At 56.5% G+C, this 53,734-nt stretch carries 64 protein-coding genes and 1 tRNA gene (1 of these 65 cut by a window edge); 25 read left to right on the top strand and 40 right to left on the bottom strand.

Annotation, left to right across the window (positions count from 1 at the left end; translation table 11 throughout):
• Nucleotides 1-345, bottom strand: partial view of a homoprotocatechuate degradation operon regulator HpaR gene (hpaR, locus tag B9Z48_RS20000; RefSeq protein WP_108380391.1) — the 5' portion only. Its footprint begins 144 nt before the window's first position; only the first 345 of its 489 coding nucleotides appear in the window; the start codon lies at nucleotides 343-345; the stop codon falls past the left edge of the window.
• Between the two features lie 243 nt (nucleotides 346-588).
• Between hpaR and B9Z48_RS19995 the strand changes: the two genes are divergently transcribed.
• From B9Z48_RS19995 to radA, 3 genes are read left to right on the top strand one after another with little or no spacing between them, the layout of a single operon-like run.
• Nucleotides 589-3,264, top strand: a complete 2,676-nt coding sequence (locus tag B9Z48_RS19995) for a response regulator (protein WP_158273326.1) — start codon at nucleotides 589-591, stop codon at nucleotides 3,262-3,264.
• A gap of 47 nt (nucleotides 3,265-3,311) precedes the next feature.
• Nucleotides 3,312-4,433, top strand: a complete 1,122-nt coding sequence (locus B9Z48_RS19990; RefSeq protein ID WP_089952210.1) for a nitronate monooxygenase family protein — start codon at nucleotides 3,312-3,314, stop codon at nucleotides 4,431-4,433.
• A gap of 44 nt (nucleotides 4,434-4,477) precedes the next feature.
• On the top strand, nucleotides 4,478-5,854 hold the full coding sequence (gene radA / locus B9Z48_RS19985; protein WP_108380389.1) for a DNA repair protein RadA: 1,377 nt from the start codon (nucleotides 4,478-4,480) through the stop codon (nucleotides 5,852-5,854).
• Nucleotides 5,855-5,962: 108 nt separating this feature from the next.
• Here the strand turns inward: radA and B9Z48_RS19980 are convergent, their stop codons facing one another.
• Nucleotides 5,963-6,922: a fasciclin domain-containing protein gene (locus B9Z48_RS19980; protein WP_108380388.1), complete on the bottom strand. Its 960-nt coding sequence runs from the start codon at nucleotides 6,920-6,922 to the stop codon at nucleotides 5,963-5,965.
• A 213-nt stretch (nucleotides 6,923-7,135) separates the two neighbouring features.
• Between B9Z48_RS19980 and B9Z48_RS19975 the strand changes: the two genes are divergently transcribed.
• From B9Z48_RS19975 to B9Z48_RS19965, 3 genes are read left to right on the top strand one after another with little or no spacing between them, the layout of a single operon-like run.
• Nucleotides 7,136-7,549: a glycerate kinase gene (locus B9Z48_RS19975; RefSeq protein WP_089952595.1), complete on the top strand. Its 414-nt coding sequence runs from the start codon at nucleotides 7,136-7,138 to the stop codon at nucleotides 7,547-7,549.
• A 47-nt stretch (nucleotides 7,550-7,596) separates the two neighbouring features.
• Entirely contained in the window at nucleotides 7,597-8,547 is a 951-nt protein-coding gene (locus B9Z48_RS19970; RefSeq protein ID WP_089952215.1) for a branched-chain amino acid transaminase, read from the top strand.
• A gap of 9 nt (nucleotides 8,548-8,556) precedes the next feature.
• Complete coding sequence (locus B9Z48_RS19965; RefSeq protein ID WP_089952217.1) at nucleotides 8,557-8,760, top strand: zinc-finger domain-containing protein; 204 nt, start codon at nucleotides 8,557-8,559, stop codon at nucleotides 8,758-8,760.
• A 51-nt stretch (nucleotides 8,761-8,811) separates the two neighbouring features.
• Here B9Z48_RS19965 and B9Z48_RS19960 read toward each other — a convergent pair whose 3' ends face one another.
• From B9Z48_RS19960 to B9Z48_RS19950, 3 genes are all read right to left on the bottom strand, one after another.
• A complete protein-coding gene (locus B9Z48_RS19960) occupies nucleotides 8,812-10,125 on the bottom strand; it encodes a HAMP domain-containing sensor histidine kinase (RefSeq protein WP_108380387.1) in 1,314 nt (437 codons plus the stop codon).
• A 9-nt stretch (nucleotides 10,126-10,134) separates the two neighbouring features.
• Nucleotides 10,135-10,836, bottom strand: a complete 702-nt coding sequence (locus B9Z48_RS19955) for a response regulator (protein ID WP_089952221.1) — start codon at nucleotides 10,834-10,836, stop codon at nucleotides 10,135-10,137.
• Nucleotides 10,837-10,928: 92 nt separating this feature from the next.
• Nucleotides 10,929-12,275 carry an AmpG family muropeptide MFS transporter gene (locus B9Z48_RS19950; RefSeq protein WP_233261203.1) on the bottom strand — a complete coding sequence of 449 codons (1,347 nt, stop codon included), beginning with the start codon at nucleotides 12,273-12,275 and terminating at the stop codon, nucleotides 10,929-10,931.
• A gap of 101 nt (nucleotides 12,276-12,376) precedes the next feature.
• Here B9Z48_RS19950 and B9Z48_RS19945 point away from each other — a divergent pair, with 101 nt between their 5' ends.
• A complete protein-coding gene (locus B9Z48_RS19945; protein ID WP_108380385.1) occupies nucleotides 12,377-13,249 on the top strand; it encodes a M48 family metallopeptidase in 873 nt (290 codons plus the stop codon).
• A gap of 94 nt (nucleotides 13,250-13,343) precedes the next feature.
• On the opposite strand, the gene B9Z48_RS19940 is transcribed toward B9Z48_RS19945, so the two are convergent.
• Entirely contained in the window at nucleotides 13,344-13,985 is a 642-nt protein-coding gene (locus tag B9Z48_RS19940) for an MBL fold metallo-hydrolase (RefSeq protein ID WP_089952227.1), read from the bottom strand.
• Between the two features lie 125 nt (nucleotides 13,986-14,110).
• Between B9Z48_RS19940 and B9Z48_RS19935 the strand changes: the two genes are divergently transcribed.
• Nucleotides 14,111-14,827 carry a methyltransferase gene (locus tag B9Z48_RS19935; RefSeq protein ID WP_089952228.1) on the top strand — a complete coding sequence of 239 codons (717 nt, stop codon included), beginning with the start codon at nucleotides 14,111-14,113 and terminating at the stop codon, nucleotides 14,825-14,827.
• A 4-nt stretch (nucleotides 14,828-14,831) separates the two neighbouring features.
• Here the strand turns inward: B9Z48_RS19935 and B9Z48_RS19930 are convergent, their stop codons facing one another.
• Together B9Z48_RS19930 and B9Z48_RS19925 are read right to left on the bottom strand one after the other, a co-directional pair.
• The gene (locus B9Z48_RS19930; RefSeq protein ID WP_233261202.1) at nucleotides 14,832-15,941 is read right to left on the bottom strand and encodes an SMP-30/gluconolactonase/LRE family protein; all 1,110 of its coding nucleotides are present in this window, start codon (nucleotides 15,939-15,941) and stop codon (nucleotides 14,832-14,834) included.
• A 69-nt stretch (nucleotides 15,942-16,010) separates the two neighbouring features.
• Entirely contained in the window at nucleotides 16,011-16,802 is a 792-nt protein-coding gene (locus B9Z48_RS19925; protein WP_089952598.1) for an exodeoxyribonuclease III, read from the bottom strand.
• 10 nt (nucleotides 16,803-16,812) lie between these two features.
• On the opposite strand from B9Z48_RS19925, the gene pyrE reads away from it, so the two are divergent.
• From pyrE to B9Z48_RS19895, 6 genes are all read left to right on the top strand, one after another.
• A complete protein-coding gene (pyrE, locus tag B9Z48_RS19920) occupies nucleotides 16,813-17,517 on the top strand; it encodes an orotate phosphoribosyltransferase (protein WP_089952232.1) in 705 nt (234 codons plus the stop codon).
• Nucleotides 17,518-18,059: 542 nt separating this feature from the next.
• The gene (locus B9Z48_RS19915) at nucleotides 18,060-19,349 is read left to right on the top strand and encodes a TolC family protein (protein WP_158273325.1); all 1,290 of its coding nucleotides are present in this window, start codon (nucleotides 18,060-18,062) and stop codon (nucleotides 19,347-19,349) included.
• A gap of 43 nt (nucleotides 19,350-19,392) precedes the next feature.
• Complete coding sequence (locus tag B9Z48_RS19910; RefSeq protein WP_233261201.1) at nucleotides 19,393-21,579, top strand: type I secretion system permease/ATPase; 2,187 nt, start codon at nucleotides 19,393-19,395, stop codon at nucleotides 21,577-21,579.
• Complete coding sequence (locus B9Z48_RS19905; RefSeq protein WP_108380382.1) at nucleotides 21,576-22,787, top strand: HlyD family efflux transporter periplasmic adaptor subunit; 1,212 nt, start codon at nucleotides 21,576-21,578, stop codon at nucleotides 22,785-22,787. The genes B9Z48_RS19910 and B9Z48_RS19905 overlap by 4 nt, the downstream gene beginning before the upstream one ends.
• Before the next feature lie 28 nt (nucleotides 22,788-22,815).
• Complete coding sequence (locus tag B9Z48_RS19900) at nucleotides 22,816-23,487, top strand: helix-turn-helix domain-containing protein (protein ID WP_089952240.1); 672 nt, start codon at nucleotides 22,816-22,818, stop codon at nucleotides 23,485-23,487.
• Between the two features lie 101 nt (nucleotides 23,488-23,588).
• On the top strand, nucleotides 23,589-24,254 hold the full coding sequence (locus B9Z48_RS19895; protein ID WP_108380381.1) for a helix-turn-helix transcriptional regulator: 666 nt from the start codon (nucleotides 23,589-23,591) through the stop codon (nucleotides 24,252-24,254).
• A 44-nt stretch (nucleotides 24,255-24,298) separates the two neighbouring features.
• Here the strand turns inward: B9Z48_RS19895 and B9Z48_RS19890 are convergent.
• Nucleotides 24,299-24,374, bottom strand: a tRNA-Arg gene (locus B9Z48_RS19890).
• A 141-nt stretch (nucleotides 24,375-24,515) separates the two neighbouring features.
• Here B9Z48_RS19890 and B9Z48_RS19885 point away from each other — a divergent pair.
• Nucleotides 24,516-25,034 (top strand): cytochrome c5 family protein, encoded by a 519-nt coding sequence (locus B9Z48_RS19885; protein ID WP_108380380.1) that lies wholly within the window; start codon nucleotides 24,516-24,518, stop codon nucleotides 25,032-25,034.
• A 40-nt stretch (nucleotides 25,035-25,074) separates the two neighbouring features.
• On the opposite strand, the gene B9Z48_RS19880 is transcribed toward B9Z48_RS19885, so the two are convergent.
• The 11 genes from B9Z48_RS19880 to B9Z48_RS19830 all read right to left on the bottom strand — a co-directional run bounded on the left by B9Z48_RS19880 (nucleotide 25,075) and on the right by B9Z48_RS19830 (nucleotide 34,177).
• Nucleotides 25,075-25,623: a DUF2946 family protein gene (locus B9Z48_RS19880; RefSeq protein ID WP_108380402.1), complete on the bottom strand. Its 549-nt coding sequence runs from the start codon at nucleotides 25,621-25,623 to the stop codon at nucleotides 25,075-25,077.
• Nucleotides 25,616-26,629, bottom strand: a complete 1,014-nt coding sequence (locus tag B9Z48_RS19875) for a YheT family hydrolase (protein ID WP_108380401.1) — start codon at nucleotides 26,627-26,629, stop codon at nucleotides 25,616-25,618. The genes B9Z48_RS19880 and B9Z48_RS19875 overlap by 8 nt, the downstream gene beginning before the upstream one ends.
• 332 nt (nucleotides 26,630-26,961) lie before the next feature.
• Nucleotides 26,962-27,375 (bottom strand): F0F1 ATP synthase subunit epsilon, encoded by a 414-nt coding sequence (locus tag B9Z48_RS19870; protein ID WP_089952246.1) that lies wholly within the window; start codon nucleotides 27,373-27,375, stop codon nucleotides 26,962-26,964.
• 69 nt (nucleotides 27,376-27,444) lie between these two features.
• Nucleotides 27,445-28,848, bottom strand: coding sequence for a F0F1 ATP synthase subunit beta (gene atpD / locus B9Z48_RS19865; RefSeq protein WP_089952247.1), 1,404 nt, complete (start codon nucleotides 28,846-28,848; stop codon nucleotides 27,445-27,447).
• Between the two features lie 38 nt (nucleotides 28,849-28,886).
• On the bottom strand, nucleotides 28,887-29,774 hold the full coding sequence (gene atpG, locus B9Z48_RS19860) for a F0F1 ATP synthase subunit gamma (protein WP_089952250.1): 888 nt from the start codon (nucleotides 29,772-29,774) through the stop codon (nucleotides 28,887-28,889).
• 27 nt (nucleotides 29,775-29,801) lie between these two features.
• A complete protein-coding gene (gene atpA, locus B9Z48_RS19855) occupies nucleotides 29,802-31,355 on the bottom strand; it encodes a F0F1 ATP synthase subunit alpha (RefSeq protein WP_089952251.1) in 1,554 nt (517 codons plus the stop codon).
• Between the two features lie 43 nt (nucleotides 31,356-31,398).
• Nucleotides 31,399-31,929 (bottom strand): F0F1 ATP synthase subunit delta, encoded by a 531-nt coding sequence (locus B9Z48_RS19850; protein ID WP_108380379.1) that lies wholly within the window; start codon nucleotides 31,927-31,929, stop codon nucleotides 31,399-31,401.
• 22 nt (nucleotides 31,930-31,951) lie between these two features.
• Nucleotides 31,952-32,422, bottom strand: coding sequence for a F0F1 ATP synthase subunit B (locus B9Z48_RS19845; protein WP_089952256.1), 471 nt, complete (start codon nucleotides 32,420-32,422; stop codon nucleotides 31,952-31,954).
• A 36-nt stretch (nucleotides 32,423-32,458) separates the two neighbouring features.
• Nucleotides 32,459-32,707, bottom strand: a complete 249-nt coding sequence (gene atpE / locus B9Z48_RS19840; RefSeq protein WP_019429175.1) for a F0F1 ATP synthase subunit C — start codon at nucleotides 32,705-32,707, stop codon at nucleotides 32,459-32,461.
• A 57-nt stretch (nucleotides 32,708-32,764) separates the two neighbouring features.
• Nucleotides 32,765-33,643, bottom strand: coding sequence for a F0F1 ATP synthase subunit A (gene atpB / locus B9Z48_RS19835; protein ID WP_108380378.1), 879 nt, complete (start codon nucleotides 33,641-33,643; stop codon nucleotides 32,765-32,767).
• A 15-nt stretch (nucleotides 33,644-33,658) separates the two neighbouring features.
• Entirely contained in the window at nucleotides 33,659-34,177 is a 519-nt protein-coding gene (locus tag B9Z48_RS19830) for an ATP synthase subunit I (RefSeq protein ID WP_108380377.1), read from the bottom strand.
• Nucleotides 34,178-34,371: 194 nt separating this feature from the next.
• Here B9Z48_RS19830 and B9Z48_RS19825 point away from each other — a divergent pair, with 194 nt between their 5' ends.
• The 5 genes from B9Z48_RS19825 to yghU are packed head-to-tail and all read left to right on the top strand — an operon-like array spanning nucleotide 34,372 to nucleotide 37,782.
• Nucleotides 34,372-34,818, top strand: a complete 447-nt coding sequence (locus tag B9Z48_RS19825) for a CopD family protein (RefSeq protein ID WP_108380376.1) — start codon at nucleotides 34,372-34,374, stop codon at nucleotides 34,816-34,818.
• A 25-nt stretch (nucleotides 34,819-34,843) separates the two neighbouring features.
• Nucleotides 34,844-35,143 carry a DUF493 family protein gene (locus B9Z48_RS19820; protein WP_108380375.1) on the top strand — a complete coding sequence of 100 codons (300 nt, stop codon included), beginning with the start codon at nucleotides 34,844-34,846 and terminating at the stop codon, nucleotides 35,141-35,143.
• Between the two features lie 2 nt (nucleotides 35,144-35,145).
• On the top strand, nucleotides 35,146-35,808 hold the full coding sequence (gene lipB, locus B9Z48_RS19815; protein WP_108380374.1) for a lipoyl(octanoyl) transferase LipB: 663 nt from the start codon (nucleotides 35,146-35,148) through the stop codon (nucleotides 35,806-35,808).
• 43 nt (nucleotides 35,809-35,851) lie between these two features.
• The gene (lipA, locus tag B9Z48_RS19810) at nucleotides 35,852-36,862 is read left to right on the top strand and encodes a lipoyl synthase (RefSeq protein ID WP_108380373.1); all 1,011 of its coding nucleotides are present in this window, start codon (nucleotides 35,852-35,854) and stop codon (nucleotides 36,860-36,862) included.
• Nucleotides 36,863-36,903: 41 nt separating this feature from the next.
• Nucleotides 36,904-37,782: a glutathione-dependent disulfide-bond oxidoreductase gene (gene yghU / locus B9Z48_RS19805; RefSeq protein WP_089952606.1), complete on the top strand. Its 879-nt coding sequence runs from the start codon at nucleotides 36,904-36,906 to the stop codon at nucleotides 37,780-37,782.
• Between the two features lie 24 nt (nucleotides 37,783-37,806).
• On the opposite strand, the gene ptsP is transcribed toward yghU, so the two are convergent.
• From ptsP to B9Z48_RS19780, 5 genes are read right to left on the bottom strand one after another with little or no spacing between them, the layout of a single operon-like run.
• On the bottom strand, nucleotides 37,807-39,555 hold the full coding sequence (gene ptsP, locus B9Z48_RS19800) for a phosphoenolpyruvate--protein phosphotransferase (RefSeq protein WP_089952271.1): 1,749 nt from the start codon (nucleotides 39,553-39,555) through the stop codon (nucleotides 37,807-37,809).
• A gap of 43 nt (nucleotides 39,556-39,598) precedes the next feature.
• On the bottom strand, nucleotides 39,599-39,868 hold the full coding sequence (locus B9Z48_RS19795; RefSeq protein ID WP_108380372.1) for an HPr family phosphocarrier protein: 270 nt from the start codon (nucleotides 39,866-39,868) through the stop codon (nucleotides 39,599-39,601).
• Nucleotides 39,837-40,280: a PTS sugar transporter subunit IIA gene (locus B9Z48_RS19790; protein WP_108380371.1), complete on the bottom strand. Its 444-nt coding sequence runs from the start codon at nucleotides 40,278-40,280 to the stop codon at nucleotides 39,837-39,839. Before B9Z48_RS19790 ends, B9Z48_RS19795 begins: the two co-directional genes overlap by 32 nt.
• A gap of 13 nt (nucleotides 40,281-40,293) precedes the next feature.
• On the bottom strand, nucleotides 40,294-41,568 hold the full coding sequence (locus tag B9Z48_RS19785; RefSeq protein ID WP_108380370.1) for an MFS transporter: 1,275 nt from the start codon (nucleotides 41,566-41,568) through the stop codon (nucleotides 40,294-40,296).
• Nucleotides 41,565-42,113 (bottom strand): hypothetical protein, encoded by a 549-nt coding sequence (locus B9Z48_RS19780; RefSeq protein ID WP_089952277.1) that lies wholly within the window; start codon nucleotides 42,111-42,113, stop codon nucleotides 41,565-41,567. The genes B9Z48_RS19785 and B9Z48_RS19780 overlap by 4 nt, the downstream gene beginning before the upstream one ends.
• Before the next feature lie 53 nt (nucleotides 42,114-42,166).
• On the opposite strand from B9Z48_RS19780, the gene B9Z48_RS19775 reads away from it, so the two are divergent.
• Together B9Z48_RS19775 and B9Z48_RS19770 are read left to right on the top strand one after the other, a co-directional pair.
• Complete coding sequence (locus tag B9Z48_RS19775; protein ID WP_089952279.1) at nucleotides 42,167-43,411, top strand: CaiB/BaiF CoA-transferase family protein; 1,245 nt, start codon at nucleotides 42,167-42,169, stop codon at nucleotides 43,409-43,411.
• A complete protein-coding gene (locus tag B9Z48_RS19770; RefSeq protein WP_108380369.1) occupies nucleotides 43,411-44,139 on the top strand; it encodes an alpha/beta fold hydrolase in 729 nt (242 codons plus the stop codon). Before B9Z48_RS19775 ends, B9Z48_RS19770 begins: the two co-directional genes overlap by 1 nt.
• A 42-nt stretch (nucleotides 44,140-44,181) precedes the next feature.
• Here the strand turns inward: B9Z48_RS19770 and B9Z48_RS19765 are convergent, their stop codons facing one another.
• Nucleotides 44,182-44,844 (bottom strand): DUF4197 domain-containing protein, encoded by a 663-nt coding sequence (locus B9Z48_RS19765; RefSeq protein ID WP_089952283.1) that lies wholly within the window; start codon nucleotides 44,842-44,844, stop codon nucleotides 44,182-44,184.
• Between the two features lie 84 nt (nucleotides 44,845-44,928).
• On the opposite strand from B9Z48_RS19765, the gene B9Z48_RS19760 reads away from it, so the two are divergent.
• Nucleotides 44,929-45,396 (top strand): TlpA disulfide reductase family protein, encoded by a 468-nt coding sequence (locus B9Z48_RS19760; RefSeq protein WP_089952611.1) that lies wholly within the window; start codon nucleotides 44,929-44,931, stop codon nucleotides 45,394-45,396.
• 40 nt (nucleotides 45,397-45,436) lie between these two features.
• Here B9Z48_RS19760 and B9Z48_RS19755 read toward each other — a convergent pair whose 3' ends face one another.
• Nucleotides 45,437-45,889, bottom strand: coding sequence for a cytochrome c (locus B9Z48_RS19755; protein ID WP_089952285.1), 453 nt, complete (start codon nucleotides 45,887-45,889; stop codon nucleotides 45,437-45,439).
• Nucleotides 45,890-45,989: 100 nt separating this feature from the next.
• Here B9Z48_RS19755 and B9Z48_RS19750 point away from each other — a divergent pair, with 100 nt between their 5' ends.
• Nucleotides 45,990-46,652, top strand: coding sequence for a cytochrome b/b6 domain-containing protein (locus B9Z48_RS19750; protein ID WP_233261200.1), 663 nt, complete (start codon nucleotides 45,990-45,992; stop codon nucleotides 46,650-46,652).
• 65 nt (nucleotides 46,653-46,717) lie between these two features.
• Nucleotides 46,718-47,209, top strand: a complete 492-nt coding sequence (locus tag B9Z48_RS19745; protein ID WP_089952289.1) for a GNAT family N-acetyltransferase — start codon at nucleotides 46,718-46,720, stop codon at nucleotides 47,207-47,209.
• Nucleotides 47,210-47,262: 53 nt separating this feature from the next.
• Here B9Z48_RS19745 and B9Z48_RS19740 read toward each other — a convergent pair whose 3' ends face one another.
• The 13 genes from B9Z48_RS19740 to B9Z48_RS19680 all read right to left on the bottom strand — a co-directional run.
• Nucleotides 47,263-47,769: a peroxiredoxin gene (locus B9Z48_RS19740; RefSeq protein WP_089952613.1), complete on the bottom strand. Its 507-nt coding sequence runs from the start codon at nucleotides 47,767-47,769 to the stop codon at nucleotides 47,263-47,265.
• A 103-nt stretch (nucleotides 47,770-47,872) separates the two neighbouring features.
• Nucleotides 47,873-48,142, bottom strand: a complete 270-nt coding sequence (gene rpsQ / locus B9Z48_RS19735; RefSeq protein WP_019426898.1) for a 30S ribosomal protein S17 — start codon at nucleotides 48,140-48,142, stop codon at nucleotides 47,873-47,875.
• A gap of 9 nt (nucleotides 48,143-48,151) precedes the next feature.
• A complete protein-coding gene (gene rpmC / locus B9Z48_RS19730) occupies nucleotides 48,152-48,346 on the bottom strand; it encodes a 50S ribosomal protein L29 (protein WP_053172813.1) in 195 nt (64 codons plus the stop codon).
• Between the two features lie 17 nt (nucleotides 48,347-48,363).
• On the bottom strand, nucleotides 48,364-48,780 hold the full coding sequence (gene rplP / locus B9Z48_RS19725) for a 50S ribosomal protein L16 (RefSeq protein WP_019426900.1): 417 nt from the start codon (nucleotides 48,778-48,780) through the stop codon (nucleotides 48,364-48,366).
• A gap of 11 nt (nucleotides 48,781-48,791) precedes the next feature.
• The gene (rpsC, locus tag B9Z48_RS19720; RefSeq protein ID WP_089952292.1) at nucleotides 48,792-49,670 is read right to left on the bottom strand and encodes a 30S ribosomal protein S3; all 879 of its coding nucleotides are present in this window, start codon (nucleotides 49,668-49,670) and stop codon (nucleotides 48,792-48,794) included.
• A 14-nt stretch (nucleotides 49,671-49,684) separates the two neighbouring features.
• On the bottom strand, nucleotides 49,685-50,014 hold the full coding sequence (gene rplV, locus B9Z48_RS19715) for a 50S ribosomal protein L22 (RefSeq protein ID WP_019426902.1): 330 nt from the start codon (nucleotides 50,012-50,014) through the stop codon (nucleotides 49,685-49,687).
• A 9-nt stretch (nucleotides 50,015-50,023) separates the two neighbouring features.
• Entirely contained in the window at nucleotides 50,024-50,302 is a 279-nt protein-coding gene (gene rpsS / locus B9Z48_RS19710) for a 30S ribosomal protein S19 (protein WP_047349368.1), read from the bottom strand.
• A gap of 10 nt (nucleotides 50,303-50,312) precedes the next feature.
• Nucleotides 50,313-51,137 carry a 50S ribosomal protein L2 gene (gene rplB, locus B9Z48_RS19705; protein WP_089952294.1) on the bottom strand — a complete coding sequence of 275 codons (825 nt, stop codon included), beginning with the start codon at nucleotides 51,135-51,137 and terminating at the stop codon, nucleotides 50,313-50,315.
• 2 nt (nucleotides 51,138-51,139) lie between these two features.
• Complete coding sequence (gene rplW, locus B9Z48_RS19700) at nucleotides 51,140-51,454, bottom strand: 50S ribosomal protein L23 (RefSeq protein WP_089952296.1); 315 nt, start codon at nucleotides 51,452-51,454, stop codon at nucleotides 51,140-51,142.
• Nucleotides 51,451-52,071, bottom strand: coding sequence for a 50S ribosomal protein L4 (gene rplD / locus B9Z48_RS19695; protein ID WP_019426906.1), 621 nt, complete (start codon nucleotides 52,069-52,071; stop codon nucleotides 51,451-51,453). The genes rplW and rplD overlap by 4 nt, the downstream gene beginning before the upstream one ends.
• A complete protein-coding gene (gene rplC, locus B9Z48_RS19690) occupies nucleotides 52,071-52,736 on the bottom strand; it encodes a 50S ribosomal protein L3 (RefSeq protein WP_089952615.1) in 666 nt (221 codons plus the stop codon). Before rplC ends, rplD begins: the two co-directional genes overlap by 1 nt.
• A gap of 183 nt (nucleotides 52,737-52,919) precedes the next feature.
• Nucleotides 52,920-53,234: a 30S ribosomal protein S10 gene (gene rpsJ / locus B9Z48_RS19685; protein WP_019426908.1), complete on the bottom strand. Its 315-nt coding sequence runs from the start codon at nucleotides 53,232-53,234 to the stop codon at nucleotides 52,920-52,922.
• A 75-nt stretch (nucleotides 53,235-53,309) separates the two neighbouring features.
• Nucleotides 53,310-53,734 (bottom strand): EF-Tu/IF-2/RF-3 family GTPase (locus B9Z48_RS19680; RefSeq protein WP_368665925.1); only part of this gene is annotated, 425 nt, incomplete at its 5' end.

Here is a 53,734-nt window from a genome sequence, read left to right as displayed (position 1 = left end):
ACTTTGCGACAAAGCCTGAACCTTCTCCAGACCGGCAGCCGTGGCGCGAACCACGGTGCGGCGTGCGTCTTGTGGGCAAGGGCTTCGCTCAATCAAACCGTCCCTGGCCATGCGAGTCAGCACCCCCGTCAGACTGGGTCCGAGCAAAAAAGCCTCTTTGGCCACACGCCCGGTTTCCACGCCTTCCGGGTCTTGTGCATGCTCTCCCAACACACGCAAAACACGCCACTGCTGATCCGACAGACCGTGGGCTCGCAAACTGGGACGGGTGTGCGCCATCACGGCCTCACGCGCCTGTAAAAGCAAAAGTGGGAGATTGCGGTGAACAAACGGTAGAGTGGTCATTTATTTAACATGTTAAATGATTAAATGGATCCACGTCCGAGGGTTTACCCGTGTTTTGGCGCTTGACGAAAGCGCCGCACCGCCCATCCGATCACGATCCCTTGATTTTTAAATATTTAACATGCATAAGAATAGAATTAAGAATATTAAGAACTCTTTTGTTCGCAATAAAAAGGGTCAACAGCCCCCTTTGAGTCCACCTTGACGACCTGCAGGGCAAGCCCCCCGATGGCAAAACGACCGATGAAAAACCTCAGCATCAAACTCCAACTGTCCCTCAGTGCCATTGCCATGGTCATCCTCTTGCTGCTTGCACAGTTGGGTTTGCAGTTTTACGTGATGCGTGCAGACATCGTTCAAAGGATTGAAAAACACGAGTTTCGCTTGCTGTCAGATTTCGCCACACACCTGGACGAAAGACTGCAAGACAACATCAGCATGTTGGCCAATGTGGCCTTGAATGTGCCTGCTGAGTCGATGGGCCAGACCGCAACACTCGAACGCTTATTGCAAAACGAGCATGCCTTGCTCACCACCTACGACGACTTGTATGTTTTTGACGCCAAGGGTGTCTTGCTGGTGGATTGGCCCATCAAGCCCGGACGCAGAAACCTGGACATGTCGTCAAGGGACTACATCCAAGACGTCATCGCCAGCAAAGAGCCCGTCATCTCCAAGCCATTTTTGGGCAAAGCCACCAAACAACCCATCGTGGTGATCGCGGCGCCCATCTTGGGCAAAAACAACCAATTGATCGGGATCATGGGGGGCGTGCTCAATCTGTACAAACCCAATTTGTTGGGCTCCATCGCCAACCGAAAAAATGGCGAAACAGGGTACTTTTACTTGGTCACCAAGGACCGACTGCGCATTGCCCACCCCGACACAGAACTGATTTTCAAAAAAGTTCCCGAAGGCAGCATCAACGTCCCTTTTGAAAACGCCATGAACGGTTTTGAGGGCACCCAAGAAGGCTACACAACGCGGGGACTCAAAGGCTTGTTCACCTTCAAAAAGCTCACAACCACCGACTGGGTGGTGGCCTCGGTGGTTCCTTCGGCTGAGGCCTTTGCACCCATTGAAGATTTGTTTCAAAAAATGATCTGGATCAGCATTTTGCTGATGCTGGTGATGGTGCCGCTCATGTGGACCTTTGTGGGGCGATTGGTCCGACCTCTGGGTTTGCTGGCCAAAGCCATGCACGAGACGGCCTCCAAAATGCGCGATGGCCGCCTGGCCGCGCCCATTGGGGCGCTGGGGGGCAAAGAAATCAAAACCGTGGTGCACGCCTTCAATGAATTTGTGGAAGCGCGGATCCGCGCCGAAAACGACCTGTCCAAAGCGCGCGATGCCGCACAAGCGGCCAACGCCTCGAAAAGCCATTTTCTGGCCAACATGAGCCATGAAATCCGCACCCCCATGAATGGCATTCTGGGCATGACCGAGCTGTGCCTTCAGACCCGCATGACGGCCGAGCAACGCAGCTATTTGGACATGGTGTCCACCTCGGCCAACTCCTTGCTGGCCGTGATCAACGACATCCTCGATTTTTCCAAAATAGAAGCGCGCAAACTGAGCCTGGATCCTCACCTGTTTTCACTGCACAGCCTGGTCCGCCAGGCCACCCGCACCTTGTCCTTGCGCGCATCCGAGAAAGAGCTGGAACTGGTGTGCGACATGGCCTGCAAGGTGCCCGATCAGGTGATCGGCGACCCTCTGCGCTTGCAGCAGGTCATCACCAACTTGCTGGGCAACGCCATCAAATTCACCGCTCAAGGCGAGATCGTCCTCAGTGTCAAGCCCATGGCCACCCCCCCGGGCAGCGAGGGCATCTGGCTGGAGTTTTCCATCAAAGACACGGGCATTGGCATTTCCCCAGACAAGCAAGCCATCATTTTTGACGTGTTCACCCAGGCCGACTCCAGCACGGTGCGCCGTTTTGGCGGTTCAGGTCTGGGTCTGGCCATCAGTCGCAGCTTGGTTCAGATGATGGGCGGCGACATCAGCGTGAGCAGTCAATTGGGTCACGGCAGCACCTTCAGTTTTGGCGTGAACCTGCAGCAAGCCGTCAGTGCGCCCTTGAACCAAAACGAGATTCCGCGTCAACTGGCGGGTCAAACCCTGCTCGTGGTCGACGACAACGCCAGTTGCCGCAAGGTTCTGAGCCAACAATTGCAGACCATTGGCCTGCATGCGGCCGCCGTAGACGGCGCAGCACAAGCCTTGCACTCACCCCAGTTGGCGCAAGCGCGTTGCGCATTGATCGACGTCAACATGCCCGACATTGATGGCTACGCCCTGGTGTCTCAGTTGAGGCAGATTCGCACAGCCACCCAGATGCCCATCATCATGATGGGGGCCTTGAGCGAACAAACCAGCCAGGAACAACTGGACCCACTGGGGATCCAGGGGTTTTTGGTCAAACCCATCGACACCCATGAATTGGTGTCCATGCTCAACACCTTGACCTGTCCTTTGGCTGAGGGCAAGGAAGAACCTGCCCCGAGCTCAAACTCACCCGCAAGCCCTCAGCGGGTTTTACTCGTCGAAGACACGCCCATCAACCAAACGCTGGAAACCATTTTGTTGACCCGCATGGGCTATGAAGTCACCATTGCCAACAATGGCGTTGAAGCCATCGAGGCCTGCACGGCAAGCACCTTTGACCTGATCATGATGGACATCCAGATGCCCGAGATGGGCGGCATTGAGGCCACGCAGGCCATCCGCGCCATGGAACTGGCTCAAAAGATGCGACGCACCCCGATCATTGCCGTCACGGCCAACGCCCTCAAAGGGGACCGAGAGCGTTACATCGAGTCGGGCATGGACGGCTATGTGTCCAAACCCATTGCGGTGGAGGCCTTGCGCACCGAAATCAAACGTCTGCTCCCCCAACCGACAAGGCCCGGCGCTTGATACGGTCAAGTCTTTGCACGCCTTGGCCTTGACGCTAAAGTGCATGCATGCACGCTTTCTTCAAAACACTGGGGCTGTCGGCCCCGATCATTCAAGCCCCCATGGCGGGTGTCCAAAATCACGACTTGGCCATCGCCGTGTGTCAAGCCGGTGGCCTCGGCTCCTTGCCTGCCGCCATGCTCAACCCACCGGCCTTGCAGGCGCAATTGCAGGCCCTGAAATCGGCAACGAACGGTCCGTTCAACGTCAACTTCTTTTGCCACACCACGCCCACACCCGACCCGGTTATCCAAGCACACTGGCAAGAAATACTGGCCCCCTACCGCCGTGAACTCGGACTTGACACAAGGCCCCCCAGCACCGAGCCCGGCCGATTGCCCTTCAACCACGACAGCGCCGATGTGCTGGAGGCCTTTGCACCTGCGGTGGTGAGTTTTCACTTTGGCCTGCCCGCACCCGACTTGCTGGCCCGGGTCAAAAGTTGGGGATCCATGGTGCTCTCGAGCGCGACCACCGTGCAAGAAGCCCTGTGGCTCCAAGCGAACGGGGTGGACGCCGTGATCGCACAAGGACTGGAAGCCGGTGGACATCGCGGGATGTTTTTGACCCAAGACCTGAGCACCCAAGTCGGCACCTTCGCCTTGTTGCCGCAAATCGTGCACGCCCTCGATGTGCCCGTCATTGCAGCAGGGGGCATTGGCAGTGCACAAAGCATTGCAGCCGCCAAAATGCTCGGCGCGCATGGCGTGCAAATCGGCACGGCTTATTTGTGCAGCCATGAAGCCACCACCAGCGCCTTGCACCGTGCAGCGCTCCAATCAGACGCTGCCCGACACACCGCCTTGACCCCGGTGTTCAGCGGCCGGCCGGCCCGAGGCATCGTCAACCGGGCCATGCGCGAACTCGGCCCGGTGAGCAGCCAAGCACCCGCCTTCCCGCTGGCCACGGCCGACATCACCCCCTTAAGAACGGCCGCCGAAGCCTTGGGCAGGACCGACTTCACGCCTTTGTGGGCCGGACAAAATGCAAGTCTTGCACGCAGCCTGAGTGCCTCCGACATCACCCGCGAGTTTGTGCAGGCCTGGCTGGATGCGCCCGAAATGGCCAAGCCCCACAGCAGCCCCACACCAGCGCCACATGCCCCCCTGAGGAACCACGACGCGGGCTAGAGCGCTGGCTTGGTCCGCCTGACCTCAAAGGCACAATCACCCCCATGGCCAAAGACAAATCGATATTCACCTGCACCGAATGCGGTGGCATCAGCGCCCGCTGGATGGGCAAATGCCCCAGCTGCAACGCCTGGAACACCCTGATCGAAGCCTCGGCCGAGCCCGCAGGCGGCAAAAACCGCTTTGGCTCGGTGCACGCCTCGCTGGCGCCCACGTCTGAAGTGCTGCCCTTGGCACAAATCGAAGCGGCCGACTTTGAACGCCACCCCACGGGCATCGACGAGCTCGACCGGGTGTTGGGCGGCGGCATGGTCGAAGGCGGGGTGGTGCTGATCGGCGGTGACCCGGGCATTGGCAAATCCACCTTGCTGCTGCAGGCGGTGGACGCCTTGCAGCGCAGCGGCATGAACACCCTGTACGTGACGGGTGAGGAAAGCGGTGCGCAAGTGGCCATGCGCTCGCGCCGCCTGGGCCTGCCCGACTCGCAAGTGCCGGTGCTGCCCGAAATTCAGCTCGAAAAAATCCTGCACACCTTGCAATCGCGCCAGCCGGGCATCGCCATCATCGACTCGATTCAGACGGTGTATTCGGACCAATTGACCAGCGCACCCGGCTCGGTGGCGCAGGTGCGTGAATGCGCGGCGCACCTGACGCGCACCGCCAAATCGACGGGCACCACCATCGTGCTCGTGGGCCACGTCACCAAAGAAGGGGCTCTGGCTGGCCCCCGTGTGCTGGAACACATGGTGGACACGGTGCTCTACTTTGAAGGCGACACGCATTCCAACTTCCGCCTGATCCGCGCCATCAAGAACCGATTTGGCGCGGTGAACGAAATTGGCGTGTTCGCCATGACCGAAAAAGGCCTCAAAGGTGTCAGCAACCCCAGCGCCATCTTTTTGAGCCAGCACGCCGAGCCCGTGCCCGGCAGCTGCGTGATGGTCACGCTCGAAGGCACGCGACCGTTGTTGGTCGAGATTCAAGCCCTGGTGGACAGCGGCGGCCCATCGCCCCGCCGCTTGAGCGTGGGCCTGGACCGCGACCGCCTGGCCATGCTGCTGGCGGTGCTGCACCGCCATGCGGGCGTGGCCTGCATGGACCAAGACGTCTTTGTGAATGCGGTCGGCGGCGTGCGCATCAGCGAACCAGCGGCCGACTTGGCGGTGATGCTGGCCATCACCAGCAGCTTGCGCGGCAAAGCCTTGCCCAAAGGTTTTTTGGCTTTTGGCGAAGTCGGCTTGGCGGGCGAAGTACGCCCTGCACCACGTGGGCAAGACCGCTTGAAAGAGGCGGCCAAACTGGGCTTCACGGCTGCGATCATCCCCAAAGCGAATGCACCCAAAAACCCCATTCAGGGCATGACTGTGCATGGGGTTGAAAGGATTGAGGAGGCCATGAGCCTCATCCGATCACTGACTTGATGACAGCTGAAATCTTCCTGCGTGTGTCATCTGCGCATCACCATCAAGTGCCGCACCCCAAGACCGCCAAAAGGCGGTCTTGGGGGGTGAGGTGCCTTTGTCAGGCCATCAAGGTTTGGGCAGGATCACCTTGTCGATCGCGTGAATCACACCATTGCTGGCCAACACATCGGTGGCGGTGATGTTTGCACTGCGTGCTCTTTGATCGGTGATGGCCAAAGCGGCATTGACCGTGAAGGTGTCCTTTTGCACGGTGGTGATGGGACTGCCCACAGGCACTTGCGCTTTCAACACCAAACCGGGCACCACGTGGTAAGTCAACACTTTCGTCAAAAGGGGCTTGTCCGCCAGCAAAGCGGCCTTGGTCGTGCCAAGTTCAGTCAACAGTGCCGCAAAGGCTGCATTGTTCGGGGCAAAGACCGTGAACGGTCCGTCGCCACTCAAGGTGGTGACCAAGTCTGCCGCAACCACGGCCTCGACCAGAATGCTGAACTCAGGCTGAGCTTCTGTGCTCAAAGCGATGGCCGTTTGCAGCACGTTTTTGTTAGCGGGCAGCAAGACCTTGTCGATGGTGTGTACCACCCCATTTTGGGCCACCACGTCTGCAGTCACCACGTTGCTGACGCGGTTGCGCCCGTCCGTGATTGTCAAACTCCGGCCCAGAGTCCCGGCTTTGAAATAACCTTTTTGCACCGTGGTGATGGGTTGGCCCACAGGCACCGCGCTCGACACCACTTTGCTGCCCAAGACATGGTAGGTCAGCACCGAAGTCAGGAAGTCTTTGTTGGCCAGCAACTCGGCTTTGCTTATCTTGAGTTCAGCCAACAAGTCAAGGAATGCCTGGTTGGTGGGGGCAAACACCGTGTAAGGCCCTGCTGCGCTCAATGTCGTTGCCAAACCTGCCGCATCGATGGCCTCGGCCAAAACGCTCAAGTTGGCATTGCTTTTGGCCAGTCTCACGACGTCCAAAGTTTCGTGCTCACCGCTACCGCCCCCTCCACAAGCTGACAGCAGTGCTGCACTCGCTGTGATCAAAGTGGCCAACCATCTTTTGATGTTCCATTGCATGATGTTCTCCTTCGCCCTGAAGATTGTTTAAAAATCAGTATTTTTTACTACTTATGAGTTTAAATTTAAAACTTATCAGTTTTTTTGTCAACACTTAAGAATAATTTTTTAACCGAAAGTCATCAAAACAAAGAACTTCAATGGTTTGAATGGGTCCAACAGAGTGGCAGATATCCTTTGACCGCAGGTGATCACAAGGCACAATCGGCCCCCATGAATTTCAACAAAATACTTGCGCCACTGGCCATTCTTGTTTTCACCATTGGGGCTTGGCAGGCTTTTCAGTGGGCGGGCATTGCCCTGGCCGTGGGCGGCGTGGTCATGTGGGTGCTGCTGCACTTCACCCGCATGGTCACCATCCTCAAAAAAGCCGCCGACCGGCCCATTGGCCATGTGGCCAGCGCCGTGATGCTCAACGCCAAGCTGAAAAAAGGCGTCAATTTGATGCACGTCATCGCCATGACGCGCTCTTTGGGCCAGCTTGTGACCGACAAAGACGCCCAGCCCGAGATCTACACCTGGACCGACACCAGCGATTCGGTGGTCACCTGCACCTTTGTGGGCGGCAAGTTGACCGAATGGACCCTGATGCGCCCTGAAGTGCGCCCCGAAGAGCCAAACCCTTAAAATCCACGCCAACCCTGTTTATTGCAGCTAATTCAAAGGACACTTTCATGAGCGTTGTCATTCCCTCCATGTCAGACCGTGACGGCAAAATCTGGATGGACGGCCAGATGGTCGATTGGCGCGATGCCAAGATCCATGTGCTGAGCCACACCCTGCACTACGGCTGCGGCGCTTTTGAAGGCGTGCGCGCTTACAAAACCGAGCAAGGCACCGCCATCTTCCGCTTGGCCGAGCACACTGAGCGCCTGTTCAACAGCGCCAAGATCTTGCGCATGAACATCCCCTTCACCCAAGCGCAGGTCAACGAAGCCCAACGCGCCGTGGTGCGCGAGAACAAGCTGGAAAGCGGCTACATCCGCCCCCTGACCTGGATTGGCGACAAAAAGCTGGGCGTCAGCCCCAAGGGCAACACCATCCACCTGATGGTGGCCGCCTGGACCTGGGGCGCGTACCTGGGCGAAGAAGGCATGAAGCGCGGCATCCGCGTGAAAACCAGCAGCTACACCCGCCACCACGTCAACATCACCATGACGCAGGCCAAGGCGGTGAGCAACTACACCAACAGCATTTTGGCCAACATGGAAGTGACCGACGAGGGTTACGACGAAGCCCTGTTGCTCGACACTTCGGGTTTTGTGTCTGAGGGTGCGGGCGAGAACATTTTTGTGGTCAAAAACGGCGTGATCTACACCCCCGACTTGTCGGCCGGTGCCCTGAACGGCATCACCCGCAACACGGTGTTCCACATCGCCAAAGACCTGGGTCTGGAGATCGTGCAAAAGCGCATCACCCGCGACGAGGTTTACATCGCTGACGAAGCCTTCTTCACCGGCACCGCCGCCGAAGTCACGCCGATTCGTGAACTCGACCGCATTGAACTGGGCAAAGAAGGCTATGTAGGCAGCCGCGGCCCCATCACCGAGAAGATCCAAAGCGCCTTCTTTGACATCGTCAACGGCCGCAACCCCAAGTACGCCCATTGGCTGACTTTGGTCTGAGGAGCACCGATGAGCACCCAAGCTGTTGAACTGCTGGCCACCGACCTGAACCCCCAAGGCGGTGTGTTTTGCCCCAGCCCCAAAGCCGACATGAAACTGTGGAACAGCCACCCCAAGGTTTATTTGGATGTGGCCAAAACCGGTGAAGCCAAGTGCCCTTATTGCGGCACGGTTTACAAACTGAAAGCGGGTGAAGTGGTGGCACACCACTGAAGTTCGCGCTCAGCCATCTTGCCGATGGCAGGGCCGCCCCACGGCGAACACTCAGGTGTTCGCCGTTTTGCTTTGGGGCAAGCTCACTTCGAAACAAGCACCGCCACCCGGTCGGTCTGCGCACCGCACCCGCCCGCCGTGGCGCTCGGCAATTGACTTGACCAGCGACAGCCCCAAGCCCACGCCACCCACACGCTCGCTGGCCCCAGGCAAGCGGAAAAACGGCTCAAAAATCCGATCTCGGTATTCGAGGGGCACGCCAGGGCCACGGTCACCCACCGCAATCAGAACTTGTTGACCCAGGGTTTGCAAAGACAGCTCGATGCCACCGCCCTGCGTTGCATCCTGGCTGCCAGCCCCGTACCGCCCCGCGTTTTCCAGCAGGTTGCGCACCAAGCGCCGAAGCAGTTTGGACACGCCGGGCACTTCGAGCTGGGCCAGGCCCTCGGGAACCTCAAACCTCGCCCCCACCCGCGCACACTCTTCGGCGCACAAGCCCACCAAATCCACAGACTCCACGGTGCCGATGTTGGCCTCTTGGGCGTCCAGGCGGCTGGCCAGCAAGATCTCGTCGATCAGTTGGTCCAGCTCGGCCATGTTGCGCAAGATTTCGGCGCGGCTGCGGGCCAAAGCGTCCGAATCGGTCGGGCTGTTCATCAGCTCCAGACCCATGCGGATGCGCGCCAGCGGCGAGCGCAACTCGTGTGAGGCGTTGGCCAGCAAAGACTTTTGCGAAGCCATGAGGCCCTCAATGCGCTCGGCCGCCGCGTTGAAGCGCTCGGACAGGTCGGCCACCTCGTCGTCGCCCTGCACCGGCACACGCACCGACAAGTCGCCCTCACCCCAGCGCTGCACGCCGCGCTGCAGGCCTTCGAGGCGTTGCGTGAGCCTGCGCACCACCGGGTACAGGCCCAGCGCCACGGCCAGGCCAATGAGGCCCAGCATCCAGAAAAAACCCGAGGGCTTGGCCCACCAAGGCATGTCCTGGCGCAGGTGCGGCGGCAAACGACCCTCTGAACCGTGCCCTGTACCGGGCATGCCGTGCATCGCGGAGGCGCGGGGGTGCTCGGCCGAGCGTTCGCCGCTGCGCTGCACTTGCAGCGGCAGGGTCTGGCCGCCCGGCAAAGGCACCTCAAAGACCAAAGGCGCACCCGGCCCGGCCCGGGTGGTGCTGGCCAGCACATCGCCCTGGGCGTTCAGCACCAGCCATTCACGCGGTGCGGGTGGCGCAGCATGGTGCTCCACCGTGGCCCGCCAGGCCCAGCCCACCACCAGCATGAGCAGCGCCACGCCCGCCACCACGGCCAACCAAATGCGCAGGTAAAGGTGGCGTGACCAGTGTCGTGACAGGCTGCGAATGGGCATGATTGGCGCTCAGTCTTGCTGGCGGGCAAACACATAGCCCACACCGCGCACGGTGAGGATGCGTTGTGGCGCTTTGGGGTCGGCCTCGATGGCGGCGCGGATGCGGCCCATGTGCACGTCGATCGAACGGTCGAAGGCCTCGAGTTCACGGCCCCGCACCGCCTCCATGATCTGGTCGCGTGTGAGCACACGCCCGGCGCGTTCGGCCAGCGCCACCAACAGGTCGTATTGGTACGAGGTCAACTCGCAGTCCTGCCCCTTGACGCTCACGCGGCGGGCATCGCGGTCAATTTCCAGCGAGCCAAACTGCATGAGTTGAGGGGGTGTGTCGTTCACCTTGTTTTTGCGTCGCAAAATGGCCTTGATGCGGGCCAGCAACTCGCGCGGCTCAAAGGGCTTGGGCAAGTAATCGTCGGCACCCATCTCCAGACCAATGATGCGGTCCATCGGGTCGCCTTTGGCCGTGAGCATGAGCACCGGCACTTGGCCCACGCTGCCGGGCAGTGCGCGGATGCGTTGGCACACCTGCAGGCCGTCCATGTCAGGCAGCATCAGGTCCAGGATCACCAGCTCAATGCCCGGTGTTTGTAAACGGTCCAAACCACTGCGGGCATCGGGCGCATGGGCCACGGCAAAACCGTTTTGCCCCAGATAGTCCGCCACCATGCCAGCCAGGCGCACATCGTCTTCGATCATCAAGAGTTGTTGCATGGGGTGATCATCCTCCAAGCCGAAGAGCCCAGGGTTTCGCTTTTGTAAAGCTGGGTAAATCCTGGACCCTACCTCACCGGGGGGCCATGGCTTCAAGCCTTGCGCGCATGCACCCTGGACGCCAGCGCCACCAGCAGCAGCACGGGCAAGCCCAACCAGGCCGTGGCCGTGAAGAAGCTGGCGTAGCCGTGGGCATCCACAAACTCCCCCGAAAACCCGGCGATGAACTTGGGCAGCAGCAGCATCATGGAGCTCAGCAGCGCGTATTGCGTGGCCGAATAGCTGATGTTGGTGAGCGAGGACAAGTAAGCAATGAAGGCCGCAGACGCAATGCCGCTGGCCAGGTTGTCGGCCGAGATGACCCAGATCAAGGCCTGCACATCGTGGCCCACGCCGCTGAGCCAGACAAACAGCAAATTGCTGGCCGCACTGAGCGCCGCGCCCAGCATGAGCACACGCATGACACCCAGCCGCGCCGACAGCACGCCGCCCACAAACGCCCCCACCAAAGTCATGATGACGCCGTAGACCTTGGTCACACTGGCCACTTCGCTTTTGGTGAAGCCCATGTCGACATAAAACGGGTTGGCCATGATGCCCATGACCACGTCGGAGATGCGGTACACCGCGATCAGCGCCAGCAGCAGCACCGCTTGCCAGCGGTAGCGCAACCAAAAATCGGCAAAGGGATCGAGCACCGCGCCCTTGAGCCACTCGGCCACGTTGCGCGCTGGCGCAAAAGGCGCGGGCACCGGCTCGGGCGAGGCCAGCACCACCCCCATGCCCGGCAGCATGCTCAGTGCCATGACCAGATAGGCCGCTTGCCAGGCCGATTGTGAGTAACCCGCAGCTTGTTCGCCTTGCGCCCAGGCCGCCACCCACAACACGCCCGCCCCGGCCCAGATCATGGCCAGGCGGTAACCCGTCTGGTAACTGGCCGCCAAGGCGGCTTGGGCGTTGACCTCGGCCGACTCGATGCGGTAGGCGTCCAGCGCAATGTCTTGTGTGGCCGAAGCGATGGCCACCGCCAAAGCGCACGCCACCAAGGGCCCGAGCAATTGCGAAGGGTCGTTCAGGGCCATGCCCACCAAGCCCAGCGCAATCACCAGCTGCGACACCAGCAGCCAGCTGCGCCTGCGCCCCAGCTGCCGTGTGAGCCAAGGAATGGGCATGCGGTCCACCAGCGGGGCCCACATCCATTTCACGCCATACGCGAGACCCACCCAGCTGAGGTAACCAATGGTGCTGCGGTCAATGCCCGCCTCGCGCAGCCGAAAACTGAGCGTGCCCAGCACCAACAGCAGCGGCAAGCCCGCTGCAAAACCCAGCGCCAGCATGCGCAGGCTGGCGGGCTGCAAATACAGGCGCAGCGCCTCGCGCCAGGTGCGCACCGTTGGGTTTTGGGCAAGGTCAGCGGGGGGGAGAGTGGCGTTGGACATCATGGAATTATCAGCGCCTGCGAGCCAAGTGACCCAGCCACGCCCACAGGGACACACGGTGGCTCGCTTGATTTCTGGCCATTCGTTATCATTTGCGAACTATGTGCTTTATTTGCAATTTCAAAACCCCTGCCGCCCACGACCCTCACGATGTCAAGGCCCTCCACCCTGCCCGGTGGCAAGCACGACGGGCATTCCTCCTGGCGGCAGGTGCCGGTGCCGCAGGGTCTGCCTTGGCACAAGTGGAAGTCGGCTCTTCATCTGGCCTTCGCAAACTGGTCCCCGCTGAAACCCTGGAAGCTTCAGCACGCCAGCAATACGCCCAGGTTTTGGCCGAAGCGCGTGCCAAGAATGCCTTGGCCCCTGAAGGACATCCACAATTGCAGCGTCTGCACGCCATTGCACAAAGACTCATCCCGCACGCCGCACCGTGGAACCCCCGTTCACGCGAATGGAAATGGCAAGTCAATCTGGTGGGCAGCAAACAAATCAATGCCTGGTGCATGCCGGGCGGCAAGATCGCTTTTTACACAGGCATCCTGGACCAACTCAAACTCAACGACGATGAAGTGGCCATGATCATGGGCCATGAAATGGCGCACGCGCTGCGTGAGCACGCCCGCGAGCGATTGGCCAAAACACAGGTGACCGGCATGGGCCTGTCCATTGCCTCACAACTGCTGGGCCTGGGCTCTTTGGGAGATGCTGCGGCCAATCTGGGCACACAGTTGTTGACCCTGAAATATGGCCGTGACGATGAAACCGAATCCGATCTGGTGGGCTTGGAGATGGCCGCGCGTGGCGGCTTCCGCCCCGAAGCCAGTGTCAGCTTGTGGCAGAAAATGTTGGCCGCCAATGGCAATGGCGGCCCATCCTTTTTGTCCACCCACCCCAGTGGCAGCAACCGCATTGAAGAATTGCAGGCCAACTTGCCCAAGGTTCAACACCTTTACGAACAAGCCCGCCGGGGCTGATGCACGCAGCACTTTGCCCCCCTCTGGGTGTGTGACCACCGAGCGGCTGGCAAACCGGCCACATCAGATGCGCCCATGGCGTACAGAACTGGGTTCAGGTTCCGCCCACATAGGGGTTGCTTTTGCGCTCACGGCCAAAGGTGCTTTCGGGGCCATGCCCGGGAATGAACACGGTGTCATTGCCCATGGGCCACAGGCGTTGGGTGATGCTGGCGATCAAATCGTCGTGATTGCCTTGCGGAAAATCCGTGCGGCCAATGCTGCCAGCAAACAACACATCCCCCACAAAGGCCCGTTTGATCTCCGGTGAATAAAACACCACATGGCCCGGCGTGTGCCCAGGGCAATGGCGTACCTGCAAAGTGTGCGCCCCCAGGCTCACCGTGTCGCCATCGGCCAGCCAACGTGTGGGATGAAAAACCCGGGCGGGGGGAAATCCATAAGCGGCCGCCGCCTGAGGCAGTCCATCAATCCAGAACTGGTCTGCCGGGTGCGGCCCGATGATGGGCAATCCGCCCAGCTGCTCGGCCAAGTCGGCGGTGCCCGAAGCGTGGTCCAGGTGCCCGTGGGTGATCCAAATCTGCTCCAAACGCAGGCCATGGGTTTTGACGGCAGCCAATATCAATTCGAGATCGCCCCCCGGATCGACCACCGCCGCTTGACGGCTTTGGTCGTCCCAAACAAGGGAGCAGTTTTGCTGAAAAGGCGTGACAGGGATGGTTTGGTATTGCAGCATGCTGCAAATTATCGACCATGCGCTCAACGTGATGGGATCAACAGAACAGGCCGACACGGGCGTGTACAGTCCAACGCAGCCAGCGCCTTTTGATTTTTGGCTTTTGCGCTGCAACGATTGTCTGTTTGCACACCACTTCACCCGGCTATTTGACCCAGCACCACAGCGTTGCCATTGCGGGGGCGGATAAGCTGCTCATCCGCGCTCTGCTGAACAACAACCAATTCCACGACCCCCTGGATGAGGCCCTGAACTTGGGCATCTCCTCGGCCACCTGGCCTTTGTTTGGCTTGCTTTGGCCCTCTGGCCAACACATGGCCGATCGCATGGCCAAACGCCCGGTATCCGTCGAGCGCATTTTGGAAATTGGCTGCGGTCTGGGGTTGGCCAGTCTGGTGGCGCATCGGCGAGGGGCCTCGGTCACCGCCAGTGATTGCCACCCCTTGGCGCACGCCTTTCTGGATGAAAACACGCGATTGAACGGTTTGCCCCCCATGGCTTACTGTCACGGCCTGTGGGGCAAGGCGGCCTTGCGCGAAGATGGTTTGCCCGTCTTGACGACCGCCCAGGATGCCCTGCCCAGCGGCGTTTTTGACCTGATCATGGGCAGCGACATCTTGTATGAGCGCGATGACGAGGGCACGCTGGCCAGTTTCATCCAGGCGCATGCCGCCAGCCGCTCGGAAATCTGGGTGGTCGATCCCAATCGGGGCAACCGTGCGGCCTTTCACAAGCAGATGGCCCGGCTGGGCTTTGCCCGTCATGAACAGGTGCTGGATCAGCCCGCGCACGAGGGCGTGGCCGCCTACAAAGGCCGCATGCTCACCTACACACGCGGCTGAAGCCTCAGCGCGGCAACCAGCCCAGCCCCTTGGCGTGCAGGCTGTGGATGTAGAGCCGGTCCGCTGTCTCGGTCACGCCCGTGCTCTCGGGGTAAAGGCCGCTGGGGTCTTGCAGGTCTTGGACGACTTGGCCGTCTTCGGTGAAAGCCATCACATGGCCGTAGGCTTTGGGAATGGGCCACAGGGCACGGGGCAGGCGCAGCGTGACCTTGCGCATGAAGGGCTGGTCTGCCAGCTGGTCGATGGTCGGATTGCGCGGTTTGGCAAAGCCCAGCCAGATCTTGCCGTCCCGCCCCCGCATCAGGTTGTCGGGGTAACCCGGCAGGTTGTCGAACAACACGCGGGCCTGTGCGCCGCCTTGGGCCACGTCCAGGTTCTGGGCGTTGACGTCGATTTTCCAGACGCGGTATTTGCCCGTCTCATTCACAAACAGGTGTTTTTCATCTTGGCTCAGCGCCACGCCGTTGGCAAAGCTCAGGCCCCGGGCCACCACGCGGGTTTGGCCGCTGGCCGGGTCAAACTCCAGCACCCGGCCCGTGGCCGCTTGCTCCAGGATGTCGAGCACGCTGGCCTCGAAGGTGCCGCCCCAGTCCTTGGGGGCAAAACGGGTGGACGCATCGCTCAGGTACATCTTGCCGTTTTGGGCCACCACCACCGCGTCGGCATAACGGATCGGGTCGGGCTGACCGTTCACCGCCACCTTGTCGGTCAGCAGCTGGATGGATTTGTCGGGCGCAATCGACAGCAAGCCCTTGACCGCATCGGCCGCGATCAGGTGGCCACGGGCGTCAAAGTCAAAACCCAGTACCCTGCCACCTGTCTGGCCAAACACCTCTTGCTGCGAGCCGTCTGGCTGCATGCGCAAAATGCGGCCACTCTCCACCGTGGTGTAGAGCTTGCCGTCAGGCCCCATGGCGATGTGCTCCGGCCCCGCCTCGGCACCCAGGTCGATCATGTTGAGCTTGGCCAGCTTGTGGTTGACCGCATGTGGCCCGGCATAGCCCGGTGCAGCGGGTGCATGCCAGCTGACCGGCTCGATCGGGACCGGCCAAAGGCCAAAATAAGCCAGCCCTGCCAGCAACAGCACACCCAAAACACCGAACAGCTTTTTCACAGCGCCTCCTTGGTATGGCACCCCACGGGCCAAGGCAGCCATTGAAACAGTTTCAGAGCTTCAAGGTCCTCAGAGCAAACCCTCGTATGCGATGGTGATCGGCGCGTGGTCGGAAAACTTTTCGCCCTTGTAGATGTGCTCGGTGCGGGCTTTTTCGGCCACAGCGGGCGTGGCCAAGTGGTAGTCCAAGCGCCAGCCCACATTCTTGGCGTAGGCTTGGCCGCGGTTGCTCCACCAGGTGTAGCAATCGTCAGTGGTGTGCGGCTTGAGGTGGCGGTAGACGTCGACCACACCACCTTCAGTGGTCAGCTGTGTCATCCAGGCACGTTCTTCGGGCAAAAAGCCGCTGTTCTTGAGGTTGCCCTTCCAGTTTTTCAGGTCGGCTTGTTGGTGTGCGATGTTCACGTCGCTGCAGACAATGAAGTCGCGCTCGGCTTTGAGGGCCATCAGGTGGGGGTACATCTTGTTCAAGAAGCGAAACTTGGCTTCTTGCCGCTCGGGGCCGGACGAGCCACTGGGAAAGTAGACGCTGATGATGGACAGCTTGCGCTGCGGTGTATCGAAGCGTGTTTCCACATAACGGCCCTCTGCGTCGAACTCGCCGCCGTCAAAGCCCACCACCACGTCACTGGGTTCGTGGCGGGTGTAGACACCCACGCCCGAATAACCCTTTTTCTCAGCAAAGTGGAAGTGGCCTTTGAGGCCCGCGAGTTCCTCAAACTTGCCCGCCACATCGGGGGCCTGGGCTTTGACCTCTTGCACGCAAATACAATCGGGTTTCTCTTGGGCCAGCCACGCGGCGACCCCTTTGGTCGTGGCCGAACGGATGCCGTTGAGGTTGAGGCTAGTGAGTTTGAACAAGGATTTCCCCATGGTGACAGGACAGGCAAGCAGCGCCGAAATGCAGGCGCTCGCTCAGGAATTTGTGCAGTTTGCAGTCGACTCAGGCGTATTGCGCTTTGGTGAATTCAAAACCAAAGCGGGCCGCATGAGCCCATACTTTTTTAACGCCGGCCTGTTTGACGATGGCGCCAAGCTCAGCCGACTGGCGCAATTTTATGCAAAAGCCCTGTTGGCCAGCGGCATCGAATTCGACATGATTTTTGGCCCCGCCTACAAGGGCATCCCCTTGGGCGCGGCGGTGGCTGTCGAGCTGGCCCGCTTGGGCAAGAACGTGCCCTTTGCCTACAACCGCAAAGAAGCCAAGGACCACGGCGAAGGCGGCTCGCTGGTGGGCGCTCCCCTCCAAGGGCGCGTGCTGATCGTGGACGACGTGATGAGCGCAGGCACCGCTGCACGCGAATCGATTGCGCTGATCAAGGCCGCTGGCGCCACGCCGCACGCGATTGCGATTGCGCTGGACCGACAGGAAATGGCCACCGAAAAGCAGGCTGACGGCTCGGTCAAAGACGTTCCTCACAGCGCGGTTCAATATGTGCGCCATACCTTGGGCATGGGTGTGTGCTGCATCGCCCAGCTGTCCGACCTGCTGGCCTATCTGTCGGCGCAAAGCGGCCATGAGCTGGGCCAGCACCTGCCCAAGGTTCAGGCTTACCGCGACCGCTACGGCGTTTGACGCAACCCGGTCGCACTGGCCACTGTTTTCTGGTGCGACTGCGGTCACAACTTCTTGGTTTGAGATCACAACTGTCTTTTCGACGGTTTCAGGTCATTTGCACACGACCAAAACATCAAAATCAAATTAATTTGATTTTTTTACAAATATCTACTTAAAAAAACAAAGCTGGCTTTGCCCTTCTTCCAGCAGCGTTTCCGGATCGGCCAAGGCACACCGATTCGCTTTTGTTTTTTCCAATTTTTCCTGTTTTCTCCTCTGAAAACACGCTGAACTCACCACACCACGCTGGTCGATTCAGCGCCTGCTTGCACACACCAGCGAACGCCAAATACGCTACTTTTTTTGTCTGAAATTTTTATTTCAGATGCACTTCGTGCTCGCTTGTACTCCATTTGGCGGATTCGCAACTTCTCTTTTTTCACGAGAATTTCAGTTTTAACGTAGCTGGTAATTCACCGCTCATGATTCATCTTGATTGCCAAAAATACTTTCTTCGTTCAACAACGAAGACAAAACCATCTCAAGGATTTTGGGCTGTGATGCAACGCGCCTGTCCTGGCCTCTTGCTGGTCAGCATGGGCCTGACCGTTCAGGCTCAAACCTTGACCGAAGTGGTCAATCAGGCCCTGCAAACATACCCATCTGTTTTGTCGGCTGCGGCCAAGGCCTCTGCTTCTCGTTCTGACATTGCGCGTGCCCGCAGCGCCCACTACCCACAGCTGGGCATGACCGCCACGGCCAATGCCTTTGCCTCTGACACCTTCCCAGCGGGCACCTCCAGAAGTTCGCTGTCCCCCACGGCCAAAGTGAACTTGTGGTCGGGCGGCAAAATTGAAGCAGAGGCGCAGCGTGCGCAGGCCTTGACGCAGGCGTCGGAATACCTGCAAGCCAGCACCTTGGATGAAGTGGCTCAGTTGGCCGCAGAGGCTTATCTCAATTGGGCGAAAACAGCCGATCTCTACCGCTTGGCTGTGCTCAACGTCAATGCCCACGAAGAAACATTGAGCGACATCCGAAAAATTGCCCAAGCTGACACCGGTCGTCGCGTGGACTATGAGCAGGCCTTGGTTCGGATGGAAAATGCCACACTGAGTCTGCAGCAACGCAAATCAGACTTCGCTCAAGCGATTCAGCGCGTCAGGCGCTTCTGGACTGCAGACATGGGCTCTCGGCCTGAAGGCCTTGAAGACGCCGTGACCGACTCGGGCGTTTTGGGCAAAATTCCTTCGTCTTTGGCTCAAGCGGTCGAGATGGTCTGGCTTGACCTCCCCGCCATTGCTCAAGCCCGAGCGCAAGTTAAGGCCGCACAAGCGGGTGTTCGTGTGGCCAAAAGCCAATTTTGGCCCACCGTGGATTTATCAGTCTCCAAACAAGCCAACACGGCCAATGGCCGCCAAGAGGCTTTTACACAACTCCAAGTCAATGCGCCTTTTTACAACGGTGGCGGCACGGCCGCGCTGGTTGAAGGGGCTGTCGGTCAACTCAAAGCTGCCGAATTTGCCCTGGAAGAAGCCCAACTTCTGGCCCGTGAAAAGGCCGCATTGGCCTGGCAAGAATGGGCTTCTGCCCGCGCCCGCTCTGTCACGGGAGCCTCTCAATCCGATGTAGGCGACAAACTCGTGGAGGCTTATCGCCAACAGTTTCGTGTGGCCCGACGCTCCTTGCTGGACCTGCTGAACATTCAGGCCGACGCCTTCAATTACCGCAGCTCTGCCCGCGCGGCCTTCCATGACGAGCGCTTGGCCCGTGTGCGTCTTCTGGCCGTCACTGGCGACTTGGCCAAACGATTCACGGCCGAACCCGGTCGTGTCCTGACTCCCGCCCAGTGAGCGATTTTTTTCAAAGTGACCGACCATGGCTCAATTGATTCCCATGCCAACCGCAGTTGGCGCAGCCCCCAAGCCCTCAGCGGGCCAGGACATCCAGGCTGACCCATTTTTGCTGTGCATGACCATGGCCGCCAAGCAACTGGGGCGTCCTGTGCACGCTCAGGTTTTGCGATCCGGTTTTGCACTCGATGCGCGTGGCCGTGTGCCCTTGGCAGCTTATCCCGACATGGCGCACAAAAATGGCTTGATGGCCGCTTGGTCGCGCGTGCGCTTGTCCGAGATTCCTCATTACGTGCTGCCCGTGTTGATGCCATTGATGGATGGACGGGCCTGCGTGCTGCGCAGCATCGAGGGCAAGGAGGCTGTTGTCTGGTGGGCAGACAAAGGGATGGAGGACCACAAAATCGCGTTGCCAGAGCTGCAAAGTCTGGCCCGCCCCGAGGTGCTGGCCATCAAGCTCCCCCCCTCACGCCATGACCAAACTCTGGCCCCCATGGCAGGCTCTGCTTTCAACTGGTTTTGGGGCACTTTGTGGCGATTTCGCGCTTTTTATGTGGAATCGATGGTGGCCACGGTGGTTGCAAACTTGTTAACACTGGCCAGTGTGTTCTTCACCATGAACGTGTATGACCGGGTCGTTCCGACCGGTGCTTACACCTCGTTGTGGACACTGGCGATCGGCACCACAGTGGCCATTTTCATGGAGTTCATCATGCGCTGGCTCAAAGCCCGTTTGGTGGATTTGGGTGGGAAAAAAGCCGACCTGGCCATCAATGCCACTTTGCTTCGAGAAATCATGGCCATTCGACTCGAGCACCGTCCTCAGTCGGTCGGAATTTTTGCCAGTTCCATGCGTGACTTTGAGTCGCTTCGTGACTTTTTCTCCTCAGCCTCCTTGGTGGTTTTGGCGGACATGCCTTTTGTCTTGATGTTTCTCGCCCTCATTGCCATGGTCGGTGGAAACCTGGTCTGGATTCCTGCACTGGCGGTGCCTTTGCTGATCGTCATTGGCTTGCTGTCTCAAAGGCCTTTGATGAGTGCCATGCGGGAAAACATGAAAGAGTCGGGCGACAAGCAAAGCGTGCTGGTTGAGTCGGTGTTGAATCTGGAACTGCTCAAAGCACACAACGCTGAAAGCTACTTGCAGCGTCGCTGGGAGGTGGCCAATTTGGCCGGTGCCGACTCTTACAAGCGCATGCGCAGCCTGACCAACTGGATCATGGGCTTCACCACGGCGCTTCAGCAATTCATCACGGTGGCCATGGTGGTGGGCGGTGTTTACATGATTCATGCCAATCAGCTGACCTTGGGTGGTTTGATTGCCTCTGTGATTTTGGCTGGCCGTGCCATCTCTCCTTTGGCCAGCGTGATGTCTTTGGCCTCGCGTTACCAACAAGCCAGCTCAGCACTGGAAACCCTCGATGGCTTGATGAAGCGACCCCGTGACCGCATTCACGGTCGCAACTACCTTGTGCCCGAGAGCGTTCAAGGTGGTTTGCAGGCGGATGCGCTGGAGTTTGCCTACCCAGGCCAACACAAAATTCCAGTCATCAAAAACTTGTCCATGTCGATTGCACCCGGCCAAAAAGTGGCCATGCTGGGCCGTGTCGGCAGCGGCAAAAGCACTCTGCTGCGCTTGATGGCAGGTTTGTACGCCCCGTTGGCGGGCAATGTGCGTCTTGATGGTGTGGACATGCAGCAAATTGAGCCCACAGAGATGCGCAGCCGCATCGGCTACGTGGGCCAGGATCCGCAGCTGTTCATGGGCACGGTCCGCGAAAACCTGGTACTGGCCGACAGCTGGATCAGCGACACAAAAATTGTCGAAGTCCTCAAAACCTTGAACATTTACGACATTGTGTCCAACCACCCGCTGGGTCTGGACATGCCCATCACCGAAGCCGGTGGTGGTTTATCTGGTGGCCAGCGTCAACTTTTGTCGATTGCACGAATGATGCTGCGCAATCCGCAACTGGTCTTCATGGACGAACCGACAGCGAACATGGACCAAAACACCGAGGCCCGCGTGATTCTTGTGCTGCGCGACTGGTTGCGCGGACGGACTTTGCTCATGTCCACTCACCGCCCCCAGCTTTTGGAATGGGCTGATCTGATCGCCGTCATTGATTCCGGTCAGTGCGTGGCCTGGGGTCCCAAGCAAGAGATGCTCGACAAGTTGTCTCGCGGCATAGACGTCAATGGCACTAAACCACAAGGAGCTGTCGCATGAGCACGTTAACGCGCAAGAGCAAGGGCTTTGGCATGCCCACGGTCGAGGACGATGAGCGTCAAGCCAGTAAAACCCTGATTTCGGCCACCGCCATCACCTTGTTTTTGGGTCTGGGATGGGCTTCATTTTTTGAACTTGATGAAATCACACGCGGTCAAGGCAAGGTCATTCCATCCAGCCGTGAGCAAGTCATCCAGAGCCTGGACTCGGGTGTGATGAGTGAAATGTTTGTGCGTGAAGGCAGTGTGGTCGAAAAGGATCAGATTCTTTTGCGCATTGACGATGCACGTTCAGGCGCGGTTTACCGCGAAGCGCAAGAAAAATACTTGGCACTTTTGGCCCTGTCATCCCGCTTGAAAGCTGAAGCTTACGGAACATCTTTGGTCTTTCCCGATGAACTGAAAGCTGAACCCGCCCTGATGCGCCAGGAACTGCAAGCCTTCAATGCCAGAAAACTGGCTTTGTCTGAATCCCTGCGATCGCTGGACGCATCCCTATCTTCCGTGACCCGTGAACTGACCATCACCGAACCCATGGTCCGCCAAGGGGTCATGTCTGAAGTGGAATTGCTGCGCTTGAAACGCCAACAGTCCGAATTGATGGGACAAAGGGCTGAGCGACAAAACCGCTACCTCACCGATGCCAACAACGAATTGGTCAGGGTCGCTTCAGAGCTTTCTCAAACCAAAGAAAGCGCCACCGCACGCGAGGATGCGTTTCGCAGAACCACCATCAAATCACCGATGAAGGGCGTGGTTAAAAACGTCCAGATCACCACGGTTGGTGGTGTTGTTCAAGCGGGCCAATCGATTCTTGAAATTGTCCCGACTGAAGACGAAATGTTGGTTGAAGCTTACGTCAAGCCCGCAGAAGTGGCCTTTTTGAAAGTCGGCCAGCCTGCTGTCGTGAAGTTAACCGCCTACGACTTCAATAAATACGGTGGTCTCGATGGTGTGCTTGAGCATTTGAGTCCAGACACATTGCGCGATGAAAAGCAGCGAAAACCCGGTAACCCGGTGGAGCTCGAGGAGGGTCTTTACCGAATCATCATTCGGGTCAAACCCAGTCCTGAATTGCGCAATGGTCTTCGCCTCACCCCCTCACCAGGCATGACCGCCTCTGTCGAAATCAGAACGGGCTACAAGACCGTTCTTGAATACATCTTCCGTCCTTTGCAAAACGTCTCTCAGGCGTTGCGCGAACGTTAATCCAAATTTTCTTTCCAGGAGCCAAACCATGGGCGATGAACACACTCTTATTCTCGATGACGTCATTTCCGTCGAAGAACCCACCTTGTTGATCCCCAACAAGACAACACCCCATACCCCTCAATTTTTGAGTACGGCAGAAGCAGCCAGAATGTTGGGCTTGTCCACCACACTCGTTCAGACACTGGTTGACCAAGGTGAACTCAAGGGCTGGAAAACACGGGGCGGACACCGCCGTATTTCGCTCGACTCCATCATGGACTATCAAACCGTTTCACGGCATGCCGTGAATCGTCATGCCAAGTCCACCAGTAAACCTCGGGTAACGGTGGTCATTGAAACACCGGGTTTGATGAACAGCTTCATGCAAGATTTTCTTCAATGGGGCATTCCCATTGACGTTAACTTTTTTGAGTCCGTGACTGAAGCACTCTTGGATCTTTCGAACAAGCGCCCTGACATGATCGTGGTCGAGATGTCCATGCCACGAGCACTTCAGGAAAAAACATTTCAAGCACTTGAAAACTTCAACAAACGTGGCCACACCCCCTTGTCCGTGGTGTTGATCACGCAAGAAAAAGGACTGGCGTCTTCCATGCCATTTGGCGCAGCTTCTTCCATTCAGTTGGTTCCAGGCCCCTTGTCCTCTATCTGGTTGCATGCATATCTGACCGGTGTGGTGGCATCATGCAAGAACTGAAATTCACGTCGTTCAACAGGTCATCCTCCTTGTCGCGCAGTCCAACTCGCCCAGGACAAAATGAATCCCTCTTGCATGCCAATCGGTCTTCTGCAGCACACATGGATCAATTTGCCGAGGTCTCAGAAGACCCGAAAGGTCGATTGATCCGGAATTTGCGTTTGCACTTGGAACTGGACCCCGCTGAGTTGGCCACGCAAGCTTGCATTTCTGTGGCCCAGCTCTATGAAATCGAGCAGGGACTTTCAACGCGTTTTTACTCATCCTCCTTGCGCGAGCAAGCAGCCAAACGTGTTGCAAAATTGCTCAATGCGGATTGGGATAAATTGGAAGAAACTGCTGTTGCATTGAAGCCCTCCAACAAGGTGGTTCAATTGCAATGGCCCATCAGCAACAAGCCCGCCCCAATGGTTCGTCAACCAGAGTGGTCATCGCTTTCCGATTCACACATCAGCACGGCAGCAGCTCTTGAGCAACCCATTGCATTGGTTTTGTCTACGCCGTGCAAAGATCAGGTCATGCCTGAATCTCAATCAACACCCTTGATCGGTCCTGATCAAACCTTGCATGCGCCGATGGGGCAAGCTCGTTCAGCTTACTTATGGCGAAGTCTGATGCTTTTGTTGGGGGGCTTTCTGGGCTATGCCATTGCCGTTTGGAGCCCCTATGAATTGGTCTGGCCTTCGCAATTGATTTGGCCTTCTTCTCTGACGTCGGCCCTAGAACTTGTGTGGCCTGAAAAAGTTTCTTGGCCATTTTCTTTTTGACACCGTCATGGGCATCGATTTCATTCAAGCGTTTGAATGGAACTTGGTGCGGCTGGCGGGGATCGAACCCACGACCCTTGGCTTCGGAGGCCAATACTCTATCCACTGAGCTACAGCCGCATGCTGTCAAGCCTTTGCATTATCTCATGGCTTGTCATTCATCCTGTTGGATGCAAGGTCTGTGAAGGTCAGGTCGCTATAATATTGTGTTGATTCCGGACCACCTGAAGGCCTACTGGCCAAGCCCCACAAGAGGATTTCATGAGCGACAACAGTCACGATCACCACGAAGCACACACCGGCCCGGTGAAAACGCCCAAGCAAATGCTTTTGCTGAGTCTTGCTTCCTTCATTATTCCTGTGTTCATCATCATTGGTTTGGTGTTTTACGTCACCTCGGCCAACAAAACTGCACCGGGATCGAGTGACAGTGAAAGATCTGTTGCGCAACGCATCCAGAAGATTGGCACCATTGAAGTTCGTGATGCCAATCGCCCCTTGAAGGCCGGTGAAGAAGTTTACAAAGCGCAATGTGCTGCTTGTCATGCAGCGGGAGCCGCTGGCGCACCCAAATTTGCGGATGCTGCGGCTTGGGGTCCTCGTGTCAAACAAGGTTTGGAGACATTGGTCACCTCTGCACTCAAAGGCAAGGGTGCCATGGGCGCTCAATCAGGTGGCGACTTCAACGATATCGAAATTGCGCGTGCTGTCGTTTACATCACCAACAACGCCGGTTCCAAATTCGACGAACCTGCCGCTCCAAGTGCTGAGAAAAAGTAATTTTTCACGCACCAAACAACCGACCTCAGGGTCGGTTTTTTTATGTGTTTTTTTCTTGAACGATGCTTTGTGGACTCATCACGTAGTGATTTTGACCCGGTAGCGCTTGGGATTCACATTCTTCCAAAACACAGTTGCCTTTTTCCAATGCTTCGGCCACCAGGCCCACATCCAGACTGTGTACCAAACCAAAACCAAGGTCCGTTTTCAGATACACACGTCCCCGCTCATCCATCAGGCATGCAAGCGCTTTTGAGCTGACGCCCGTATGTGCAACGGGCGTAAAGGGTTCATTGACACGCCACACGTAAGGCGTGATTTCAAGTTCTACAAAAACCTTTTGGGGGCCATTCTGAAAATAACAACGTCCTTCCTCATCGACTGCATAGTTTCGGTTGATGAACTCGATCAATTTTTCGTGTTTGAGCAAGGATCCTTTGCTTCCTGCGACCCCGCTTTGAAATGAGCCCAAGCTCTGAACACGCTCATCTCGCATGAACCATTGCCCACGACTGTCCAAAGCCAACCATCCATAGCAATCGGGAACATTGGGCCATTTGGCCATGGCTTTTTTGACCAGGTCATCCATGTTGAGCCATCCTCTCATTCATCATCACGCCTGAGGCTTTCAAAAGCCACTCACCGACTGCATCGGGCATGCCTCGCACATGTCCGGGCCATGTTCCCTGTGCAAATCCGACATGGCCGCCTTGCTGAGGTTGCCAGAGTGTCACGGAAGATGACACATCGCTTTGTTTCGGCAGACTGAACATGGGGACAAATGGGTCATTTTTAGCGTTCAAAGCCAAGGCGGGCAATTTGATTTGATTCATCAATGGTTTTGCAGAGGCTTTCAACCAGTAGTCATCTGCATTTTGAAAGCCATGCACAGGCGCTGTGAACACATTGTCAAATTCATACAGATCTCGCGCTGCTTTGAGTTTTTGGGCATCAAATAAACCTGGATGCTGGGCCAATTTGGACATGGCTTTGGGTTTCATGCTTCGCAAAAACATCCTGGTATAAATTTGACGATTGACCCCTTGACCCATTGCTCGACCACTTTCGGTTAAATCCAACGGTGCGCAAATGGAAGCAATGGCATCCACGGATTTCAAGGCTTCTTTACCATGCTCACCAGCCCAGCGCATCAATGCGTTACCGCCCAGAGAGACGCCTGCTGCAACCATGGTTTGTCCACCGGCTTGATGGTGCTCTTGGCGCAACTTGTTCAATATCCAATGGATTTCTTGGTGATCCCCTGAGTGATAGGCACGTGGTCCATTGTTCAACTCACCACTGCAGCCTCTGAAATGCGGCAACACGAAATTCACATCTTGCTCGGCTGCCCAATCAGCAAAGGCCACAGCGTAATGGCTGCTTGAGGAGCCTTCCAAGCCATGAAAAAGAACGATCAATGGTCTGTGCGGGCTGCTGGCCCTTTGTTTGTCCACGTCAATGAAATCACCATCAGGGGCATGCCATCGTTCTCTGACTTGAGGTGAAGAAGTTGAAAATTGTCGACGTGCGAACAATGCAGGCCATATGGTTTGTGCGTGTCCTCCCGGTAACCAAGTCGGCGCGACATAGTCCATCATGTTCAATTCAACACCTTGTTGATAACTCAACGATTGCACACAGTCTGTCTAGAGTTAACCTCACATCGAGGGCCCGTACAGCTCAAGCTATCCAGCATGCTGAGTTTCAACTTCGTTTCCATTTCCATCTTTTTCATCGTCATCCATTGCGATTTTGGACTGTGTTTTTGTCCATCCAACCTCATGAGAACAAGCGTTCATGGATGTTTTTTTCATCCTTGATGTCAGCTGAGTTTACACACCAACATGGCGCATCCCAAAACAAAAAACCCGGAGACATTTCTGTTCCGGGTTACTTTGATGCATCGGTTAAAACCAATTTCAGCTGATCACTTCTTGCGGTATTTACGCAATGCGGACAACTGCGCAGCCAATACAGCAAGCTCTGATGTTGCACGAGCCAGGTCGATTTCACTCTTTGCATTTTTCAGTGCTTCTTCAGCCGCTGACTTCGCTGCGTTGGCTTTTTCTTCGTCAAGGTCTTTGCCTCGAATCGCGGTGTCAGACAGGACCGTCACACAGTCGGGCTGAACTTCCAGAATACCACCGGCAACGAATACAAATTCTTCGCCACCGTCAGCCTTCTCGATTCGAACTGAACCCGCTTTGATCCGAGTGATCAGCGGCGTGTGACGAGGATAAATGCCCAGTTCGCCAGATTCACCGGGTAAAGCCACAAATCGAGCTTCACCCGAATAAATGGACTCTTCGGCACTGACCACATCTACGTGGATGGTGTTCATGTTTTCTCCTTAAAAGGTACGTTAAAGCGGGCATTGGGGAAATTGAAACAGCCCCCCAATTGCGCTGCCTTACGCAGCCTTTTTAGCCTTCTCGAAAGCTTCGTCGATGGTGCCGACCATGTAAAAAGCTTGCTCTGGCAGGTGATCGCACTCGCCAGCAACAATCATCTTGAAACCACGGATGGTTTCGGCCAAGGTGACGTACTTGCCGGGTGAGCCGGTGAACACTTCAGCAACGTGGAACGGCTGCGACAGGAAACGCTGGATCTTGCGAGCACGGGCCACGGCCAACTTGTCTTCTGGAGCCAAGTCATCCATGCCCATGATGGCGATGATGTCGCGCAGTTCACGATAACGCTGCAAGGTGCCTTGCACAGCACGGGCTGTTTCGTAGTGGTCTTGACCCACAACCAAAGGATCGAGCTGACGGCTGGTGGAGTCCAGAGGATCCACAGCAGGGTAGATACCGAGCGAAGCGATGTCACGCGACAACACGACGGTCGAATCCAAGTGCGCGAAGGTGGTCGCTGGCGATGGATCGGTCAAGTCATCGGCTGGCACGTAAACGGCTTGGATGGAAGTGATCGAACCGACTTTGGTCGAGGTGATACGCTCTTGCAGACGGCCCATTTCTTCGGCCAGCGTTGGCTGGTAACCCACAGCAGAAGGCATACGGCCCAACAAGGCGGACACTTCGGTACCGGCCAGTGTGTAGCGGTAGATGTTGTCCACGAAGAACAACACATCTTTGCCTTCGTCACGGAAGGATTCGGCGATGGTCAGACCGGTCAAGGCGACGCGCAAACGGTTGCCTGGTGGCTCGTTCATCTGACCGTACACCATGGCCACTTTGGACTCAGGCAGGTTCTCGAGGTTCACGACGCCGGAGTCGGCCATCTCGTGGTAGAAGTCGTTACCTTCACGGGTACGTTCACCCACACCAGCAAACACGGACAAACCGCTGTGCGCCTTGGCGATGTTGTTGATGAGTTCCATCATGTTCACGGTCTTGCCCACACCGGCACCACCGAACAAACCGACCTTACCGCCTTTGGCGAACGGGCAGACCAAGTCAATCACTTTGATGCCGGTTTCCAGCAATTCTTGTGATGGGCTCAGTTCGTCGTAAGCTGGCGCCTTGCGGTGGATGGAAGATGTCAATTCTTGGCTGACAGGACCACGTTCGTCGATGGGTGAACCCAACACGTCCATGATTCGGCCCAGTGTGGCTTTGCCCACGGGCACGGTGATCGCCTTGCCTGTGTTGAACACCATCAGACCACGGCGCAAGCCGTCGGAAGAACCGAGCGCAATGGTGCGCACGATGCCATCGCCGAGTTGCTGCTGCACTTCCAATGTCAGCGCAGAGCCTTCCATTTTGAGTGCGTCATAAACTTTGGGCATCTGGTTACGTGGAAATTCCACGTCGACCACAGCGCCAATACACTGAACAATTTTTCCTTGGGCTTGCATTTTTCGCTCCAAATAATTTGATTTAGCAGAACTGTGAATCAACCGCTGATCGCGGCTGCGCCAGAGACGATTTCAGACAGTTCTTTGGTGATGGCGGCTTGACGGGTCTTGTTGTAGACGAGTTTGAGTTCGCCAATCACATTGCCAGCATTGTCTGTTGCAGCCTTCATGGCGACCATTCGCGCTGCGTGCTCAGAAGCCATGTTTTCTGCAACTGCTTGATAAGCCAGCGCTTCTGCATAACGGACCAACAAATCATCAATCACCGACTGTGGATCGGGTTCGTAGATGTAATCCCAACCATGCGACACCGTACCTGCTGCCTTGGTATCTTCTTGCATCTTGGACGAGGACAAGGGCAAGAGCTGATCAATGGTTGGCACTTGCGCCATGGTGCTGACGAACTTGTTGTAACACAGGTACACAGCACTGACTTCACCTGCGGCATAAGCATCCAGCAGCACCTTGACAGGGCCAATCAGCTTTTCCAAGTGAGGTTTGTCGCCCAAATGGGTGACATGGGCCACCACTTTGGCATTGACGCGGTTGAGAAAACCCAAACCTTTACCACCGATGGCCACAGCCAGTGGCGTCTTGCCTTCTGCTTGCGTTTGACGCAATTGACCCGTCACGGCACGCAACAGGTTGGTGTTCAAGCCACCGCACAGCCCTTTGTCCGTGGTCACCACGATGAAGCCGACGGACTTGCCGTCGTTTTGCTTCATGAAGGCGTGCACGTACTCAGGGTTGGCCTGCCCGAGGTGAGTCGCAATGGTGCGAATCTTCTCGCTGTAAGGCCGGGCCGTACGCATACGCTCCTGCGCCTTGCGCATTTTGGAGACAGAAATCATCTCCATGGCTTTTGTGATCTTCTTGGTGTTTTCCACCGATTTGATCTTGGTGCGTAGTTCCTTGCCCGATGCCATCAGCGACTCCTTTTGATCAGGTAGAAATTAAGCAAAGCTTTTCTTGAAAGCAGCCACTGCGGTGTTCAATTCGGCTTCTGCCTCTTTGTCCAGCGCTTTGGAACTTTCGATCTTGGCCAGCAAGGCGGCGCACGAATCTTTCAGGTAAGCGTGCAAGCCATGCTCGAAGGACAAGACTTTCTTGACATCGATGTCGTCCATGAAGCCTTTGTTCACGGCAAACAGGCTGGCACCCATCAAGCTGATCGACAAGGGGCTGTACTGGGCTTGCTTGAGCAATTCGGTCACGCGGGCACCACGGTCCAACTGCTTGCGTGTGGACTCGTCCAAGTCAGAGGCGAACTGCGCAAACGCGGCCAATTCACGGTACTGGGCCAAGTCGGTACGGATACCACCAGACTGACCTTTGATGATCTTGGTCTGAGCAGAGCTACCCACGCGGGACACCGAGATACCGGCGTTGATCGCAGGTCGGATACCGGCGTTGAACAAGCTGGTTTCCAAGAAGATCTGACCGTCGGTGATCGAAATCACGTTGGTGGGCACGAAAGCGGACACGTCACCGGCTTGGGTTTCGATGATAGGCAAAGCCGTCAAGGAACCAGTTTTGCCAGTCACTGCGCCTTTGGTGAAGGCTTCGACGTAGTCGGCATTCACGCGGGCTGCACGCTCGAGCAAACGGCTGTGCAAATAGAACACATCGCCAGGGTAAGCTTCGCGGCCTGGTGGGCGGCGCAAGAGCAGCGACACTTGACGGTAAGCCACGGCTTGCTTGGACAGATCGTCATACACGATCAAAGCGTCTTCGCCACGGTCACGGAAGTATTCGCCCATGGTGCAGCCAGAGTAGGCCGACACGTACTGCATGGCAGCAGATTCAGAGGCGGAAGCGGCCACCACAATGGTGTATTCCATCGCGCCAGCTTGTTCCAGAGCGCGCACCACGTTCTTGATCGACGAGGCTTTTTGGCCAATCGCGACGTAAACGCAGGTCATGTTCTGACCTTTTTGGTTGATGATGGCGTCGATCGCAACGGCTGTCTTGCCGGTCTGACGGTCACCAATGATCAATTCGCGCTGACCACGGCCCACTGGCACCATGGAGTCGATCGACTTCAGGCCAGTCTGCATGGGTTGGTCAACCGACTTACGTGCGATCACGCCAGGGGCGACTTTTTCGATCACGTCGGTCATTTTGGCGTTGATGGGGCCTTTGCCGTCAATCGGCTGACCCAAGGCGTTCACCACACGGCCAATCAGTTCAGGGCCTACGGGCACTTCCAGAATACGGCCGGTGCACTTGACCGTGTCGCCTTCAGAGATGTGCTCATATTCGCCCAAAATCACGGCACCGACCGAGTCACGCTCGAGGTTCAGGGCCAGACCAAATGTGGCATTGCCATCGGCGGTCGATGGGAATTCCAGCATCTCGCCTTGCATCACGTCGGACAAGCCATGGACGCGAACGATACCGTCGGTCACCGACACCACGGTACCTTGGTTACGGATATCGGCGCTGGCGGACAGCCCTTCAATGCGGCTCTTGATCAGTTCAGAAATTTCTGCGGGATTGAGTTGCATGACTCTTTCCTTCTTTCTTTAAATATGTCCGGTCTCAATCCGCTTAAGCGGTGAGGGCCGATTTCATTTGTTCCAGTCGGGCCTTGACGGAGGTATCGAGGACCTCGTCACCCACCACCACACGGATGCCACCAATCAAGGAAGAATCCAACTCGACGCTCACGTTGAGCTTGCGCGCAAAGCGCTTTTCGAGCGTGGCCGACAAATCAGCCAAAGCTGAAGCGTCAATGGGGAATGCACTGTAGACCACCGCATCTGCGGTGCCACCTTGCGCATTCATGAGCGCCCGGTACTGCTGTGCAACGACAGGCAGCGCACTGAGACGGCGGTTTTCGATCACCAGGTGCAGGAAATTCTTGCCAGCCTCAGGCAGTGCTGTGCGCAGCACGCCAGAGATCAGATCGAATGCCTGCTCGTCGGACACTTTGGGGCTGTCGATGAACTGCTGCAGTTGCGCGTTGTCGGCAACAGCAGCGAGTTCTTCCAGCCAAGCGGCCGTGCCAGCAAGATCGGATGCCTGCGCTTTGAAAAGCGCTTCGGCATAAGGGCGGGCGATGGTAGCAAGTTCTGCCATGGTCTTCTCTGGCTGGAGCTTTTTACAGCTCGGTCTTGAGGCGGCTCAGCAGATCAGCGTGGACACCGGCATTGACTTCCTTGCGGAGAATCTGCTCGGCGCCTTTGACGGCCAAGGCTGCAACTTGCTCACGCAGAGCTTCGCGGGCCTTGACTGCTTGCTGCTCGGCTTCGGCCTTGGCAGCGGCGATGATCTTGTTGCCTTCTTCGGTGGCACGTGCTTTGGCTTCGTCAACGATGCCATTTGCACGGCGCTCGGCGTCAGCCAAGCGCGTAGCCGTCTCGTTGCGCGACTTGGCCAACTCGGACTCGACTCGCGCATTGGCGCTGGAGAGTTCGGCTTTGGCTTTGTCGGCGGCAGCGAGGCCGTCAGCGATTTTCTGTGCCCGTTCATCGAGCGCTTTTGTGATCGGGGGCCACACGAATTTCATCGTGAACCACACCAGAATCGCAAAAACGATCATCTGAATGAACAGAGTAGCGTTAATGTTCACGGTTCAGTCCTTCTTCTGTTGGAAGAGGTACGTGGATTACTTCAAAACGAAGGGGTTGGCGAAGGCGAACAGCAAAGCGATGGCCACACCGATCAGGAACGCAGCATCAATCAGACCCGCCAAGATGAACATCTTGGTTTGGAGTTCGTTCATCAATTCAGGCTGACGAGCCGAAGACTCGAGGAATTTGCCGCCCATCAAAGCAATACCGATCGAAGCGCCGATAGCACCCAGACCAACGATCAAACCGCATGCCAATGCCACCAGGCCGAGAATGTTTTCCATGAGAAGCTCCTAAAAGTTAGTGGAAAAAAGAAACAAGAAACAAGGGAAAAAGTGTCATCAATGTGCGTCGTGCGCTTGACCTGTGTAGATCAGCGTCAACATCATAAAGATGAAGGCTTGCAAGGTGATGACCAGGATGTGGAACAAAGTCCACACGGTACCGGCGACGATATGACCAATGGCCAGACCCACGCCAGTTGCCGACAATGCCCAGCCGCCACCCATGAGGGCAATCAACATGAACACCAACTCACCCGCAAACATGTTGCCAAACAGTCGCATGCCATGCGAAACCGTCTTGGCCAAATATTCAATCATCTGCATCAGGAAGTTCACTGGCCACAAAGCCCAGTGATCACCAAACGGAGCAGCAATCAATTCGTGCGCCCAACCGCCCAAGCCTTTGATCTTGATGTTGTAGACCAAGCAGATGAACAAGACTGAACAGGACAAACCCAATGTGGTGGACAAATCAGCTGTTGGCACCACACGCATGTAGTCTTTGAAGCCCAAAGCCGGACCCGCAGCATGCCATGCAGCAGGAATCAGATCGACCGGCAACATGTCCATCGCGTTCATCAGGAAAATCCAGACGAACACCGTCAAGGCCAATGGCGAAATCAGTTTGCGGCTCTTGGCGTTGTGGATCACGCCCTTGGCCTGGTTTTCAACCATTTCAGACAGGATCTCGACCGCTGCCTGAAAACGTCCAGGAACACCCGAAGTTGCCTTGCGAGCAGCCGCCCACAGCACAACACAGCCAACGACACCCAAAACGAGGGAGAAAAAGACCGAGTCCAGGTTGAACAAACTGAAATCAACGATGCTTGTTTGCTTCACTCCCTCAAATGAGAAATTCATTTGCAGGTGTTGCAAGTGATGCTGGATGTACTCTCCAGCCGTTGGGGCGTGTGCGCCAGCGTTTTCAGCAGCCATAAATCACCAATCAGTTCAAAAAATAGTCGGTTTCGATTTTTGTTGTAACCAGCCCAGCGCCATGGCCAACCAGTACATCTTCATCGTCACCACAAAGCTTGCCACCAAGGCAAACCAGCTCAAATTAGAAATCACTTTGGGCGCAACCAGAAGCAGCGCCACAGTCAATGCAATCTTGACCAACTCCCACACCATCAAACCCATCAAGGCTGAGCCCGGCTGAGTCCGTCGCATTTGCCGGTTCAAAGCCCTGACAAACACCACGGCAGGAATGACCACTGCCACTGACCCCCAAGCCACAGAAGCCGCCATACCAGCATCCCCTGTGACCAAGCCCGTAAGCAAGACCATCAACACACCAACCCCCGCCTGCAAACCCAGAACTCGCCAAGGCGAGGCTTGTGGGTTGTTTTGTCGCCATGCTTGTGCTTGTGCGACCGTCAAGGGCTTGAATTCAGCTTCTTCGCCTTCATCTGCAAGCTCTTCGCTGTTGCCGCGTCTTTCGGTTTGTGTGGATGAGGCGATTTTGACCATCTCAAATTACAACCAGGTTACGCACTTGGCAAATGCTGCAAAGCCTCTGATTATACGTAGAAACCCGTGCCTGTTCATTTTTTTTGATACGCCGTCCCTACAGTCTAAGAAGTTTCGCCTTCGCACCGACTCAGGTGACAATCGAACCCTTGTTCGTTCAACGACAAATTACAAATTGATCAAGGGGTTACGGCATGTACGATTGGGTTAAATTTCTGCACTTGGGTGCAGGCATTGTTTGGCTTGGTGGGATGGCATTGGTCATTTTGGCTTTGCGCCCCGTGGCGATCCAACTTTTACAAGCGCCTGAGCGTCTGCGCTTGATGTCTGACGTTCTTTCCCGATTTTTCTTCATGGTCTGGATCTCGATTGCCTTGATTCTGGCCTCCGGTTTCTGGATGTTGTCGATAGCGGGCATGAAGCTCGCCCCGACAGGTTGGCACGCCATGTCAGCCCTGGGCCTGCTGATGTGCCTGATTTTTGCCCACATCTGGTTTGCGCCTTTTCGACGTCTGAAAGCTGCCGTGGCAACCTCCGATTGGCCTTCTGCGGGCAAGGCTTTGGGACAAATTCACCCCTTGGTACTGACCAATTTTGCATTGGGCTGGCTCGCGGTTTTGGCCGTCACTGTCTGGCGTTAAGCTTGCGTTTCTAAGGGACTATTTCATGAGTGCTTCCATCACACCACCGGCAGGCATCGACCCTCGCAAAGACACCCTGATCGAGTACCCATCGGTCTTTCCGATCAAGGTCATGGGTGCCATGGTCGACGGCTTTGCCGAGGCCATGTGCCAAGTTGCTTTGCAATTTGATCCTGGCTTTGATCCCGCTTCCATCGAATTGCGACCCAGCAAAGGCGGCAACTACTTGGGCGTGACGCTCAGCATCACGGCCACCAGCCGCGAACAACTCGACGACCTGTACCGCGCCCTGACCTCGCACCCGATGGTCAAAATCGTGCTTTGAGCATGGACATCCGGCTTCTTGGGCAAGTGGAGTACTTGCCAACCTACGAAGCCATGCAGGCGTTCACGACCGCGCGCACGCCTGTTACGCCCAATGAACTTTGGATGTGCGAACACCCGCCTGTGTTCACCCAAGGGCTGGCGGGCCAAGCCTCGCACCTCTTGATGCCCGGCGATATTCCGGTGGTTCAAACCAACCGGGGTGGGCAAGTCACTTTTCATGGCCCCGGCCAAGTCATGGCTTACCCCTTGGTCAACCTGCAACGCGCCGGGTACTACGTCAAGGAATACGTCTTCAAGCTGGAAGAGTCGGTCATACGCACCCTGGCGCACTTCGGCGTGACAGGCCACCGGGTGGCGGGTGCGCCGGGCATTTATGTGCGCCTGGACGACCCCTTCAGCCACGCGGCCCTGGTCGGCCCGGCCCCGGCGGGCGACCCCTTCAAGGGCTTGGGCAAGATCAGCGCTTTGGGCATCAAAGTCAGCCGCCACTGCACCTACCACGGTGCGGCCCTGAACGTGGCCATGGACCTTCAACCCTTTGAGCGTATCAACCCCTGTGGTTATGCCGGCCTGAAAACCGTGGACCTTTTTACAATCGGTGTTGAAACCACTTGGGACGAAGCCGCCCGGGTGCTGGCGGGCCAACTCGCGGCCCGACTCTGAAACGCCTCCTGACCTGCCGCCGAGCGGCCACCGAAAGAATCCGATGAGCATCATCCCGACCGAACGCCCAGTGGTACGCGAAGCGCAAAGCGTTGAAAACTACGACCCCATGGCCAAACAAAAGGCCGCCGCCAAACTCTCGCGCATTCCGGTCAAGGTCGAGCAAGCCGAGGTGTTGAAAAAGCCCGAATGGATACGTGTCAAGGCGGGCTCGCCCACCACCCGTTTTTACGAGATCAAAGATGTGTTGCGCGCCAACAAACTGGTGACCGTGTGCGAGGAAGCCAGCTGCCCCAACATCGGTGAATGCTTTGGCAAGGGCACGGCCACCTTCATGATCATGGGCGACAAGTGCACTCGGCGCTGCCCGTTTTGCGACGTGGGCCACGGCCGCCCCGACCCGCTGGATGTGAACGAGCCTGATAACCTGGCCAAGACCATTGCGCAGCTCCAACTGAAGTACGTGGTCATCACCAGCGTGGACCGCGATGACCTGCGCGACGGCGGTGCCGGGCACTTTGTCGAGTGCATTCGCAAAACCCGCGAACTCTCGCCCACCACCCAAATCGAAGTGCTGGTGCCCGACTTCCGGGGGCGCGACGACCGCGCCCTCGAGATCTTGAAGGCCGCGCCGCCCGATGTGATGAACCACAACATGGAAACCGTGCCACGCTTGTACAAGGAAGCGCGCCCCGGCTCGGACTACCAGTTCTCACTGAACTTGCTGAAGAAATTCAAGGCGCTTTTCCCGAATGTGCCGACCAAGAGTGGCCTCATGGTCGGCCTAGGTGAGACGGACGAAGAAATCCTGGAGGTCATGCGCGACATGCGGGCGCACAACATCGAGATGCTGACCATTGGCCAGTACCTGGCCCCCAGCAACAGCCACCTGCCGGTGCGCCGCTACGTGCACCCCGACACCTTCAAGATGTTCGAGGCCAAGGCCTATGAAATGGGCTTTTCACATGCAGCGGTGGGTGCGATGGTGCGTTCGAGCTACCACGCGGACCAGCAGGCGCATTCGGCGCATCTGAGCTTGGCAGACAAGGCTTGAGCCTGGCCATTGACTGACCCATTCACACGGAGCACCCCATCATGACCGACACCAGCGCTTACACCCCTCCCTCCGTCTGGACTTGGAACAAGGCCAACGGCGGGCGTTTTGCCAACATCAACCGCCCCATCTCGGGGGCCACACACGAGCAAGACCTGCCGCGAGGCCAGCACCCCCTGCAGCTGTACTCCCTGGGCACGCCCAACGGCGTCAAAGTCACCGTGATGCTCGAAGAGTTGCTGGCCCTGGGGCACGCAGGCGCCGAATACGATGCGTGGCTGATCCGCATCCAGGAGGGCCAGCAATTCAGCAGTGGCTTTGTCAGCGTGAACCCCAACTCCAAGATCCCGGCGCTGCTGGACTGCAGCGGCGAGCAACCGGTACGGGTGTTTGAATCGGGTGCGATTTTGCTGTACCTGGCCGAAAAATTTGGCGCTCTGGTGCCCACCGATCCCGCCCGACGCGCCGAATGCCTGTCGTGGTTGTTCTGGCAAATGGGCAGCGCCCCTTATTTGGGTGGCGGTTTTGGGCATTTTTATGCCTATGCGCCGGTCAAGATCGAATACGCCATTGACCGCTTTGCCATGGAGGTCAAGCGCGAGATGGACGTGTTGGACCGCCGCTTGGCCGAGAGCCGCTTCATCGCCGGCGACGACTACACGATCGCCGACATCGCCATCTGGCCCTGGTATGGCGCTTTGGCAAAAGGTCTGCTGTACGAAGCCGGTGAATTTTTGCAGGTGCAGGAATACACCCATGTGCAGCGCTGGGCCGAAGAACTGGCGCAACGCCCTGCCGTGCAGCGCGGTCGCATGGTCAACCGCGTGATGGGTGCCCCTGAATCACAGTTGCATGAACGCCATGATGCGGCTGATTTTGAGACGCAGACTCAAGATAAAAAATCAAAATCCAAGGATTGAGGCTTGAAAAATTTCGGCCACCAGTCAACTCGACATCATGCTGGCCGGATCATCACTGTCCATCACTTGCTGAGCCCACAGCGCCAACTTGGCACTGTCTGAGCGCAAAATTTGTTGCTTGACCGCCAAAATTTGCGAGGGGTGCATGGAAAAACTGCGAAGCCCCAAACCCAAGAGCAATCGGGTCATGCTGATATCTCCCGCCATCTCGCCACAAACAGAAACACTTTTGCCGCTGACTTGCCCTTGAGCAATCGTGTCAGCGATCAAGCGCAGGACAGCAGGATGAAGTGGGTCATACAAATGGGCCACCGACTCATCGGCACGATCAATGGCCAAGGTGTACTGAATCAAATCGTTGGTGCCGATGGACAAAAAGTCAAAGTATCGGGTGAACAAGCGCAAGGACAGGGCTGCCGCAGGAATTTCGATCATGGCCCCCAAACGCACGGGTCCATGGGCTGTACCCCTTCGATCGAGTTCCTGCCTGGCCTGCGAAATCAATGCCAGGGTTTGACGAATTTCGCTCCCATGAGCCAACATGGGCACCAACAAATTCACTTGGCCGTGCGTTGCTGAACGCAAAATCGCACGCAGCTGCGTCAGAAACATCGAGGGATCCGCCAAACTCCACCGGATTGCACGCAAGCCCAGTGCGGGGTTCAAATGCGATGCATCATGACGGGCTTCATCAAGCGGCTTGTCTGCGCCCACATCAACGGTTCTGATGGTCACGGGCAAACCCTTCATGCCATCAACAGCGCGGCGGTAGGCCTCGTATTGCTCTTCTTCACCGGGCAAGTTCCCTTGACGGCCCATGAAGAGAAACTCACTGCGAAACAAACCCACACCGACTGCCCCCGCCGAGATGGCTGCTTGCGTGTCTTCAGGCATCTCAATGTTGGCCAACAATTCGATTTTTTGACCATCCAGCGTGATCGCCGGTGTGTGACGCAATCGGACCAAGCGCTCTCGCTCCAATTCACCTTGCCGCTGTTTGAAGCCATAGTCGGCCAAAATAATGGGCGATGGATCCACAATGATCACGCCAGCGTCACCGTCGATGATGACCCAATCATCTTGCTTCACCAACTGGCTGGCCGTACGGGCCCCCACCACAGCGGGGATGTCCAAACTCCGAGCCACGATGGCTGTGTGAGATGTTTTGCCCCCTACATCGGTCACAAACCCGGTAAAAACACTTTGCTTGAATTGCAACATGTCGGCGGGTGATAAGTCGTGTGCCACCAAAACCAGTGGCACATCGGTATCCCCCAGTTGAAGGTCTTGTTGCGGCCGCAAAGGTCTTTGGACCTTGACCATGGGTGAACCTGAGCCCTTGAGACTGTGCAACACACGCTCGGCAACTTGTTCTACGTCGGCTTTTCTCTCTCGCAAATAGGGGTCATCCATCTCGTCAAATTGACGCGCGATGATTTCCAGCTGGCTGGTCAATGCCCACTCGGCGTTGTAAAGCCGCTCTTTGATCCAATGCGCGACACTGGCATTGAGTTCCTCATCTTGCAGCAGCATCAGGTGCACATCGAGCAAAGCGGCCAGTTCGTGTGGCGCGTCTTTGGGCATGTCACGCTGCAAACGCTGTAACTCATCGATGACGGCATCTCGTGCTGTACACAAACGCTCGATTTCAACCGGTATTTGGTCTGCCTGGATGAAGTAGTGCGCCACATCGACACGACTCGATGCCACCAAAACAGCCCGCCCGATGGCGATGCCTCGGGCGACCGCCAATCCATGGATGCTGAACGTCATGGGTAAAGCTCCAAAGCCCGATTTCTATGAAGCACGAGCACCGTCATTCGCCCTCACCAAATTTATCGGCCATCAAAGCAAGCAAGGCATCAAGTGCTTCTTGATCTCTTTCACCCGAAGTTTCAAGAACAACCTCACTCCCAATGCCCGCTGCAAGCATCATCACGCCCATGATGCTTTTGGCGTTGATGCGTCGCTCACCTTTGCTCAACCAGACATCACAGGGAAAACTGCCTGCCAATTTTGTCAGTTTGGCGGATGCGCGTGCATGAAGACCCAGTTTATTGCTGATGGTCGTGGTGGCTTGAGGCATGTCTTGTTCCTGTTTGATTTTGTGGGGCTGTACTTCCAACGGGCATGACACCCTGTGTTCCACCAGCGTGGGCACGTGCCGCCAGTGACTCCAAACTTTCGTGTCGGTAACAAACACTGCGCAGCAACATGGGCAAATTAACCCCAGCGACCAGGCGGGTTCGCGAGCCATCACCCAACTGCTGCGCCACATTACAAGGCGTTGCTCCAAACACGTCACTGAGCAACAACACTTCTTGCGTTGCCAACGCTGTCATGGCGTTGTGCGCTTGCTGCAGGCTGTCCTCAGGGGCATCATTGGCCAACACATCGAGGGCCAAAACGCCGGCCGCACAATCCGGAAAAACATGCAATGCGCAATCGCGCAGAGCGCTGGCCAGTGGTGCATGAGCAATGATGAGGATGCCGATCATAAGCAGGTCATTATCAGGCTTGAATCGGACGTTTCAGCAAAAAATACAGCCACGACAACCCCGAGCAAACACCAAAACAAGCCAAAGCCATTTGATAGGCCGCTGGCTTTTGAAGGCCCATGCCCAGACCGGCATCGACCATCAATCCAATGCCCCACTGAACAACAAAAATTCCGGCAAAAACAACCAGGTTGTAAGCAGACAATGCACGGCCTGCCAAATGGGGTGGAAATGCCATGCCCACGGCTGGCTGCGCCAACGCAACCACCGTGCTGGAAACACACAACAAAGCCACGCCAACAGCTGCACCCGTGCCGATGGATGGGCCCATCCAGGCCAAGCTGGCAATCACGACAAAACTCATGGGTAAACCCCAGGCTATCAAACGCTCCACAGGGATACCTCTGCGGGCCAAGCCAGGGCTCATCAATCCCCAGAGCCAAAATGTGACCAACATGCACAGATTGATCAAAAACAAGCCTTTTGCTGCCTCAGTCGGTGTCCAGCCAGCGACCTGCGTCATCCAGGGCCCAGCCCACAAGGTCTGAATGGCCACCATCCCTCCGTAGCTGAAAAATCCTATGGGCGTCATGCGCCAAAAATACGCACTGCGCCAAATTTCCCGGTAACTGCCATCATCTTGGATGACTTTGGCCGCAGGATCCTCGTTGGTGCTGGTTGTTCGCCATAAAGGGACCACCATGAAAATCAAGACCATGGCCAAGGCAATCATGATGCCCAACATGACAAAAAGCGCTCTCCAGCCCCAAATGGGCATCAACCACTGCACTGGCAATGTGGCCGCCAGCATGCCCAACGAACCGGTCATCAGCATCCATGAATTGCTTCGCAATTGGTCATTGGCGTCAAACCACCGTCTGTAGCCTGTCAAGGGGGCCATCAAGCACGCGCTGACCCCCATGCCACACAAGACTCTGGCGGCCAACAACCCTGTAAAGCTGTCCGCCCAAGCAAAAGCCAAACAACCCAACACGGCAAACGTCAAGAAAGCCAACACGACCTTTTTGGGGCCATGGCTGTCCAACAGACGGCCCAGTGGCAATTGGGTGAATGAAAATCCAAGGAAATATCCACCTGCCAACAATCCAAGGTCTTGCGCATTGAGACTGAATTCGTCAGTGAGTGTGGGTGACAGTGTGGCGGTGATGGCCCTGACCAATGCGGAAAAGAAATAAGCCAGCGCAAATGCCAAGAACACCACCACCGCACTTCTTCGTGACAAGCGATCGGAGTGCGTGGTGTTGTGAGCCAATGTGACGGCGGTCATGGTCGAAGTCCCTCAAACAAGGTATTGGCCAAATCTGGCGAAATTTTTGGTGCGTAAACCACCGCATGGATCAATCGCACCCGATCACCATCGGCCACAGCCCCCCATACGGCGTCGATATTGACAGCTTGGCCATTGGCACTGAAACCCTTGGCTTGTAGTCGCAACGAAGCCTTCATGGGCAATTGGCCTGGACGATGCCACACTTGCTGTTGAACAGGCGTCCCAACGGTGTCCGCCCGCATATTCTCAAGTGTGACTTTTTGCCAGCCTTCCATGAGTGCATTGGCATCTGCACCCGTTTGCAACTCGACCGTCATGAAGGCGAGCATAGACCCTGAGCTTTCACAGCCCACAACTTGCAATTGGGCAGGCATGTTGTTCATGACGACAGACCGCTTGGCTCGATCAGGCTTGCAAGGCAATTGGACTTTAAAGGCGGTCCCCTCCAAAGTGACCTCGCGCCAGTTTTGATCTGGACTGCATGCACTGAGCCACAGCGTTGGCAACAAACAGGCCAAAAGGCCAATGCGAATACTTTTCATGGGGGTGATTATCCTGATCAGCAGAACTGTTTGGTTTTGGCGACAATGCAACCATGAATTCACTCGATGGCATCCGCGTTCTTGACCTCTCCCGCGTTCTTGCGGGCCCTTGGTGCACCCAAACCCTGGCCGACCTGGGTGCAGATGTGATCAAAATTGAACGCCCAGGCACAGGCGATGACACCCGAACCTGGGGACCTCCTTTTTTAAAAGACGCACAAGGCCAAGACACGGCAGAGGCGGCTTATTACCTGGGTGCGAACCGCAACAAACGCTCACTCACTTGCGATATCGCCCAACCCGAAGGTCAGGCCCTGATCCGGGACCTGGTCCAACACTGCGATGTGTTCGTTGAAAATTTCAAAGTCGGTGACATGGCCCGCTACGGCCTGGACTACGCCAGCCTGAGCGCGCTCAACCCCAAATTGGTGTATTGCAGCGTGACTGGTTTTGGCCAAACCGGCCCCTACCGTGAACGTGCCGGCTACGACTATGCCGTGCAAGGCATGGGCGGCCTGATGAGTGTGACGGGCGAGCGCGACGATTTGGGTGGTGGGCCTCAGAAAGTGGGCGTGGCCGTGACCGATCTGTTCACCGGCATGTACGCCACCGTGGGCATTTTGGCCGCACTGCGGCATGCCGATCGCACCGGCCAGGGTCAGTATGTCGACATGGCCCTGCTGGACACCCAGGTTGCCATGCTGGCCAACTTAGGCTCCAACTACCTCGTCAGCGGCAAGGTCCCTGGCCGTGCGGGCAATGCGCACCAGAACATCGTGCCCTACCAGGTATTTGAAGTGAAGGCTCCTGAAGATGCCCCCGATGGCACCCGTGATCACCTGATTCTGGCGGTCGGTAATGATGGGCAATTTGTCAAATTTTGCGCCGTGGCCGGCTGCCCCGAGTTGGCTCAAGACCCCCGTTATGCCTTGAACGCCGATCGGGTTCGCCATCGCGCAGAGTTGGTCCCCCTGTTGGAGACCATTTTGAAAACCCGCACCAAAGCAGAGTGGTTACCCACATTGGAAGCAGCCAAGGTGCCGTGTGGTGCCATCAACACCTTGAGCGAAGTTTTTGTGGACCCGCAAGTTCAAGCTCGGGGCATGGTTCGCCAATGGCAGCACCCGATCAAAGCCGACCTGCAGTTGGTGGCCAGCCCCATCAAATTGAGCCGCACCCCCGTTCGTGAAGATTTTCCGCCCCCCATGCTGGGGCAGCACACTGCAGAAATCCTGTCCGAAGTACTGGGTTGGACCGCTGCGCAACTGGATCCTCTGCGCGGCAAAGGGGTCATCTGATGGCCAATTTTTTACTGGTTCACGGGGCCTGGCATGGCGCCTGGTGCTGGCAACGTGTTTTGCCAGGCCTCATCCAAGCAGGTCACCGGGCTCACGCCGTCACGTTGACTGGCGTGGGCGAACGTGCCCACTTGCTGCGCCCCGACATCGATCTGGAAACCCACATTCAGGACGTGATGGCCGCTATGGATGCCGAAGAAATGGACGATGTGGTGCTGGTGGTGCACTCCTACGCCGGCATGCTGGGCACCGCCGTGGCCGCCCGCAGGCCGCAGCGGCTTCAACATCTGGTCTACCTGGACGCCGTATTGCCCAAGCCCGGCGAAAGCTGGAGCAGCACCCATGCGAGTGCCACCCGCAACGCACGCATCGCCGCAGCCCATGCTGATCCCTTGAACGCCTTTCCAGCCCCGGACCCATCGGTGTTTGGTTTGAGCGACGTTGACCACGCTTGGGTCCAACGCCGTCAAACACCCCACCCGGGCGGTCCTTACACCCAAGTGCTGGACTTTGATCCTCTGCAAGTGGCGCGTGTTCCCCGCACTTTCATCAACTGCACCGAACCACCGCTGGGCACCATCGACATCAGCCGACTGCGCATGCGTGACCCCAAATTTTGGGAAGGTGCGTGGTTGCCTGGCTCGCAGGTGATCGAGATGAAAACAGGCCATGACCCCATGGTCAGCGACCCCGATGGCCTGTTGAAGCTCTTGTTGGCCTTGACTTGACGGTCTGCTATGGGTGCGCCGACTGCCGGTGAGGTTCATGACTCATCGCAAGGCGCCAAACACCTTGCTGAGCATGGCGCTACCTGCTTGCGCCGGGTTTTGGCGAATCTTCTTTTCTTCTTCGCCAATCATGAAATACAGCCCATCCAGTGTTTTGGCCGTCACATGGTTTTCCAGCTGTGCATTGTCTTTGGACAACAAACCCAAGCCCGACAGTTTACCTGCCAGCGCATTGAACTGCTCGACCACACCGAGTTGACCCAACACCTGTTTGACCTGTGGCATGAATTCCTCGGTCAACGGCATCCGTGTTTTGTCGATAAAAAATCGGGTCACCGAGGTGTCACCACCTTGAAGAATGGACTTGGCATCTTGCACTGACATGCTCTGAATCGACTGGGTCAGTAATTTTTGCGACAAAGGCACGGCAGCTTCTGCAGCGCGGTTCATCTGCAAGTTCAGGGCGTCCAGCTGCTTGCTCATGCCCATGGTTTTGAGCATCCTGGTTCCCTTTTGCATGAACTCAGGCAAACCGATACGGACTTTGTCATTGCCCATGAAACCATCTTGAACGCCCAGCAGGCCAATCGCTGCCGCAGCCCCTTTCTCCAACGCTAACTTCAACCCTTGCGATGCATCGCCTTGGCTCAAATCAGCCAGACTGAAGGCCTGTGCAGGTCCAATCACCACCATGCCTGCGGACATGGCAAACGTATTAAACTTTCTACGATGAAGATGCACTTGAAAACTCCCTTGAATTTACAGCCTTTGGGCCGACGTGTTTGGTTGATGGCTTGCGCTCTTGGCATATCTGCAGTCCTATCCGGCTGCTCGGCTGAGCGTGCGCCCGCATCTTCCTTTGTTTTGCTGGATGGTTCGACCCTCACGTCTGCGCAATTGCAAGGAAAAGTATCTTTGGTTAATTTTTGGGCCACCAGCTGCACGAGCTGTGTCGCCGAAATGCCTGAACTGATTGCCACCTACAACAAGTTCAAAGGCCGCGGCTACGAAACGCTGGCTGTGGCCATGAGCTATGACCCACCCAGCTATGTGGTCAACTTTGCCCAAACACGCCAACTGCCCTTCAAGGTGGCCATTGACAATACAGGATCATTGGCGCGTGATTGGGGAGACGTCAAACTCACGCCGACGACTTTTTTGGTTAACAAGCGCGGTGAAATTATCAAACGCTTTGTGGGCACACCCAACTTTGTTGAACTGCACCAATTGATTGAAAAGCTGCTCGCCGAAACCTGACAGCAGGAATCAGAGCGACGGGCAGCTCATGTTTGTGCGCTTAATCTTTGCGGAAATTGTCGTGGCAGGCTTTGCACGATGCCGCAGCAGGTCCAAATGCAACTTTCAGAGCATCCAGGTTTCCCGCTTTGGCGGCCACGTTCAATTTCACAATTTCGGCTTGCATCTTGTCTGAAGCCTCCTTGAATTTGGCCGACTCTTTCCAGATTTCGGGCTTGGCGCGTGTATCTCCCTTGTCTGTTCCTTCACCATAGGCTGCCCACGGCAATTTGGACATGACGGCCACCAATTCGGCATTCTCTGCGGCGAGTTTGGCGTCATAAGGTGCACGACCGTTGGCCATGGCACCCAGACGTCCAAAATGTGCGGCCATGACCGAGTAGCTGGCCTTTCGGTATTTGATGGCATCTTCAGGCTTTGCAAATTGCGCCTGCGCTGGTATGGCCAAAGTCAAGGCCAGCAATGTACCCATCAGGGCAAATGTTCGTTTCATTTATAACTCCAATCATGTGATTCAGGTGCTAAAGGATTTATGCTTATTAGCAATTTCAGTTTCTCATATTTCCTTATTTTTTGCATGGATGAAAGTGCCTATGTTCAAAGTTCGCATTTGGGATCTTCCCACCCGCCTCTTTCATTGGCTTCTTACGGCCTGCGTGATCGGCTTGGTCATCACCGGCAATCTCGGTGGAAACGCCATGGTCTGGCATTTTCGTTTTGGTTATGCGGTCTTGAGTTTGCTTATTTTTCGCTTGGTATGGGGTTTCTTGGGTGGGCATTGGTCCCGCTGGTCACAACTGCCTTTACACCCCTCCAATGTCTTGGCTTATGTGCAAGGACGATCGCCTTCACTGCACCTTGTCGGCCATAACCCTTTGGGTTCATGGTCCATTTTGTTGATGCTGTTTTTTCTGGGTTTTCAAGTGGCCACGGGACTTTTCAGTGATGACGAGATTGCCAACAGCGGTCCACTGTCTTCGCTCGCTTCAAGCGCTGTGGTTTCGTTGGCAACGCAGTGGCACAAGCAATGGGGCAAGCTTTTTTTGATCCTGCTCGTGTCGACACACCTTTTTGCTGTGTTTTGGTATTGGTGGCGAAAAAAACAGTCACTTGTGCCAGCCATGTGGCACGGGGACAAAAAGCTGCAAGTCTCGGTTCCTGATTCCCTGGACACAGTGCGCACCCGTTTGATCGCCCTTGCTTTGTTTGGCGTGGCGGTTGTCCTTGTCTTTGCCCTTGTTTCTTTGGCTTCCTGATTTTCTGATTGGCATCCACTCTTTCAGACTGTAAACTGAATTTTTTACTTTTTTTATCTACCGCCTTGGCCAATCCCAACGTTCACCTGCGCCCACCCTCTTGCGAATCTGACCTGTCTCTTACACGCGAGATCTTTCGGGAGTACGCCAACAGCCTGAAAGTTGACCTGTGTTTCCAGGGGTTTGAAGAAGAACTGAGCGGTCTGCCTGGCGACTACGCAGAGCCTCGTGGTGCACTTTTGTTGGCTTGGGTCAATGACTCGGTTGCAGGCTGTTGCGCCCTCAGACCTCTTGATTCATCCGATTACACCAACGCTGCAGAGATGAAACGACTTTATGTCCGTCCCGCATTTCGCGGATTGAGACTGGGTCGACAATTGGCCGAAGGTATCCTGGATGCTGCACGCAGCGCGGCTTACAGTTGTGTATTGCTGGACACCCTGGACGACATGGAGTCTGCTCGTGCTCTGTACGAAGATCTAGGCTTCGAAGAAATTCCGCCTTATTACCACAACCCGCATGCGGGAGCGCACTACCTGAAAGTCGACATCGATTGAATTTGCATCAAAAAAGGGACCCATGAGGTCCCTTTTTTTGCGTTTCGAAAAACTCAAGCTTGGGCTTGAGCCAGCAAAGTTGCGGCATCGCTGATTTCGAATTTTCCCGGACCTTCTACGTTCAAAGTGGCGACTTTGCCATCTTTGACCAACATCGAGTATCGGTTGCTGCGCAGACCCATGCCTCGCGCTGTCAGGTCCAGCGTCAAGCCTGTGGCTTTGCTGAAGTCACCGCTACCGTCACCAAGCATGCGCACTTTGGCGCCGGTTTTCTGTTCACGGGCCCAGGCACCCATCACAAACGCGTCGTTCACGCTCACGCACCAGATTTCGTCAACACCAGCAGCCTTCAAAGCATCGTGGTTTTCAACATAACCAGGTACATGCTTGGCCGAGCATGTGGGTGTGAACGCTCCTGGCAGGGCAAACAAGGCAATGGTTTTGCCCGCAGTGGCCTTCGCGACATCGACCGGATTGGGGCCGATGCTGCAACCGTTGCCTTCTACTTCAACGTATTCCATCAGCGTGGCTGCTGGCAATGTGTCTCCGACTTTGATCATGTTGTGCTCCTTGTTGTGTTTTGGCGATATTGCCGGGGTAAAAAAAAACGACCCACCATTGTGGGTCGTTTTCAAAAAGTTTGCAGCAGTTGGCCGTATGGGCTTAAACGGCAGCAGCTTTCTGAACCAGGCGCGTAGCAACCCAGTTTTTGGTCTTCGAAATCGGACGGCTTTCCGTGATTTCGATGGTGTCGCCCAGGTGGAATTCACCTGTTTCGTCGTGCGCGTGGTACTTGCTCGACTTGGCCACGATCTTGCCGTAGAGCGCGTGTTTCACACGACGCTCGACCAGCACGGTCACGGTTTTGGCGCGCTTGTCGCTGACCACCTTGCCAATCAAGGTGCGCTTGAGGGATGTTTTAGCTTCCGTCATGGTCACTCCTTACTTGGCGGCTTGCTTTTGGGCAAGGATGGTTTTGGCACGGGCGATGGCACGGCGAGTCTGGCTCAGCGTACCGGTGTTGCCGAGTTGTTGTGTGGCTTTTTGCATACGAAGGCCAAAGTGGGCTTTTTGCAGCGCTTTGATTTCGTCTTTCACACCAGCAACGTCTTTTTGGCGCAATTCAGCAGCGTTCATTTCTTATTTCTCCTGAATTATTGGCCAATCATGCGAGCCACGAACGTGGTGCGCAAGGGCAGCTTGGCAGCGGCCAATTTGAAGGCTTCACGGGCCAACTCTTCAGGCACGCCCACGATTTCGTAGAGCACCTTACCGGGTTGGATCTCGGCCACGTAGTACTCGGGGTTACCTTTACCGTTACCCATACGCACTTCAGCAGGCTTGGTGGAAATCGGCTTGTCAGGGAACACACGAATCCAGATGCGGCCGCCACGCTTGACGTGACGGGAAATCGCACGACGTGCGGCTTCGATCTGGCGGGCCGTCAAACGGCCGCGGTCTGTGGACTTCAGGCCGAAGTCACCGAACGCCACCGTGTTGCCACGGGTAGCGACGCCGGTGTTGCGGCCCTTCTGTTCCTTGCGGAACTTTCTGCGAGCAGGTTGCAGCATGTTGTTACTCCTTATTGACCGTCAGCTGCTGCAGCTGGCGCGGCGACTGTGCGTACGCGCTTAACGGCGGGTTTGGCATCACCACCTGCACCGGCGGGCTTGTCGCTACCGTCAGTGGGGGCTGTGTTGGTGCCTGCGGGACGACGTGGGCCACCACGGCGATCGCCTGCGGGGCGCTCACCTGGACGTGCATCACGGCGTGGACCACGTGGGCGGCGCTCTTCTTCAGCACGTGGCTCGGCCAGTGCTGGAGCATCGTTGCGGCCCAGTGTGTCGCCTTTGTAGACCCAGACCTTGACACCAATGATGCCGTAGGTGGTCTTGGCTTCGGAAGTGGCGTAGTCGATGTCAGCGCGCAGGGTGTGCAATGGCACACGACCTTCGCGATACCACTCGGTACGCGCAATTTCGATACCGTTCAAACGGCCAGCCGACATGATCTTGATGCCTTGGGCACCCAGACGCATGGCGTTTTGCATGGCACGCTTCATGGCGCGGCGGAACATGATCCGCTTTTCGAGCTGCTGGGTGATGCTGTCAGCAATCAGTTGAGCATCAATTTCGGGCTTGCGCACTTCTTCGATGTTGACCGCAACAGGCACGCCCAAGCGAGCAGCGAGTTCTTTCTTGAGCAACTCGATGTCTTCGCCTTTCTTGCCGATCACCACACCTGGACGAGCCGAGAAGATGGTGATGCGGGCGCTCTTGGCTGGGCGCTCGATCAGCACGCGGGAAACCGCGGCGTTCTTGAGCTTGGCCTTGAGGTACTCACGCACCTTGATGTCTTCGGCCAGCATGCCAGCGAAGTCTTTGTTGCTCGCGTACCAGCGGCTAGCCCAATTGCGGCTCACGGCCAAACGGAAGCCGGTAGGATGGATTTTTTGTCCCATGTTTCTTCCCTGGCTTAGTTGCCGACCGTCACATACACATGGCATGTGGGTTTGCTGATACGGTTGCCACGGCCTTTGGCGCGGGCGGTGAAACGCTTGAGCGTGGTGCCTTGTTCGACGTAAATGGTTTTCACCTTCAACTCGTCGATATCAGCACCATCGTTGTGTTCAGCGTTGGCGATGGCGGACTCGAGAACCTTCTTGACGATGCCCGCAGCTTTTTTCTGCGTGAATGTCAGGATGTTCAGAGCTTGATCCACTTTTTTACCGCGAATCAAATCGGCGACCAAGCGGCCTTTATCGACCGACAAACGGACGCCCCGGAGGACTGCACGTGTTTCCATGGTCTTTCCTTATTTCTTCTGGACTTTTTTGTCCGCAGGGTGACCCTTGAATGTCCGGGTCAGTGCGAATTCGCCCAATTTGTGGCCAACCATTTGGTCGGTCACATAAACAGGAACGTGTTGCTTGCCGTTGTGAACGGCGATGGTCAGACCGATGAAATCGGGCAAAACCATGGAGCGACGCGACCATGTCTTGACGGGCTTTTTGTCTTTGGTGGCAATGGCTTTTTCAACCTTGGCCAACAAATGGTGGTCAACGAATGGACCCTTTTTGAGAGAGCGTGTCATTGTCTAACCCTTACTTCTTGCGACGCGACACGATCATGACCTGTGTGCGCTTGTTGTTACGGGTACGGTAGCCCTTGGTGAGGTTGCCCCACGGGTCTACTGCATGACGGCCTTCGCCGGTACGGCCTTCGCCACCACCGTGTGGGTGATCCACAGGGTTCATGGCCACGCCGCGAACCGTTGGACGGATACCCATCCAACGCTTGACACCGGCCTTGCCCAACTGGCGCAAGCTGTGCTCTTCGTTGGCGACTTCACCAATGGTTGCACGGCACTCGATGTGGATCTTGCGAACTTCACCGGAGCGCATACGCACTTGAGCGTAGATGCCTTCACGAGCCAGCAAAGTTGCCGAAGCACCTGCCGAGCGGGCGATTTGAGCTCCAGCACCGGGCTTGAGCTCGATGCAGTGGATGGTCGAACCCACGGGGATGTTGCGGATCGGCAAAGTGTTGCCTGCGCGGATGGGGGCTTCAGCACCCGACATCAGGGTTGCACCGGTTTCAATGCCACGGGGAGCAATGATGTAACGGCGCTCGCCATCGGCGTAGCACAGCAAAGCAATGTGCGCGGTACGGTTTGGATCGTACTCAATGCGCTCGACTTTCGCCGGGATCGCATCTTTGTTGCGCTTGAAATCGACCACGCGGTAGTGGTGCTTGTGACCACCGCCTTTGTGGCGAGTTGTGATGTGACCGTTGTTGTTACGGCCCGACTTCTGGTGCTGGGGTTCCAGCAACGGAGCGTAGCCTTCACCTTTGTGCAGGTGGTCACGGGTGACCTTCACCACGCCACGACGGCCTGGGGATGTCGGTTTGATCTTGATGACAGCCATGATTACGCAGCCTCCCCGGACAGGTTCAGCTCTTGACCTGGTTGCAGCGTGACATAAGCCTTGCGAACGTTGTCGCGACGGCCGATGGTTTTGCCAAAACGCTTGGTCTTGCCCTTGGTATTCACCACAGACACGCCTTTGACCTCGACCTTGAACATCAATTGCACAGCGGCTTTGATTTCAGGCTTGGTAGCATCCTGCAGCACTTTGAACGTCACAGTGTTGGATTTTTCTGCAACCATGGTGGCCTTTTCGGACACGATGGGAGCCACCAGCACGGACATCAGACGACCTTCGTCAAACTTCACGGCGCTCATGCAAACATCTCCTTGAGTTTGTCCATGGCACCTTTGGTCACGAGGACTTTCTTGAAGTTCACCAAAGACACGGGATCGGCGTAACGTGGCTCAACAATCAGGATGTTGATCAGGTTGCGCGATGCCAAGTACAGGTTTTCGTCGACTTCGTCAGCGATCACCAGCACATTGTCGAGACTCATGGCCTTGAACTTGGCAGCCAGCTGCTTTGTTTTTGGGGTCTCAACCTTGAACGAATCCACCACAGCCAAACGGCCTTCGCGGGCCAACTGCGAGAAGATCGAAGCCATACCAGCACGGTACATCTTCTTGTTGATCTTCTGGGTGAAGTTTTCGTCGGGCATGTTCGGGAAAATCCGACCACCGCCACGCCACAAAGGCGAGGAAGTCATACCAGCACGAGCGCGACCAGTGCCTTTTTGTTTGAAAGGCTTTTTAGTGGAGTGGTGAACTTGTTCACGGTCCTTTTGAGCGCGGGTGCCTTGACGGGCATTGGCCTGATAAGCCACCACGATTTGGTGGATCAGGGCTTCGTTGTATTCACGACCGAACACGGTTTCAGGCGCGTCCACTTTGGAGGCGGCTTGACCTTGGTCGTTCAGGAGTTCGAGCTGCATCAGTTCGCTCCTTTAGCTTTGATGGCGGGACGCACGGTCACGAAACCGCCCTTGGAACCAGGAATGGCACCCTTGACCATCAACAGGCCACGGACTTCGTCAACACGGATGACGGCCAGGTTCTGAGTGGTGCAAGTCACATCACCGAGGTGACCCGACATTTTTTTGCCTGGGAACACGCGGCCTGGATCTTGAGCCATCGAAATCGAACCGGGCACGTTGTGCGAACGGCTGTTACCGTGCGATGCGCGCTGCGATTTGAAATTGTGACGCTTGATCGTGCCGGTGAAGCCTTTACCAATGGAGGTGCCTTGCACGTCCACTTTCTGGCCCACAGCAAACACAGCAGCCACGGGCACAGTGGCGCCAGCGGCGTACTGGGCAGCCGTGTCGGCGGTCACGCGGAATTCTTGAATGATTTCACCGGCTTCAACACCGGCTTTGGCCAAGTGACCAGCGATAGGCTTGGTCACGCGCGATGCCTTGCGGGCACCAAATGTCACTTGCAAAGCGACATAGCCATCGTTCTCTTGGGTTTTGACCTGGGATACGCGGTTGTTAGACACATCCAGCACTGTGACAGGAACAGAATCCCCATCATCAGTGAACAGACGCATCATGCCCACCTTGCGACCCAGCAACCCGAGGGAGTTGCTCAGACTCATTGTTTTCTCCAAAACTTCCACCGAAGCCACTTCAATTGGCAGCCCCGTTTGGTATGTGAAAGACTGTTAATAAATCTCACCCCAAAAAGAGGTGAGCCTGAAATTATAGCCCGACTCACCATTTCTGGCAAATCGGGCCTGATTTCAAGTTTTTGGATGGCTTTTCAACCACCCCAAACCGCATTACTGCAGCTTGATTTCGACGTCCACGCCTGCGGGCAGATCGAGTTTCATCAGGGCGTCCACAGTTTTGTCTGTGGGGTCCACGATGTCCATCAAACGCTGGTGCGTACGGATTTCCAACTGGTCACGGCTGGTCTTGTTGACGTGCGGCGAACGCAAGATGTCAAAACGCTTCATGCGTGTTGGCAAAGGCACGGGGCCCTTGACAATCGCGCCAGTGCGCTTGGCGGTGTCAACGATCTCGGCAGCGGACTGGTCGATCAGTTTGTAGTCAAACGCCTTCAGGCGGATGCGGATTTTTTGCTTGGATGACATGTCAATTCCTTGTGGTGAGTGTTTGCTTGCTGCAGCGCAAAGGCCTGGCCTTTGCGCCACTGATCCACAAAAGAATTAAGCGATGATCTTGGCAACAACGCCAGCGCCAACGGTGCGGCCGCCTTCGCGGATGGCGAAGCGCAAGCCTTCTTCCATCGCAATGGGGTTGATCAATTTCACAGTGATCGACACGTTGTCACCCGGCATCACCATCTCTTTGCCTTCTGGCAATTCGATCGCGCCGGTCACGTCCGTCGTACGGAAGTAGAACTGAGGACGGTAGTTGTTGAAGAACGGCGTGTGACGGCCACCTTCGTCTTTGGACAAGACATAGATCTCGCCCGTGAAGTGGGTGTGGGGCTTGATCGAGCCTGGCTTGCACAGCACTTGGCCGCGCTCGACGTCTTCGCGCTTGGTGCCGCGCAACAAGATACCGACGTTGTCACCGGCTTGACCTTGGTCGAGCAACTTGCGGAACATCTCAACGCCTGTGCAAGTGG

Origin of the sequence: Limnohabitans sp. WS1 (assembly GCF_003063265.1) — a bacterium.
In the GTDB taxonomy this organism is placed as follows: Bacteria; Pseudomonadota; Gammaproteobacteria; order Burkholderiales; family Burkholderiaceae_C; genus Limnohabitans_A.
Note: the sequence above shows the minus strand (reverse complement) of the source record. Positions and strands in the feature narration are given on the sequence as shown.

Bases quoted from the DNA above. Each gene is read 5' to 3' on its own strand.
- B9Z48_RS19995 (WP_158273326.1), top strand. From the start codon at position 589: ATGAAAAACCTCAGCATCAAACTCCAACTGTCCCTCAGTGCCATTGCC.
- B9Z48_RS19990 (WP_089952210.1), top strand. From the start codon at position 3,312: ATGCACGCTTTCTTCAAAACACTGGGGCTGTCGGCCCCGATCATTCAA.
- radA (WP_108380389.1), top strand. From the start codon at position 4,478: ATGGCCAAAGACAAATCGATATTCACCTGCACCGAATGCGGTGGCATC.
- B9Z48_RS19980 (WP_108380388.1), bottom strand. From the start codon at position 6,922: ATGCAATGGAACATCAAAAGATGGTTGGCCACTTTGATCACAGCGAGT.
- B9Z48_RS19975 (WP_089952595.1), top strand. From the start codon at position 7,136: ATGAATTTCAACAAAATACTTGCGCCACTGGCCATTCTTGTTTTCACC.
- B9Z48_RS19970 (WP_089952215.1), top strand. From the start codon at position 7,597: ATGAGCGTTGTCATTCCCTCCATGTCAGACCGTGACGGCAAAATCTGG.
- B9Z48_RS19965 (WP_089952217.1), top strand. From the start codon at position 8,557: ATGAGCACCCAAGCTGTTGAACTGCTGGCCACCGACCTGAACCCCCAA.
- B9Z48_RS19960 (WP_108380387.1), bottom strand. From the start codon at position 10,125: ATGCCCATTCGCAGCCTGTCACGACACTGGTCACGCCACCTTTACCTG.
- B9Z48_RS19955 (WP_089952221.1), bottom strand. From the start codon at position 10,836: ATGCAACAACTCTTGATGATCGAAGACGATGTGCGCCTGGCTGGCATG.
- B9Z48_RS19950 (WP_233261203.1), bottom strand. From the start codon at position 12,275: ATGTCCAACGCCACTCTCCCCCCCGCTGACCTTGCCCAAAACCCAACG.
- B9Z48_RS19945 (WP_108380385.1), top strand. From the start codon at position 12,377: ATGTGCTTTATTTGCAATTTCAAAACCCCTGCCGCCCACGACCCTCAC.
- B9Z48_RS19940 (WP_089952227.1), bottom strand. From the start codon at position 13,985: ATGCTGCAATACCAAACCATCCCTGTCACGCCTTTTCAGCAAAACTGC.
- pyrE (WP_089952232.1), top strand. From the start codon at position 16,813: ATGGTGACAGGACAGGCAAGCAGCGCCGAAATGCAGGCGCTCGCTCAG.
- B9Z48_RS19915 (WP_158273325.1), top strand. From the start codon at position 18,060: ATGCAACGCGCCTGTCCTGGCCTCTTGCTGGTCAGCATGGGCCTGACC.
- B9Z48_RS19910 (WP_233261201.1), top strand. From the start codon at position 19,393: ATGCCAACCGCAGTTGGCGCAGCCCCCAAGCCCTCAGCGGGCCAGGAC.
- B9Z48_RS19905 (WP_108380382.1), top strand. From the start codon at position 21,576: ATGAGCACGTTAACGCGCAAGAGCAAGGGCTTTGGCATGCCCACGGTC.
- B9Z48_RS19900 (WP_089952240.1), top strand. From the start codon at position 22,816: ATGGGCGATGAACACACTCTTATTCTCGATGACGTCATTTCCGTCGAA.
- B9Z48_RS19895 (WP_108380381.1), top strand. From the start codon at position 23,589: ATGGATCAATTTGCCGAGGTCTCAGAAGACCCGAAAGGTCGATTGATC.
- B9Z48_RS19885 (WP_108380380.1), top strand. From the start codon at position 24,516: ATGAGCGACAACAGTCACGATCACCACGAAGCACACACCGGCCCGGTG.
- B9Z48_RS19880 (WP_108380402.1), bottom strand. From the start codon at position 25,623: ATGGATGACCTGGTCAAAAAAGCCATGGCCAAATGGCCCAATGTTCCC.
- B9Z48_RS19875 (WP_108380401.1), bottom strand. From the start codon at position 26,629: ATGGACTATGTCGCGCCGACTTGGTTACCGGGAGGACACGCACAAACC.
- B9Z48_RS19870 (WP_089952246.1), bottom strand. From the start codon at position 27,375: ATGAACACCATCCACGTAGATGTGGTCAGTGCCGAAGAGTCCATTTAT.
- atpD (WP_089952247.1), bottom strand. From the start codon at position 28,848: ATGCAAGCCCAAGGAAAAATTGTTCAGTGTATTGGCGCTGTGGTCGAC.
- atpG (WP_089952250.1), bottom strand. From the start codon at position 29,774: ATGGCATCGGGCAAGGAACTACGCACCAAGATCAAATCGGTGGAAAAC.
- atpA (WP_089952251.1), bottom strand. From the start codon at position 31,355: ATGCAACTCAATCCCGCAGAAATTTCTGAACTGATCAAGAGCCGCATT.
- B9Z48_RS19850 (WP_108380379.1), bottom strand. From the start codon at position 31,929: ATGGCAGAACTTGCTACCATCGCCCGCCCTTATGCCGAAGCGCTTTTC.
- atpE (WP_019429175.1), bottom strand. From the start codon at position 32,707: ATGGAAAACATTCTCGGCCTGGTGGCATTGGCATGCGGTTTGATCGTT.
- atpB (WP_108380378.1), bottom strand. From the start codon at position 33,643: ATGGCTGCTGAAAACGCTGGCGCACACGCCCCAACGGCTGGAGAGTAC.
- B9Z48_RS19830 (WP_108380377.1), bottom strand. From the start codon at position 34,177: ATGGTCAAAATCGCCTCATCCACACAAACCGAAAGACGCGGCAACAGC.
- B9Z48_RS19825 (WP_108380376.1), top strand. From the start codon at position 34,372: ATGTACGATTGGGTTAAATTTCTGCACTTGGGTGCAGGCATTGTTTGG.
- B9Z48_RS19820 (WP_108380375.1), top strand. From the start codon at position 34,844: ATGAGTGCTTCCATCACACCACCGGCAGGCATCGACCCTCGCAAAGAC.
- lipB (WP_108380374.1), top strand. From the start codon at position 35,146: ATGGACATCCGGCTTCTTGGGCAAGTGGAGTACTTGCCAACCTACGAA.
- lipA (WP_108380373.1), top strand. From the start codon at position 35,852: ATGAGCATCATCCCGACCGAACGCCCAGTGGTACGCGAAGCGCAAAGC.
- yghU (WP_089952606.1), top strand. From the start codon at position 36,904: ATGACCGACACCAGCGCTTACACCCCTCCCTCCGTCTGGACTTGGAAC.
- ptsP (WP_089952271.1), bottom strand. From the start codon at position 39,555: ATGACGTTCAGCATCCATGGATTGGCGGTCGCCCGAGGCATCGCCATC.
- B9Z48_RS19795 (WP_108380372.1), bottom strand. From the start codon at position 39,868: ATGCCTCAAGCCACCACGACCATCAGCAATAAACTGGGTCTTCATGCA.
- B9Z48_RS19790 (WP_108380371.1), bottom strand. From the start codon at position 40,280: ATGATCGGCATCCTCATCATTGCTCATGCACCACTGGCCAGCGCTCTG.
- B9Z48_RS19785 (WP_108380370.1), bottom strand. From the start codon at position 41,568: ATGACCGCCGTCACATTGGCTCACAACACCACGCACTCCGATCGCTTG.
- B9Z48_RS19780 (WP_089952277.1), bottom strand. From the start codon at position 42,113: ATGAAAAGTATTCGCATTGGCCTTTTGGCCTGTTTGTTGCCAACGCTG.
- B9Z48_RS19775 (WP_089952279.1), top strand. From the start codon at position 42,167: ATGAATTCACTCGATGGCATCCGCGTTCTTGACCTCTCCCGCGTTCTT.
- B9Z48_RS19770 (WP_108380369.1), top strand. From the start codon at position 43,411: ATGGCCAATTTTTTACTGGTTCACGGGGCCTGGCATGGCGCCTGGTGC.
- B9Z48_RS19765 (WP_089952283.1), bottom strand. From the start codon at position 44,844: ATGTCCGCAGGCATGGTGGTGATTGGACCTGCACAGGCCTTCAGTCTG.
- B9Z48_RS19760 (WP_089952611.1), top strand. From the start codon at position 44,929: ATGGCTTGCGCTCTTGGCATATCTGCAGTCCTATCCGGCTGCTCGGCT.
- B9Z48_RS19755 (WP_089952285.1), bottom strand. From the start codon at position 45,889: ATGAAACGAACATTTGCCCTGATGGGTACATTGCTGGCCTTGACTTTG.
- B9Z48_RS19750 (WP_233261200.1), top strand. From the start codon at position 45,990: ATGTTCAAAGTTCGCATTTGGGATCTTCCCACCCGCCTCTTTCATTGG.
- B9Z48_RS19740 (WP_089952613.1), bottom strand. From the start codon at position 47,769: ATGATCAAAGTCGGAGACACATTGCCAGCAGCCACGCTGATGGAATAC.
- rpsQ (WP_019426898.1), bottom strand. From the start codon at position 48,142: ATGACGGAAGCTAAAACATCCCTCAAGCGCACCTTGATTGGCAAGGTG.
- rpmC (WP_053172813.1), bottom strand. From the start codon at position 48,346: ATGAACGCTGCTGAATTGCGCCAAAAAGACGTTGCTGGTGTGAAAGAC.
- rplP (WP_019426900.1), bottom strand. From the start codon at position 48,780: ATGCTGCAACCTGCTCGCAGAAAGTTCCGCAAGGAACAGAAGGGCCGC.
- rpsC (WP_089952292.1), bottom strand. From the start codon at position 49,670: ATGGGACAAAAAATCCATCCTACCGGCTTCCGTTTGGCCGTGAGCCGC.
- rplV (WP_019426902.1), bottom strand. From the start codon at position 50,014: ATGGAAACACGTGCAGTCCTCCGGGGCGTCCGTTTGTCGGTCGATAAA.
- rpsS (WP_047349368.1), bottom strand. From the start codon at position 50,302: ATGACACGCTCTCTCAAAAAGGGTCCATTCGTTGACCACCATTTGTTG.
- rplB (WP_089952294.1), bottom strand. From the start codon at position 51,137: ATGGCTGTCATCAAGATCAAACCGACATCCCCAGGCCGTCGTGGCGTG.
- rplW (WP_089952296.1), bottom strand. From the start codon at position 51,454: ATGAGCGCCGTGAAGTTTGACGAAGGTCGTCTGATGTCCGTGCTGGTG.
- rplD (WP_019426906.1), bottom strand. From the start codon at position 52,071: ATGCAGCTCGAACTCCTGAACGACCAAGGTCAAGCCGCCTCCAAAGTG.
- rplC (WP_089952615.1), bottom strand. From the start codon at position 52,736: ATGAGTCTGAGCAACTCCCTCGGGTTGCTGGGTCGCAAGGTGGGCATG.
- rpsJ (WP_019426908.1), bottom strand. From the start codon at position 53,234: ATGTCATCCAAGCAAAAAATCCGCATCCGCCTGAAGGCGTTTGACTAC.